Annotated in this window: 40 protein-coding genes and 3 tRNA genes; 25 read left to right on the forward strand and 18 right to left on the reverse strand. The window is 38.3% G+C overall.

Going from position 1 to position 44,834, the window contains the following annotated elements; all coding sequences use genetic code 11:
* Nucleotides 1-154 precede the first annotated feature (154 nt).
* The 3 genes from rpsO (at nucleotide 155) to aroF (ending at nucleotide 2,428) form a co-directional block, all read left to right on the forward strand.
* Nucleotides 155-424, forward strand: a complete 270-nt coding sequence (gene rpsO / locus ACM03V_RS30490) for a 30S ribosomal protein S15 (RefSeq protein WP_414624562.1) — start codon at nucleotides 155-157, stop codon at nucleotides 422-424.
* A gap of 18 nt (nucleotides 425-442) precedes the next feature.
* Nucleotides 443-907 carry a PAM68 family protein gene (locus ACM03V_RS30495; protein WP_414624563.1) on the forward strand — a complete coding sequence of 155 codons (465 nt, stop codon included), beginning with the start codon at nucleotides 443-445 and terminating at the stop codon, nucleotides 905-907.
* 465 nt (nucleotides 908-1,372) lie between these two features.
* Nucleotides 1,373-2,428, forward strand: coding sequence for a 3-deoxy-7-phosphoheptulonate synthase (gene aroF, locus ACM03V_RS30500; protein WP_414624564.1), 1,056 nt, complete (start codon nucleotides 1,373-1,375; stop codon nucleotides 2,426-2,428).
* Between the two features lie 235 nt (nucleotides 2,429-2,663).
* On the opposite strand, the gene ACM03V_RS30505 is transcribed toward aroF, so the two are convergent.
* The 3 genes from ACM03V_RS30505 to ACM03V_RS30515 all read right to left on the reverse strand — a co-directional run bounded on the left by ACM03V_RS30505 (nucleotide 2,664) and on the right by ACM03V_RS30515 (nucleotide 6,303).
* Entirely contained in the window at nucleotides 2,664-3,566 is a 903-nt protein-coding gene (locus ACM03V_RS30505) for a hypothetical protein (RefSeq protein WP_414624565.1), read from the reverse strand.
* A gap of 254 nt (nucleotides 3,567-3,820) precedes the next feature.
* Nucleotides 3,821-4,390, reverse strand: a complete 570-nt coding sequence (locus ACM03V_RS30510) for a DUF1517 domain-containing protein (RefSeq protein WP_414624566.1) — start codon at nucleotides 4,388-4,390, stop codon at nucleotides 3,821-3,823.
* Between the two features lie 353 nt (nucleotides 4,391-4,743).
* Nucleotides 4,744-6,303, reverse strand: a complete 1,560-nt coding sequence (locus ACM03V_RS30515; protein ID WP_414624567.1) for a pentapeptide repeat-containing protein — start codon at nucleotides 6,301-6,303, stop codon at nucleotides 4,744-4,746.
* Between the two features lie 192 nt (nucleotides 6,304-6,495).
* Here ACM03V_RS30515 and ACM03V_RS30520 point away from each other — a divergent pair, with 192 nt between their 5' ends.
* On the forward strand, nucleotides 6,496-7,335 hold the full coding sequence (locus ACM03V_RS30520) for a prephenate/arogenate dehydrogenase (protein ID WP_414624568.1): 840 nt from the start codon (nucleotides 6,496-6,498) through the stop codon (nucleotides 7,333-7,335).
* Nucleotides 7,336-7,389: 54 nt separating this feature from the next.
* Here ACM03V_RS30520 and ACM03V_RS30525 read toward each other — a convergent pair whose 3' ends face one another.
* Complete coding sequence (locus ACM03V_RS30525) at nucleotides 7,390-7,770, reverse strand: DUF4359 domain-containing protein (RefSeq protein WP_414624569.1); 381 nt, start codon at nucleotides 7,768-7,770, stop codon at nucleotides 7,390-7,392.
* A 126-nt stretch (nucleotides 7,771-7,896) separates the two neighbouring features.
* Between ACM03V_RS30525 and ACM03V_RS30530 the strand changes: the two genes are divergently transcribed.
* The 4 genes from ACM03V_RS30530 to ACM03V_RS30545 all read left to right on the forward strand — a co-directional run bounded on the left by ACM03V_RS30530 (nucleotide 7,897) and on the right by ACM03V_RS30545 (nucleotide 10,523).
* Nucleotides 7,897-7,969: transfer RNA gene (locus tag ACM03V_RS30530), tRNA-His, on the forward strand.
* Nucleotides 7,970-8,239: 270 nt separating this feature from the next.
* On the forward strand, nucleotides 8,240-10,057 hold the full coding sequence (locus tag ACM03V_RS30535) for an ABC transporter ATP-binding protein (RefSeq protein WP_414624570.1): 1,818 nt from the start codon (nucleotides 8,240-8,242) through the stop codon (nucleotides 10,055-10,057).
* A 249-nt stretch (nucleotides 10,058-10,306) separates the two neighbouring features.
* A tRNA-Tyr gene (locus ACM03V_RS30540) sits at nucleotides 10,307-10,388 on the forward strand.
* Between the two features lie 63 nt (nucleotides 10,389-10,451).
* Nucleotides 10,452-10,523: transfer RNA gene (locus ACM03V_RS30545), tRNA-Thr, on the forward strand.
* A 411-nt stretch (nucleotides 10,524-10,934) separates the two neighbouring features.
* On the opposite strand, the gene ACM03V_RS30550 is transcribed toward ACM03V_RS30545, so the two are convergent.
* The gene (locus ACM03V_RS30550; protein ID WP_414624571.1) at nucleotides 10,935-12,128 is read right to left on the reverse strand and encodes a pentapeptide repeat-containing protein; all 1,194 of its coding nucleotides are present in this window, start codon (nucleotides 12,126-12,128) and stop codon (nucleotides 10,935-10,937) included.
* Between the two features lie 115 nt (nucleotides 12,129-12,243).
* On the opposite strand from ACM03V_RS30550, the gene ACM03V_RS30555 reads away from it, so the two are divergent.
* The 6 genes from ACM03V_RS30555 (at nucleotide 12,244) to ACM03V_RS30580 (ending at nucleotide 17,260) form a co-directional block, all read left to right on the forward strand.
* Complete coding sequence (locus tag ACM03V_RS30555; protein WP_414624572.1) at nucleotides 12,244-14,454, forward strand: Z1 domain-containing protein; 2,211 nt, start codon at nucleotides 12,244-12,246, stop codon at nucleotides 14,452-14,454.
* 188 nt (nucleotides 14,455-14,642) lie between these two features.
* Nucleotides 14,643-15,518, forward strand: coding sequence for a hypothetical protein (locus ACM03V_RS30560; protein ID WP_414624573.1), 876 nt, complete (start codon nucleotides 14,643-14,645; stop codon nucleotides 15,516-15,518).
* A 15-nt stretch (nucleotides 15,519-15,533) separates the two neighbouring features.
* The gene (locus tag ACM03V_RS30565; protein ID WP_414624574.1) at nucleotides 15,534-15,881 is read left to right on the forward strand and encodes an STAS-like domain-containing protein; all 348 of its coding nucleotides are present in this window, start codon (nucleotides 15,534-15,536) and stop codon (nucleotides 15,879-15,881) included.
* On the forward strand, nucleotides 15,881-16,483 hold the full coding sequence (locus ACM03V_RS30570) for a hypothetical protein (RefSeq protein WP_414624575.1): 603 nt from the start codon (nucleotides 15,881-15,883) through the stop codon (nucleotides 16,481-16,483). The genes ACM03V_RS30565 and ACM03V_RS30570 overlap by 1 nt, the downstream gene beginning before the upstream one ends.
* A gap of 94 nt (nucleotides 16,484-16,577) precedes the next feature.
* On the forward strand, nucleotides 16,578-16,904 hold the full coding sequence (locus tag ACM03V_RS30575; RefSeq protein WP_414624576.1) for a DUF433 domain-containing protein: 327 nt from the start codon (nucleotides 16,578-16,580) through the stop codon (nucleotides 16,902-16,904).
* Nucleotides 16,901-17,260: a DUF5615 family PIN-like protein gene (locus ACM03V_RS30580; protein WP_414624577.1), complete on the forward strand. Its 360-nt coding sequence runs from the start codon at nucleotides 16,901-16,903 to the stop codon at nucleotides 17,258-17,260. Before ACM03V_RS30575 ends, ACM03V_RS30580 begins: the two co-directional genes overlap by 4 nt.
* Before the next feature lie 22 nt (nucleotides 17,261-17,282).
* Here ACM03V_RS30580 and ACM03V_RS30585 read toward each other — a convergent pair whose 3' ends face one another.
* The 4 genes from ACM03V_RS30585 to ACM03V_RS30600 all read right to left on the reverse strand — a co-directional run bounded on the left by ACM03V_RS30585 (nucleotide 17,283) and on the right by ACM03V_RS30600 (nucleotide 19,767).
* Entirely contained in the window at nucleotides 17,283-17,984 is a 702-nt protein-coding gene (locus ACM03V_RS30585) for a DUF433 domain-containing protein (protein ID WP_414624578.1), read from the reverse strand.
* Between the two features lie 224 nt (nucleotides 17,985-18,208).
* Nucleotides 18,209-18,823 carry a type II toxin-antitoxin system PemK/MazF family toxin gene (locus ACM03V_RS30590; protein WP_414624579.1) on the reverse strand — a complete coding sequence of 205 codons (615 nt, stop codon included), beginning with the start codon at nucleotides 18,821-18,823 and terminating at the stop codon, nucleotides 18,209-18,211.
* A 9-nt stretch (nucleotides 18,824-18,832) separates the two neighbouring features.
* Nucleotides 18,833-19,315, reverse strand: coding sequence for a type II toxin-antitoxin system antitoxin SocA domain-containing protein (locus ACM03V_RS30595; protein ID WP_414624580.1), 483 nt, complete (start codon nucleotides 19,313-19,315; stop codon nucleotides 18,833-18,835).
* Nucleotides 19,316-19,458: 143 nt separating this feature from the next.
* Nucleotides 19,459-19,767, reverse strand: coding sequence for a helix-turn-helix domain-containing protein (locus ACM03V_RS30600; RefSeq protein ID WP_414624581.1), 309 nt, complete (start codon nucleotides 19,765-19,767; stop codon nucleotides 19,459-19,461).
* A 172-nt stretch (nucleotides 19,768-19,939) separates the two neighbouring features.
* Here ACM03V_RS30600 and ACM03V_RS30605 point away from each other — a divergent pair, with 172 nt between their 5' ends.
* Both ACM03V_RS30605 and ACM03V_RS30610 read left to right on the forward strand, forming a co-directional pair.
* Nucleotides 19,940-20,164: a hypothetical protein gene (locus tag ACM03V_RS30605; protein WP_414624582.1), complete on the forward strand. Its 225-nt coding sequence runs from the start codon at nucleotides 19,940-19,942 to the stop codon at nucleotides 20,162-20,164.
* Nucleotides 20,164-20,568, forward strand: coding sequence for a type II toxin-antitoxin system VapC family toxin (locus ACM03V_RS30610; protein ID WP_414624583.1), 405 nt, complete (start codon nucleotides 20,164-20,166; stop codon nucleotides 20,566-20,568). Before ACM03V_RS30605 ends, ACM03V_RS30610 begins: the two co-directional genes overlap by 1 nt.
* A gap of 85 nt (nucleotides 20,569-20,653) precedes the next feature.
* On the opposite strand, the gene ACM03V_RS30615 is transcribed toward ACM03V_RS30610, so the two are convergent.
* Entirely contained in the window at nucleotides 20,654-22,891 is a 2,238-nt protein-coding gene (locus ACM03V_RS30615) for a hypothetical protein (protein ID WP_414624584.1), read from the reverse strand.
* A gap of 758 nt (nucleotides 22,892-23,649) precedes the next feature.
* On the opposite strand from ACM03V_RS30615, the gene ACM03V_RS30620 reads away from it, so the two are divergent.
* Together ACM03V_RS30620 and ACM03V_RS30625 are read left to right on the forward strand one after the other, a co-directional pair.
* The gene (locus ACM03V_RS30620) at nucleotides 23,650-24,843 is read left to right on the forward strand and encodes a glycosyltransferase family 4 protein (protein WP_414624585.1); all 1,194 of its coding nucleotides are present in this window, start codon (nucleotides 23,650-23,652) and stop codon (nucleotides 24,841-24,843) included.
* A gap of 105 nt (nucleotides 24,844-24,948) precedes the next feature.
* On the forward strand, nucleotides 24,949-26,094 hold the full coding sequence (locus ACM03V_RS30625) for a glycosyltransferase family 4 protein (protein WP_414624586.1): 1,146 nt from the start codon (nucleotides 24,949-24,951) through the stop codon (nucleotides 26,092-26,094).
* A gap of 189 nt (nucleotides 26,095-26,283) precedes the next feature.
* Here the strand turns inward: ACM03V_RS30625 and ACM03V_RS30630 are convergent, their stop codons facing one another.
* The gene (locus tag ACM03V_RS30630; protein WP_414624587.1) at nucleotides 26,284-26,547 is read right to left on the reverse strand and encodes a hypothetical protein; all 264 of its coding nucleotides are present in this window, start codon (nucleotides 26,545-26,547) and stop codon (nucleotides 26,284-26,286) included.
* A gap of 411 nt (nucleotides 26,548-26,958) precedes the next feature.
* Between ACM03V_RS30630 and ACM03V_RS30635 the strand changes: the two genes are divergently transcribed.
* On the forward strand, nucleotides 26,959-27,252 hold the full coding sequence (locus ACM03V_RS30635) for a WGxxGxxG family protein (protein WP_414624588.1): 294 nt from the start codon (nucleotides 26,959-26,961) through the stop codon (nucleotides 27,250-27,252).
* A gap of 118 nt (nucleotides 27,253-27,370) precedes the next feature.
* On the opposite strand, the gene ACM03V_RS30640 is transcribed toward ACM03V_RS30635, so the two are convergent.
* Complete coding sequence (locus tag ACM03V_RS30640; protein WP_414624589.1) at nucleotides 27,371-28,966, reverse strand: mechanosensitive ion channel family protein; 1,596 nt, start codon at nucleotides 28,964-28,966, stop codon at nucleotides 27,371-27,373.
* 281 nt (nucleotides 28,967-29,247) lie between these two features.
* Here ACM03V_RS30640 and ahcY point away from each other — a divergent pair, with 281 nt between their 5' ends.
* From ahcY to ACM03V_RS30660, 4 genes are all read left to right on the forward strand, one after another.
* Nucleotides 29,248-30,525, forward strand: coding sequence for an adenosylhomocysteinase (ahcY, locus tag ACM03V_RS30645; protein ID WP_414624590.1), 1,278 nt, complete (start codon nucleotides 29,248-29,250; stop codon nucleotides 30,523-30,525).
* Nucleotides 30,526-31,257: 732 nt separating this feature from the next.
* On the forward strand, nucleotides 31,258-31,704 hold the full coding sequence (locus ACM03V_RS30650; protein WP_414624591.1) for a hypothetical protein: 447 nt from the start codon (nucleotides 31,258-31,260) through the stop codon (nucleotides 31,702-31,704).
* Between the two features lie 882 nt (nucleotides 31,705-32,586).
* Nucleotides 32,587-33,069: a hypothetical protein gene (locus ACM03V_RS30655; protein ID WP_414624600.1), complete on the forward strand. Its 483-nt coding sequence runs from the start codon at nucleotides 32,587-32,589 to the stop codon at nucleotides 33,067-33,069.
* A gap of 155 nt (nucleotides 33,070-33,224) precedes the next feature.
* Nucleotides 33,225-33,590, forward strand: coding sequence for a DUF6464 family protein (locus ACM03V_RS30660; RefSeq protein ID WP_414624592.1), 366 nt, complete (start codon nucleotides 33,225-33,227; stop codon nucleotides 33,588-33,590).
* A gap of 159 nt (nucleotides 33,591-33,749) precedes the next feature.
* Here ACM03V_RS30660 and fmt read toward each other — a convergent pair whose 3' ends face one another.
* A complete protein-coding gene (fmt, locus tag ACM03V_RS30665) occupies nucleotides 33,750-34,754 on the reverse strand; it encodes a methionyl-tRNA formyltransferase (RefSeq protein ID WP_414624601.1) in 1,005 nt (334 codons plus the stop codon).
* Between the two features lie 776 nt (nucleotides 34,755-35,530).
* Here fmt and ACM03V_RS30670 point away from each other — a divergent pair.
* Nucleotides 35,531-36,856, forward strand: coding sequence for a hypothetical protein (locus tag ACM03V_RS30670; RefSeq protein WP_414624593.1), 1,326 nt, complete (start codon nucleotides 35,531-35,533; stop codon nucleotides 36,854-36,856).
* A gap of 330 nt (nucleotides 36,857-37,186) precedes the next feature.
* On the opposite strand, the gene minE is transcribed toward ACM03V_RS30670, so the two are convergent.
* The 5 genes from minE to ACM03V_RS30695 form a co-directional block, all read right to left on the reverse strand.
* The gene (minE, locus tag ACM03V_RS30675; protein ID WP_414624594.1) at nucleotides 37,187-37,486 is read right to left on the reverse strand and encodes a cell division topological specificity factor MinE; all 300 of its coding nucleotides are present in this window, start codon (nucleotides 37,484-37,486) and stop codon (nucleotides 37,187-37,189) included.
* Between the two features lie 30 nt (nucleotides 37,487-37,516).
* Nucleotides 37,517-38,323, reverse strand: a complete 807-nt coding sequence (minD, locus tag ACM03V_RS30680; protein ID WP_414624595.1) for a septum site-determining protein MinD — start codon at nucleotides 38,321-38,323, stop codon at nucleotides 37,517-37,519.
* Nucleotides 38,324-38,554: 231 nt separating this feature from the next.
* The gene (minC, locus tag ACM03V_RS30685; RefSeq protein WP_414624596.1) at nucleotides 38,555-39,814 is read right to left on the reverse strand and encodes a septum site-determining protein MinC; all 1,260 of its coding nucleotides are present in this window, start codon (nucleotides 39,812-39,814) and stop codon (nucleotides 38,555-38,557) included.
* A gap of 85 nt (nucleotides 39,815-39,899) precedes the next feature.
* The gene (locus tag ACM03V_RS30690) at nucleotides 39,900-41,225 is read right to left on the reverse strand and encodes a four-carbon acid sugar kinase family protein (RefSeq protein WP_414624597.1); all 1,326 of its coding nucleotides are present in this window, start codon (nucleotides 41,223-41,225) and stop codon (nucleotides 39,900-39,902) included.
* Between the two features lie 18 nt (nucleotides 41,226-41,243).
* Nucleotides 41,244-41,909, reverse strand: coding sequence for a hypothetical protein (locus ACM03V_RS30695; protein ID WP_414624598.1), 666 nt, complete (start codon nucleotides 41,907-41,909; stop codon nucleotides 41,244-41,246).
* A gap of 312 nt (nucleotides 41,910-42,221) precedes the next feature.
* Between ACM03V_RS30695 and ACM03V_RS30700 the strand changes: the two genes are divergently transcribed.
* Nucleotides 42,222-44,834: tetratricopeptide repeat protein (locus tag ACM03V_RS30700; protein WP_414624599.1), on the forward strand; the 2,613-nt coding region annotated here is incomplete at its 3' end.

Consider the following 44,834-nt stretch of genomic DNA (forward strand, 5'->3'; position numbering starts at 1 on the left):
GAGTTAGGAGTTAGGAGTTAGGAGTTAGGAGTTAGGAGTTAGGAGTTAGGAGTTATCTCCCCATCTCCCCATCTCCCCACCTCAATTCACCCACAGCCAAATGCCTGTGATAATATGAGAAACTGCTGCCTAGATTAGAGAAAAAAGCCGGGTTATGAGTCTAACACAAGAAAAAAAGCAAGAGTTAATCACTCAATATCAAGTCCACGAAACCGATACTGGTTCTTCTGACGTGCAAGTTGCTATGCTCACCGAACGGATTAACCGTTTGAGCAAACATTTGCAAGTTAATAAGAAAGATCATTCTTCCCGTCGCGGATTATTGAAGATGATTGGTCAACGTAAGCGTCTTTTGTCTTATATTCAAAGTGGAGACCGCGAACGTTATAAAACTTTAATTCGCAGTCTCGGTATACGTGGATAAAAAGAAGAGCCGCTGATTATGTCTGCCGAATCTGAACGCAACCGCTTACCTTTTGAACCGAATAAAAAACGCCAAAAGCCAGCAAAAGCCAACGCTCAAACGCCAATTGTTAAGGAAGTTGAAAAGGGAGATTCCAAAAAACCTCCTTTTACTAAACAAGAAATGGCTATTCCCCAAGTTGTCAGCCAGCGAATGGTTAGACGTGTAGCTTGGTTATGCGGAGTACCATCTGTACTGGGTATGTTGACTTTAGTTGTCAGCTATTTGCTGATAATTTATGCCGATATCAAGCTTCCTCCCCTGCTTGTATTGCTTGTCAATATGGGGCTATTTGGTTTAGGAGTTTTGGGAATTACCTATGGAGTTCTTTCGGCTTCCTGGGAGGAACAAAGAGCGGGTACTCTCATTGGTTGGAGCGAATTTACTACCAACTTCGGACGAATGGTAACAGGTTGGCGCGAGACTCGGCAAAAAAAAGTTTAATTTTAGCGATGAACTTCGTTTGATGGCGATCGCCTAGTTAAGTTAATAAAAATGAAAGTTAATGAAGGATGAAGGATGAAGCATAGTTTTCGTTCTTCATTCTTTGTTTAAAGGAACATCTTGCACCAATTTTGTTTAGCCCGACAACCCACCTTGAAATAAATTGATGCGGCTGATATACAAAGTACGTTGAAACGCACTAAAAGCCTTTGCTAGTCTGATTTATCAGACTTTATATGTGAGCCTGGGAATTTATTCCAAGGCGGTTGTAAAAGCTAAGTGGTAATGGTGCAAGATATGAGTTTAAAGGAACATTGGGGAGATAGGGAGTGGGGGTAGAAAATTTTTAACTCCCAACTCCCAACTCCTAACTCCTAACTCCTAATTCCTAACTCCTAACTTCTAACTACTCCCTATTAAGTTAAATTTTAGATAGCAATCAAAATAAATATTGGGAAGCTCTGCATGATTATAGTAATGAAAGTCGGTTCCCCCGAAGCGGAAATTAAACGTATTAGTGAAGAAATGATTAGTCGGGGGCTGACACCGGAGAAAATAGTCGGCCAACATAAAGTAGTAATTGGTTTAGTTGGAGAAACGGCAAGTTTAGATCCGCTGCAAATTCAAGATGAAAGTCCTTGGATTGAGCAGGTATTGCGGGTAGAAAAGCCTTACAAACGCGCTAGTCGCCAATTTCGTCACGGGGAATCTTCAGGAATTGTAGTTAATACTCCCGATGGTGAAGTTACTTTTGGTGAAAATTATCCTTTGGTGGTAATAGCCGGGCCTTGTTCGGTAGAAAATGAAGAAATGATTATAGAAACAGCAAAGCGCGTCAAAGCTGCTGGGGCTAAGTTTCTACGTGGTGGTGCTTACAAACCTCGTACTTCACCTTATGCTTTCCAGGGACATGGTGAAAGCGCTTTGGAATTGTTAGCGAAAGCAAGAGAAGTCAGCGGGTTAGGAATTATTACCGAAGTAATGGACGCTGCTGACTTAGACAAAATTGCAGAAGTTGCAGATGTGGTTCAAGTGGGAGCGAGAAATATGCAGAATTTCTCATTGCTCAAAAAAGTTGGAGCGCAACCAAAGCCTGTTTTATTGAAGCGGGGAATGGCTGCGACTATTGAAGAATGGTTAATGGCTGCTGAATATGTTCTTGCTTCGGGAAATCCCAACGTAATTTTATGCGAACGCGGTATTCGTTCTTTCGATCGCCAGTATACTCGCAATACCTTAGATTTATCTGTAGTACCCGTTTTGCGAAAGCTGACTCATCTACCAATTGCGATCGATCCTTCACACGGTACGGGTTTATCAGAACTTGTTCCTTCAATGGCAATGGCAGCTATAGCAGCAGGATGCGATTCCTTAATGATAGAAGTTCATCCCAACCCCGCCAAAGCCTTATCAGATGGGCCTCAATCTTTATCACCAGAACGCTTTGATAAGTTGATGCAAGAATTATCAGTTATCGGTAAAGCCGTCGGACGTTGGGAGTCAGCTGTGGCTGTGGCTTGACAAGAGATGGGGGAGAGGGGGGAGAGGGGGAGATGGGGGACAAGGGGACAAGGGGATGGGGAGAGGGGGTAGAATTTAATTGGTTACTGGTCACTGGTCACTGGTTACTCTTAACTCCTAACTCTTAACTCCTAACTCCTAACTCCCAACTCTTAACTCTTAACTCTTAACTCTTAACTCCTAACTCCCAACTCCCACCCAATCCAAAATCTAAAATTCAAAATCCAAAATCCGTTTACCGTCTTCTACGTCCGCTGCCAAAACCACCGCTACTACGGCTTCTGGAGGAACGGGAGCGGGTTCCGCTACCGAAACTGCTGTTGGAAGGACTGTTTCTTACTGACCTGGATTTACCGGATTGCTTTAGGGTGCTGCTGCCAAATCCGGAACCTGTTGAGCGACTGTTACCAGTAGTTCTACTAGGAGTAGAACGAGTATTAGTTCCGAAACTTGAGCCTCCGGAATTTCTTCTTCTAACGTTTCCTGTGGTGCGGAAAGTGGTACGGTTTCTGACTGCTGCGGGTGGTTCGTTGTAGCGTTGACGATAACTGTCTACTGCTCCGTTATAGCTGCTACCATATCCACCAAAACCAGTATAACTAGTCCTTCCCGGCTGATATGCGGGTGGTACGTAGTACTGGGGTCTAAATAACAAACTACCAATTGCTTGACCGGCGATCGCACCAGCGAAAGGTGCCCAAAAGCCGTTGCTGCGTTGAACTACAACGGTTCGTTCTTGTCCGGTTTGGGGGTCGGTTTTTGTTTCAGTAACGTTTTGAGTGTATGCGATTTGAAAGTCTGGAGTTAAATAAAGTGCGGGCTGTCCGTTTTCTACTTTTAAATAACTATTTTTACCTTCTTTGATTTGTTCTTCGGTAAGACGAGCCATTTGCAACTTATCGGTTTTAAAAGTTGGAGTAGGGCTATTTAACAAAAATAGCGTGTATTGTCCATCTGCATCGTTGTAACTAGCTTGCTGTACGGGATATTCACCATCACTGATTCGGGTATTAGTTGAAGTTCGAGTTACATTTCCAGCCTGCGGGGTGCTTGTTGTAGTTCCGCCACCACAAGCAACTGTTGTAAAACACAAACTCAAGGCTAAAAAAACCGCTGTAAATTTACGCAAAATTGTCATAATGTGATAATTCTTCTTCTATCTCTGAGCTTAACAACTTCTTTATAGCCGCGATCGGTACGGAGAACCGAATATTAGGAAGTTAGGAGTTAGGAGTTAGGAGTTAGGAGTTAGGAGTTAGGAGTTAGGAGTTAAGATTATCCTTGTCTCCCCATCTCTCCATCCCCCCATCTCCCCATCTCCCCATCCCCCCATCTCCCCATCTCCCCATCCCCCCATCTCCCCATCTCCCCATCTCCCCATCCCCCCGCATCTTACAAGGGAATTAATTCTGTAAAATGCTGTAATAACTGGTCGTTAGTCAGTTCGTCACCTAATTGTGCTGGTGAGAAGTGTACTTGAACCGCTCGTAATTTGTTTTTGTAATGTAAATCAATTAAAGCCTTTAAAGCTTCTTGCATAGCAGCAATATTTGATAAGTCCTCTTCTAATTGCGGTACTTCTCCTTCATAAGCCACTGTAATCATTACCACTACATTGCGGGTTACGGGAACGGAAAAAGAATCGTTAGAGTTGGAATAGTTGGATGGTGGTTCGCTTAAATAACGTTCTCCTGAGTCGGTAAATAATTCTTGAAAGTAGTCTCCTGCGTCTTCTTCCTTCCAAAACACATCACCTTCATTAGCGGAGGACATCCAAGATTCATCGTAATCCAATAGATTTTCGCAAATCGAAACTAATTCTTCTCCCATAACCTTCATATCACCTTCAGCATCAATTGCTTCTGAAGCGCTACGGTTTAATGCTCCTAAAATCGGTGCAACCTCCGAACCGCTTAGATGCAGCATGATCCGACAAACTACATACCGGGTACGACCCATCATTTTATTGAACATTATCTTGCTCCTGTGTATATTATTGAATCAATATTATTATGGTTTGGTAATTGGTAATTAGGAATGGGGCATTGGGAATAGGGCATTGGATATTAAATATATTCTTTTAGATTTTTTTAATTTATTTATTACATATGCTGTTAAGATAGCGACGCTATGTGAGTTGTAATCGCTGCTAAGAATTAAATAATTGTTAAATAATACTATAGATGTTTTCTATTTAAGTTTAAACAACTATAAATACTAAAAAATTACTATCAAGTATGAAATATTTGAACTGAATAATTATGCCTCAAGGTTATTGCACTATTTCCTATTCCCAATGTTCTATTCCCAATGTCCTAATTTATATAATGAAAACCTTTAAAGAAATCTACAATCATATTTACAGAAGGTTGCCTAGATTTAGAAAGTTCGCTTAATTCATCTTCATAGGTCGCGGCTTCTATTTGGGGATGGTCAATTAATCTTTTGCCAAAATGCGGGCTGTCGTAAATAATTAGATTTTTGGCGTTAGAATTTGTTAAAATGGTTTGAGTAGGAGCTTGGAAAAAGCTTAATTGTGCTGCTATTCGTAAAACTTTAGTGCTATCTTTGATAGTATTTGAATTCTGTTTTGCTTGCTCCAATAAATTAGTTAACTGCTGCATTTGTTGAATGTTGATTAGTTGTTCGTTTGGATCTTGGCTGGCGATCGCCTCTACTGCGGTATATATACTTTTTTGGGTAACAGCAGCATCTTTAAAGGGAATAATTGCCATATAAGCAACAGGAAATAAACTTTCGTCGCTATCTACACGGAAAGTAAAAACAGTGCGACGGCGACCAATTTCCACGCTTGGGGGTTGCTTTAATCCTCGATATTTTTGAATAATTTGAAAATAAGCACCTGCTAAAGCAAAATTAGCTTCTGGATCTAAAGGTCTATCTATGATAATCCTAATAGTAGGAGGAGTTTCGTTGAAAAAGTCTCCTGAATCTTCAGCATTCAAATGATGAATAATTGAGCGATCGCCTTTTTCACTCAAATCTACCCATTCACAAATCAACATATCGGTTTTTAAGCCAAATCGAGAGGTAGCATAAAGTTTTGCGCCGGTTAAAGTTGCTCCAGTTAAATCTGCACCAACCCATTCAGCCTCAATTAATTTTGCTTCAGTTAAATCGGCATGAACGAAACTTGTGTTAGTCAAATTAGCATTGCTTAAATCGGCACCTGCCAAATTAGCACCGCTTAATTTAGCACCGCTTAAATCTGCCCACTGTAAATTAGCACCTCTCAAGTCAGCCCATCGAAGATTTGCATCGCTAAGATTCGCACCGCTAAGATTCGCGCGAAACATATTCACCTGACGAAGTTCGGCTTCTCGCAAATTAGCACCGCTCAAGTCAGCACGAGCTAAATCCGTAGCATTCAAAGTCGCTCTTTCCAAATTTGCTGCAACTAAAGACGCACCTTTAATACAAGCTTGATTTAAGTTAGCATCTCGTAAAACAGCATGACGAAGTGTCGCTTCGCGCAAATCAGCATTACTCAAGTTAGCTTCTAATAAATTAGCGCGACTGAAATCAGCACGAATTAATTCACTTCGGATTAAAGAAGCTTTAACTAATTGAGCATTACTCAAATTAGCTCGAATTAAATTAGCTACATTCAAACTAGCTTTATAAAGATTTGCACCTTCAAGATGAGCGCCACTAAGCCTTGCGACATTAAGATTAGCACCACTAAAATTAGCTTTAGCAAGATTAGCGCCACTAAAATTTACTATGCTTAAATTAGCATGACTGAAATCCACACCAGTGAGTTTTACCCCACATAAATTAGCTTCGCTGAGTTCGATACCGCTAAAATCGGTAAATCCCTTCGCGTATTTTTCCAATAATTCTTCTACATTCATCGATGCTACCTCTGATTTTTTGAATAATTGCTAAATTATGCGGTTTTTAAGTAATATTTAATTGGGAATTGGGCATTGGTAATTGGTAATTGGCAATAGAGTCGCAAGTTAAAAATTATTTTCCCCTTGTCTCCCTATCCCCCAATCTCCCCATCTCCCCCCATGCCCCATGACCTATTTTTTAAATTAAGTATGATAATCGGCATAGTTGGACTGGGATTAATAGGTGGTTCTTTAGGTTTAGACTTAAAGAAACAAGGACATCATGTTTTGGGAGTCAGTCGCCGCGATTCAACTACTCAAAGAGCAATTTCTATGGGTGTTGTTTCCCAAGCTTCGGTTAATATGAGCTTGCTGTCGGAAGCAGAGGTAGTATTTATTTGTACGCCTCTGGGATTTATTATTCCCACACTTGAGCAATTGATTGCTCATTTACCAACTTCTTGTGTAATAACTGATGTTGGTTCGGTGAAAACCCCTATTGTCAAAGGCATTTCACCCGTATGGGAAAATTTTGTTGGGGGACATCCAATGGCGGGTAGCAACGATTCTGGTATAGAAGCTGCACGTTCAAATTTATTTAACGATAAGCCCTACGTACTTACACCTATAAATACAACTCCGACAAAGGCGATCGCAGTTATTGAAAATCTTATTAGTCAGCTTGGCGTTAATATTCATTACTGTTCCCCAGAGGAACACGATAAAGCAGTCAGTTTAATTTCTCATTTACCAGTCATGGCGAGTGCTTCCTTGATTGCAGCTTGCGAGAAAGAACCCGATTCACAAGTGCAGACTCTAGCTCAAAAATTTGCTAGTTCCGGCTTTCGCGATACATCTCGCGTCGGTGGAGGTAATCCGGAATTGGGGGTAATGATGGCAAAATACAATCGAGAAGCGTTGCTGATGTCGCTGCAAAGTTATCGCTCAAATCTTGATGAATTGGTTAATTTGATTGAACGAGAAGACTGGGTGAGTTTAGAGCAAATTCTGCATTCAACTCAAGAAGCGCGGGGTAAGTTTGTTGAGTGAGGAGTTAGGAGTTAGGAGTTTACAATGCCCTTCGGCCCTATCCCCCATCTCAAATCATTCCTTTTCTGCTTTATAAGTAAAGAAATTATCTAAAGCTGCTACAGTCTCGAATTTATATGAAGGTATGAGAGAGTTGATTTGCAAATTTGTACTGTAAACGCTAAACAAAATATAATCCTGTTGTTGGGTGGATGCTTTAATTATCTGCTTGATTTGGGGGCTGGCTGAATCGATCAACTTTGCACAGTTGAATTTGATTAAATTATCTAATAAGTTCGGAGTTTTACTGCATCCCTGTTCTTTTAAATACTCGCTTAATCGTTGAGTAGCGTATTCTTCGTACTCAACTCGCGATGGATTTGTACCAGCCATTGCTACTCCTAACGCAATTAATACGGCGGCTCCAGCATATGCAGCAATACTTACAACTTTCATTATCTCTAAATATAAAAATTAACTATTTGACTACTAGACTCTAGATTATCTGAGTCCGTTCCAAAAAAATGCTTGATAAATTCATTTATAAGCTGCTATACTAAAAAATAAGTTAAATATGGCATGGCGATCGTAGCCAAGTGGTTAAGGCAGAGGCTTGTGGTGTCTCCATTCGTGGGTTCGAGTCCCATCGGTCGCCCTTTTAACAATTAATTATTCCTACAGCGCATTTCACTATTGGTGGTGCGCTTTGTTTGTTTTAGGTTTGTAGTTTTGTAGTTAAGACTTTAGTCTTTTAAGCTCAAAGCCCCAAAGCTACTCTTAAGATCAAACTACCCCTGAATCATCTGGATTTTCCTGCTCCACTTCTATCCAAAGGATGATTTAGATATTTAGCTATTGATCTCTTTGTACTACAAGTGTAGTATAAAACGTTGAAGGCGATATTGGACAAATTTTTCAGCTTGTCATGGCAAACTTACGAGATATCGTTAATTATTTTCGTCCCTACTGGAAGCTGAGTATATTTAGTATCGCAGTATCCAGCGTTTATGAAATTTTAGATTTATTAGTACCTTATGCAATTGGACAGATACTGAACCTACTTTCCGGGCAACCGTTAGATGGGTTTTTGAGAAGTGCGATCGCGACAATTTCTGATATAACAAACTATCCTGCAAACAAGAATTTATCTTTAGGTATTTTACTAGGTTTAATTTTTGTAGTTACAGTAGTGAGAGCGCCGACACAGCCGTGGTTGAGCGGTTGGTTCCACTGGGATATTGCCTTAAAAGCAAAACGAAACCAAAGTCAAAAAGCAGTAGAGAAGATTCTCACATTACCTTTAGAGTTTTACGATGAAAACAACCCTGGAAGGATAGCATCAAGAGTAGCAAAAGGAATTACAAATCATACTTTTACTTATCCAGAAATCACCGGACAATTTTTTCCTAAACTGTTTAGAGTTTTGGGGATTTTTGTATTTATTTGTTTCGTTGATTGGCGGATTGCGGCTTTATTTTTGATTTCCTTTGTAATTATTCTCATCTTTACTTTAAAGCATTTACAGCTACTAATTAAACAAGAAAGTTGTTTAGATAAATACGGGGAAAATACAGAAAGTCGGACATCAGAAATTGTCACCAACATCAAAACAGTGAAAGCATTTGCCACCGAAGCTAAAGAATTGAAGAGGCAAAAACAACGCTTTGAACGCGAATTGAAGGTAGTGACATATCGTATCCATATAGGTTACATAAAGCTGAATACCTGGCAAAAAGGCGTAATTCAGTTTTGCGTGTTTATGGTACTTGGTTTAACTTTAGCCGCAACCATCGAAGGTAGAATTACCTTGGGTAATTTTATTGCCACCTTGACATTATCGAGCATGGCATATGCCGAGTTAGAACCAATTAGCATCCTTGCAGAGATGTTTGCTCGTCGTTATAGCTCCATGTTGCGATTCCACGAATTTCTTCAAGAGCCATCGGGAGTTGATTCCGAAGGACTTTTAGAAGTGCGGAAACCAGAAAAAGCCTACAATTTTACCGGAAAAGTTGAATTATCCCATGTCAGCTTCGGTTATGAACCCAGCAGACGGATTTTACACGATATTAATCTGTTAATCGAACCATATCAAACGGTGGCATTAGTAGGGCGTAGCGGCTCCGGAAAATCAACTTTGGTAAAACTGCTGTTTCGTTACTTTGAACCGCAAGCAGGGAAAATACTCATTGATGGTGAAGACATCCGTAACTTAAACGTAGGAGAATATCGGCGCAGATTGGCGATCGTTCACCAAGAAGTAGATATTTTCAACGGTACGGTTTTGGATAACCTGACTTACGGAAATGAAACCGCGAGTTTAAAACAAGTAGAAGAAGCCTGTAGAATCGCCAAACTCGACGAAGTAATTAGTTTACTACCCGAAGGTTACTATACCCTAGTCGGCGAAAGAGGAGTTAGATTATCCGGTGGGCAAAGACAGCGAGTTGGAATAGCCAGAGCATTGTTAGTTAATCCCGACGTACTCGTATTTGATGAAGCCACATCCAGCTTAGACTACGAATCCGAGCGATCGATCCAATTAGCAATGAGTTCCATCCAAGGAACCCGCACCACCATAGTCATCGCTCATCGACTGAGTACCGTCAGAGAAGCCGATAAGATTGTGGTTTTGGATAACGGCAGAATCGTAGAAATAGGCAGCCACGACGAGCTATTACAAGAGCAAGGGATTTATAAGAGATTGCATTCGTTGCAAGAGACGGGGGAGCTTCTCAGTTAGCAGTTAGGAGTTGGGATTAGGTAGAGGGGGTAGAGGGGGAGGGGGTAGAATTTATAATTCAAAATTCCTAACTCCTTGTCTCCCCATCTCCCAATCTCCCAATCTCCCCATCTCCCCATCTCCCCATCTCCCAATCTCCCAATCTCCCCATCTCCCCATCCCCCACCCACACTAGCTTTCAGAAAAATATCTAAAAAACGTTGGTATTTTCCAGACCTTGTGATACTATTAGTAATCGTGAGACGACATGGGTCGGTGTCCGAGTGGTTAATGGAGGCGGACTGTAAATCCGCTGGCTTCGCCTACGCTGGTTCAAATCCAGCTCGGCCCATCTCACATCTAGGTTTTGGATTTACTTTGATAAAAATCCAAGACCTAGATTTAAAAATTTTTTGCCGATGTAGCTCAGTGGTAGAGCACACCCTTGGTAAGGGTGAGGTCACGAGTTCGACTCTCGTCATCGGCTTATTTGGATTTTAACAGCGGATGCGTTTTTTTGGATTGTCTTTTGTAGGGTGTGTTACGGCACTAAATGTATTGAAGAAAGTCTAGTATGTATCTAAAGCCGTAACGCACCATCCGAGATTAAAGATTGTTTTGATTAAATTTTCCGCCTTTTGCTTAATATTATTGTGGCTTACGGCTATGCGGGCTTTTAAGTTATAAACATCGTTAAAAATATGATTTAAACCCTTGGTGACGGGGTTATTTTATTTTTCGATGTCCATAGTAAATTTAGGAACTCTGCAAATACGCTTTCAGAATTGTTGAAGGATTTGAAGATGGCGATCGCACTTGCGGAAGGTAAGCTGGTGATGCTGATGTGACTGAATAGATTCATAAGTTAAAAGTAATAATTAAGCTGACGGGCAAAAGCTTAGGTGTTGCTAAAATCATCATGAATGCTACCATCAGGCATTGTTGCTCCTTCTAAATATGTATCGTCCAAATTAACACCACTTATATTTGCACCAAGAAGATCGGCATACTTAAAGTCAGCAAATTTCATTGTAGAACAACTCAAGTTCGCATCTTTAAGAACAGCACTTCTCAGATTTACATTCGTGAGGTCAGCATTACTCAAATTAGTACCACTTAAATTGCAACCGCCCAAGTTACAATCTCTCAAATTAGCACCTACTAAGCAAGCATTATTAAATTTAGCAAGGGTAAGATTGGTTAAGCTTAAATTCGCATAATCAAGTTTAGTATTACTGAAGTTGGTTTTTGTTACATTGGCATGGCTAAGATTAGCGTTGCTCAGGTCAGTTTTATTAAAGTTAGCATTGCTCAAGTTAGCACTATTAAGATCGGCACCGACTAAACAATTTGCTTCTAGTTCAGCATTACTGAGATTGGCATTAATTAACTTGGCTTCACGTAAATCTACCCATCTTAATTCTGCTTTGCTCAATTCGGCATTAGTTAAATCTACTTTCCTCAAATTTGCTCTTAGTATTTTTGCATTATGTAATTTTGCTGTTTTTAAGATAGCTCCACTAAGGTTTGCCCATTGAAGCTCACTATTTTGCAGGCAAGCACCACTAAGGTCTGCATCAACTAGTTCTGCGTAAATCAACTTGGCTGTTTGCAGGTTAGCTTCACCAAGCTTTGCCGATTTTAAAGATGCTCCATTTAATGTTGCCCCTTCTAAATCCGTTTCTCTCAAATCTGCTTTATCGAGATTTGCATTACTTAAATTAGTGTTACGAAATATCACTTTGTAAAGTATTGCCCCAGTGAGATTTAAGTCTGTTAAGCACAATCCACTAAGATCGGACTCACTCAAGTCCACTTCAAAAAAATCCCTTTCTCCATCTGCATATCGTTTACGAAATTCTGAACCAAGCATTCGCATTGAGGAAACTGCTTTTAAGGGAAAAAGTTCACACAAGTCGCAGCCAAAGTAATTGCACAAAACTTCAGCAGTGTTACAGTCAATCCGGTCAAATTCCTCTCTATAAAGCCGACCGATGGCATTGATACTAAGACCAGTTTCTTTACCTAGCTGGTACTGAGATAGCTGTTTTTTGTCCATCAAGTTCTTTAAGTTGCAGCGAATTTTTTTCACGGTCGCTAATGTTGCCTTTTACAGATAACAGGATGTATAATCACTGCTAACTATAGCATAGTCTACTCACGCTAGTGAATATACGATAGCGTTAGTAATATACGATTGAAAATAAATGTCTAATTGTTCTAAAACAGTTGAAATTATGGAAACTACCGTTCAAACAAGTGACTCAAACAGATTATGGTCGCCGGTAATTGGTGAAGAGACACAAGTTTTACTTAATCACCTTGGTCTTCCTGATGAAGAGAGCCGAAATAGGATACAGAACGAGGCAATTCAGGTAATGGAGAAGTGTGTACCACCAACTTCACTTAGTGGCAGCAAGACAGGAATAGTCAATGGACTTGTCCAAGCTGGTAAAACAATGGGTTTTACAACAGTTACAGCTTTAGCTTGTGACAATGGCTACCGAATGGTGATTGTAATTGCAGGAACTAAAACAAACCTATTTAACCAGTCAAATAAAAGGCTGACAAAAGATTTACGCTTGGATATACGCAGCGACCGCAAATGGAAATATTTTGAAAATCCACGAGAGAATAAACGACGAAATATACAAAGTACTTTAGACACATGGAATGATTCTTCAGTACCGGAAGACGAGAGACAAATAGCACTTTTAACGGTAATGAAGCAAAATCATCACCTGCAACATTTGAAAGACTTGCTTGGCAATATGGATTTGCAAGGAGTACCAGTACTAATAATTGATGACGAGGCAGATCAAGCGGGGCTGAATAACAAAGTCAATCAAGGACAAATAAGTACAATTTACCGCCACTTGATTGAGCTTCGACAACGACTTCCTCATCATTCTTTCTTGCAATATACTGCAACACCACAAGCCCCTTTACTAATAAATATTGTTGATTTACTTTCGCCAGACTTTGCTGAAGTGCTGACTCCTGGTGCGGATTATACAGGAGGTAAAGAGTTTTTCCTAGAAAATCCAAAACTGATCAAAACTATACCATCTGAAGAAATTCCGACTAAAAACAATGAGGTTATTGAGACTCCTGAAAGTTTCTTGTATGCCATGAGGTTGTTCTACCTGGGAGTAGCTGCTGGTTATGTTCAGGATAAAGGTAGAGGTAATCGCTCAATGATGGTTCATCCATCACAAAAAACTGCTCCTCATGGAGAATATTTTCATTGGGCTAGACAGGTAAATAATCAATGGAAAAAAATTATATCTGAGGATACAAAAGAACTAAGTCAAATAAAATTACTAGGAGATTTTAATAAAGCCTATCAAGACTTAGTTCAAACTGTCCCTGACTTACCATCTTTTGAAGAACTTGTTAACACTCTTCCACGTGCTATTAATCAGACGAATATCCAAGAGATAAATGCTACTGGAGGAAAAACGCCGCAAATTGATTGGAGAAATGAATATGCTCATATCCTTATTGGTGGACAAGCAATGGATAGGGGTTTTACAGTAGAAGGATTGACTGTAAGCTATATGCCTAGAGGTGCTGGTGTTGGAAACGCAGATACTCTCCAGCAGAGAGCGCGTTTTTTTGGATACAAGCGCTCATATTTAGGTTACTGTCGTGTTTTTTTGGAGCAGGATGTAAAAGATGCTTTCATCAGCTACGTAGAGCATGAGGAAGAAATACGCGAACAATTGAAAATATACGGAAGCAGACCGTTAAGTGACTGGAAACGCGCCTTTTTAATGGGTAATGCTCTCAAAAAGCCAACTAGAAAAAATGTATTAGATTTACCTTTGATGAGAGGTGGATTTAGCAATGATTGGTATGCACCTAATTATCCTCATGACTCGGATGAAAATGTTATCAACACAAATCGGGAGTTGGTAGATAAATTTTGGTCCCATTTAACTCATATGGATGAAAAACAGTTCGGAAAAATATTGGTTAAAAAACACTCATTTGCAACTGATATTCCTTTACAAAAGACTTTTGAACAACTTATTATCAATTTTCGCACAACGCACCCGAGTGATTCGCTACGATTGACTGGACTCATACTACAAGTAGGGCATTACTTGAAACAAAATCCCGATGAACTCTGTGATATTTACTTCATAGATAAGGGTAATCATCAACGTAAAAGAACTGTCGGTAATTCAGGTAAGTTAAATTTATTTCAAGGAAGAGACGCTTCTTCAGAACCAGGAAAATACCCAGGTGACAGAAAAATTAAGGTTGATGACAAATTGACCATTCAAATCCATAAACTCAAACTTCATTTAGATGAAGAGGAAGAAATTGATAATGTTAGAGTAATTGCTATATGGGTTCCAAAAAAAATGGAGCTTGATTGGGTCATCCAAAATCAAGGCGGTGTCTTGTAAAAGTAGTTGTTATTTGATAAATATGCTGGGTTTCGTTCCTCAAAAATCACTTCTTACAACAGAGAAAACCTGTTGCTAAAAAGTAACTCGCCACCCTACAATTTTTTGTTAATTGAATATCGTAAATAAAGTAAACTAATTAACAACTTTTACCTGTATTATTTTAGCCAAAGTTTTGAACAAAAGTTGTGAGCCTCATTTTTAATGTCCCTACCGTTAACGATAAGTTAAAAGACTTTGAGCGGCTGTTCGAGTTATGGCAAAAGGTCGAAATCGAAGCAACAGAAGTAATATTTGATTTTTCTCAGTGCTGGTTTTTACGACCAAATGCTGTTGCTTTTTTGGGTGGTTTAATCCGCTTGATTCAAATTCGAGGCGGAAATATTACATTTAGATGGGATACTCTTCATAAAAATGTTAGAAGAAATCTTGAACAAAATGGTTTCATGTATGTTTTTGGGGACGACAAAGAACCTTGGCAAGGTAACTCCATTCCTTATAGAGAAGATCGATATCAAGATAAGGATAGTTTAGTTGACTATCTCGCAGAACAGTGGTTAGGTAGAGACTGGCTTCATATAGGTCAGATTTTACAAAGTGTCATTGTAGGAACAACGCTCGAAATTTACGCGAATGCTTTTGAACACGGGCAAACAGAGATTGGCGTATTTAGCTGCGGACAACACTATCCTAATTTAAGCGAACTTAAACTAACGGTAGTTGATTTTGGAGTGGGAATTCCTCATAATGTACGTAATTTCCAACAAAACCTGAATCTACCAGCAGACAAAGCGCTTGAATGGGCTTTTCAACCAGGTACAACAACTAGACGCGGTAATGTAACAGGTGGTATTGGACTTGAAAGCTTGAAAAGGTTTGTTCAGATAAATAAAGGAAAACTTGAAATTTTCAGTCATGATGGATATGTCATAATTGATAAACAACAAGAAACTTATAGTAATTTGTCTGCTTTTTTCGGAGGTACGCTGGTTAACATCACACTTTCATGTGATGAGTCTTATTATTCGTTGACCTTTGAGCCAGATGACGAGCCATTATTTTAAGGGAAGATTTAGGCGATGAAATACGAAATTCTCACCCTAATAGGCAAAAACTGCATTACACCTGAAGATGGTCAAAAGGTGTATGAATTGGCTCATGCAGAATTGTTAGCAGAGCAACCTATACAATTAGACTTTGCTGAAGTCAAAATTTTTGCTTCTCCATTCTTCAATTTTGCAATTGGACAACTTTTAAAAGATATTCAGCCAGAAAGTCTAAATCGTCTTTTAAAAATTACTAACTTGAATCCAGTTGGTAAGCAAATACTTAAACGAGTTATCGAGAATTCAAAGCTGTATTATTCGGATGAGAATAACCGCAAAGCAGTAGATGAAGCGTTGAGCGAACAAGCTGAGAGTGCTTAATGGTAAGCTATACAGTAAGAGCGAAAGTAGTTGATATTCGTTCTGATACGCCTAAAAAAGAAGATACTTTTCTAGTAGATACTAATGTTTGGTACTGGCTTACTTATACTAAAGCTAGTACTCCTGCTTTATTACCTAAAATAACCCATTATTCTTCATATTTTTCCAAAGCACTGAATGCCGAATCTTTTCTTTTATACAATGCTCTTTCCCTTGCAGAGTTAGCACATAATATTGAGAAAACGGAAAGAAGAATATTTTCTTCAAAAATAAAACCGAAAGAATATCGTCACAATCATTCAGCAGAAAGAACTACGGTTTTTAACGAACTAGAAGCAGCTTGGAGTCAGGTTACATCGATTGCGGTATGTACTGATATATTAGTTAACGAAGCTACAGCAAAAGCCGCGCTTCAAAGATTTGAAACTGAATTGCTTGATGGCTACGATTTGCTGATATTAGAAGCAATGGACAAAGCAGGAGTCAAACAAATAATTACCGACGATGGCGATTATGTAAACGTCTCAGGGATTACAGTCTTTACAGCTAATAATAATGCAATCGCCGCTGCAACAAGTCAAGGAAAGCTATTGGTAAGGTAAAAGTGTATTTCTGGTAATAGTTACTTCACAAAATGATTTTTAAGTTGTTGAATTAAATATATTTAATATAAAAACTAAAAAATAGGACAAACCAATGCAACTCTCAGACTACTTTAACTTTCTTGCTCCTAACGACATTCGTATAAAAGGTTCTCGTATCGGTATAGAAACCATTTTAGATGAATACATTTATCATCGTCATTCCCCAGAAGCAATCGCTGAAACTTATCCTAATCTTACCTTAGAGCAAATTTACGCGACTATTCTTTATTACTTACACAACCAAGAATCAGTTACTCAATATATGGCAGAGTGGTTAAAATACTGCCAAGAATCTGCAAAACAGCAAGATGAAAATCCACCCGAATATATTTCGAGATTGCGTCAAATGAAAGCTGCTCAAAGAGGGATGATTTCATGACAATCAACTATTTGATTGATGAAACCTTACCACCTATGTATAAAGAGCAATTATTACGTTATCAATCAGATTTAACTGTTTTAATGGTTGGAGAACCTGCTACTCCATTAAAAGGAACCCTAGATCCCGAAATTTTGACATGGTGCGAGTTAAATAATTTTATTCTTGTCACCAATAATCGTACTTCTATGCCAGTTCATTTAGCTGAACATTTAGCGCAAAATCACCATATTCCTGGTATTTTTGTGTTTCGTAGAAAGGCAACTATCGGACAAATTATCGACGATTTGATTTTTATTGCTCAAGTAAACGAATCAAAAGAATTTCAAGATCGTATTACCCACATTCCTTTATAATTCTTCTTTTAAACATCTTCACTCATGCAGCCAATGCCAATTCATAACGAATAGCTTCTTCGACTTTTAGGCGATCGCACTGATAATCTTGGGCTAATTCGTCAATTGATTCTCCAGCACCATACCTTCCTGCCAAGATACTTGTGGGTACTCCAGTTCCTTCTAAAACAGGTTGTCCAAAAGATACTAATGGATTTATGACAATCAACTTTGGCGTTCCAGTTTCGTTTGTGCGAGTAAAAGGATAAAGTATCGCTGGTAAATCATCTTCATCCCATTCAATTCGTTTTAAATAAATTTCAACAATTTCTGGTATTACTAACTGTCCGCTTTTTGAAGCATTAACTAAATACCCTAAATGTTCAATAAATAAATCGATTCCATCGGTATAAAGTTTTTTGTTGGCAAGGGGATGCTGCATTCCCGTGTGGCTTTGAAGATATAAAACCCCTTGTCTAACTTTTTCTAAAGGTACTTTATGATAGCGTCGGATAGCATTAAGAACGTGTAATTCTATCAAATTAGTAAAAGATAATAATCGTTCATCTGGTTTTGGAATCGTAACAACTGGCTCGAAGCGTTTTGAACCAGATTTAGTTTTATAACGAGCGCCAAATACCCAAGAACGCACGGTCGAATATGGTACGCGCAAATGGTGTACCGCTTCAGCTACGCTATAATTCCCAATGTTGCGGGGATCTTTACCTTGATAAAGGTCGCTCAATAGTAAATCTCCAAAGTTTACGTTTGATATTATTTATTCTAAAACCTAATCGTCCATTTAACTTAAAAGGATGTTTTAAAAGTATCCGGCGACTAAAAGTCGCTACTACATAGGCAAAGTCTACCTGCGTTGACTAACTAACTTACAACCCGCGCAGGCGGGTTTTGCCTGTGTAGTCGCGACTTCTAGTCGCCAGGTTAAGTATATAACTTTAAAAACATCCTCTAAAACTCAACATCATCAATCATTTCTTCCAAAGCCGACTCCTGATTATCTGCCGATAAATTGTCAAACACTTGATTTAAAATATCTGAAGATACATTTTTCACAAACCAATCATCGCCAGGATTTTCTTGAATATCTAAAAAATATTTTAAACGTTCTTCTATAGCTTGTTTATCAGGTTTATCTATTTGTCCAATTCGAGTTAACCAATCTCCTTTTGCATCTTTAAAACAGTTGGCATCAACGGTAAAAATATCATGAACTAAAGCAAAAGATTGTTTTTCAAAGCCATTTTTACTTGTAGGATTAATTGGGTAAATCGTAGGTAATCCTTTATCTCTTTCTCGGATATCAAAAGTCAAAGGAATTCCAGTAAAAGTATCTACATAGTTGATACCATTTTGAAATTTATCGGATTCCCAGATAATATAAGGCTGTTCTCTACGAAACACTCTACTATAATTAATTATTTGCCTGCAATCAGCAGTTTTACAAGAAAAATTATCCGATTTCTCTAAATTATAAAAGTGAATATGACCGAGTTTGCAACGAAGAAATACTCGGTATGGAGTGATAAAATATATCCAGCCCTGTCTCGGTTTGTTTCCAGCCACTTGATAGTTCTAATTTAATTCACTGACTAATTTTTCTCGTTCTAATTGTAGATTAAGTTTAACTTTTTCTTCTGGTTTATATTTATCTTTAACCTCAACCATTGGAGCAGTAGTATATACATAATCTAACAATTCCTTAATTTTATCTTGTCCAGTCCCTGCCCATTCTCTTCTAATATTATCAAGGATTAATTTTAAGCTTAGAGGTAATTGTAAATCATCAATAGTTTTTGCTTTTTCACCAAGTTTAATAAGTACTGTATTATATTCAGTTTCTATACTAATTTCTTTACCATTCATCTTATCTAAAGCAGTATTTATATCTTGATGCCAAGGACTTAAATGATAATAATACCAATTTAGTTCTGTAAGTTGTTTTCCCGTCCATTTTACAGAATAAAGGTCAGCCAAATACAAAAACCGGATTAGCTGTATTTTAGTAATATGACCTTTTGTCGCGTATGCAAAATATTTTATAAGTTTGTCTAACATTGCTTTTAACTATGCATGGTAAAAGTATAGTTGACTTAAGGCATTAATCAAATAAACAAGCCAGCATCAATATTAAAGAAATCACCTAAAGCTTTTGCTTGTGCTTGTGCTTTGCTAATTTCTCGCTTTCCATTAATAACTTCTCATACTACACCGCTGGAACCAATTACATCAATTAAATCTGCTTGTTTCAAACCGCGAGCTTCCATTAAATGTAAAAGCATCGATAATGGAGTTGTTTCACCCATCGGATATGTCTCATTTTCATATTTTTCTATTAACGTAATTAATAATTGATATAAAGCCGATTCTTCCGAAGTTCTGTTAGTTTTGTGTGCTAGTTTTTCCGCTATTAATATTGCTTGTTCGTTTTCTGCATCAGTTGTAATTACTTTTGGTTGGTATTTAGCTAACAACTGAGCGTAAGTTTCTCGATTAAAAGTAATAGTCATTTTTCCACTTGTCTAATAATAATTAGTTTAAAATTAGAAATAGTTAATCTATAAAATTGATCGTAAAATAAGTTAATAATGCAGTAGTGGTGTAAAGTTTTTTACAGATATACTATTAAAAGATAAGCTAGTAGTTGACATTTTTAGTAAATTACATTGGGAGAAAGTTTAGATGAATATAGAGCAAGCAGTGTTAGAAAAATTACGCCATTTATCTGTTGATAAACAGCAACAACTTTTAGATTTTGCAGAATTCTTGTCTCAGAAGACAATCCCTAAAACTCCTTTACAAAATATTAGAGGATTATGTGCTGATTTAAAAGTAGATGTTACTGAAGAAGACATTGCTCAAGCACGTCAAGAAATGTGGGGCAATTTTCCCAGGGATATTGTTTAATGACATCGGTAGTCGCAGATACACATACTTTAATTTGGTACGTTTTTGACTTACAGAAATTGTCAGAAATTGCATTAACAACCTTGGAAAGAGCAGTTGATACAGGTAATCCGATTTACGTATCTGCTATCACAATCGTAGAAATTGCTTACTTAGTAGAGAAGGGACGTTTTGCTCAAGAGGTGTTAACACGAATTTTAAATGCTTTGGATGACCCAAATGTAGGTATCATGCTTATACCTCTGGATCGAAATATTTCAGGAGCAATTGTGCAAATTGATCGGGGAACTGTTCCTGATATGCCCGATAGAATTATTGCTGCTACAGCTTTTTCCTTAAGTATTCCTTTGGTTACTCGTGATTCACGAATTCGAGCTTTGACGACTATTACTACTATTTGGTAAAAAGCCTTAAATTACCTTCGTCAAAACTCAGAAACCCGATTTCTACCAAAAAACCGGGTTTCTGATAATTGATAATTGTTAACTGCTAACTATTAAACCGATACATCATCACCTTAGCTTTGGCATCTTCTTCAACAAATACTAAATACTCACCGTTTTTACGTCGAAAAGCCCGCACGCCATAAGGTATATCAACCCAACCAGTTTCCCCGAAGACTTCCGCGCCGGGTTTCAAAATCTTTACCTGTCTTCCCGTTTTGGCATCATAAACGTAAACTTCTGCTTTCTTGACGGTGACGGCGAATACATAATCCCCAGCTATACTCATGGCTGCTGGATTCAATACTTCCGGAGGTGCGCTTTTATCTACGGGAAGCACTATGCGATATTTTGGTTTGCGGTTGCCTTTGCTCCAGTTGTCGTAACGAGCGATTTCCGAGCCGATTAATTTCGCGTAATCGTTGTTAATTGCAGGATTGTCTGGCGTGTAACCCGATAAATACATGGTGTCGGTTTCGGGGAAATATTCGATTCTGCGTAAGTCACCAAATATTTTTGGATGGTTGATTTTTTCCATCTTGCTGTAACTATAGATGGGGTTACCATTTTGATCCAATCCTTGTAAAGGAAAATGACGAATTCCAACACCATCTTGAGTACGTAAACTTTTCCAAATATCGCCTTTACTATCTACCCACCATCCACCAATGTAGGGATGATCTTTACTTTTATCGTATTCGTTGCTTTCAAATTTACCGTTACCGTTTTTATCCCGCCAAATCCATTCACCTTCCGAAGGCTGAAACGGAGGATAATCACCTCCTATCGCTTTTTTACCATCTGGATGGCTAACAACAAACATTCCTGAAGGTATGGCAATTTCACCGTCGGCTTGCTTATTAAAACGGAAAATTTGCAGCTTGCCACCATACATATCTGTTAGGAAGAGAAACTTTTTACCTTGGATGCGACGTACAAAAGGTGCATCTGATGGGATATGCAAGCGGGGATCTTGAGGATATTTGAAAGCGTTTAAAGTATAGCCTTGATAAGTTGCTTCCTTCCCAGGTGGCTTACTATAATCCATTGTGAAGCGTTCGTTTTTTGTAAATACATCCAAGCCGTTTGTTTCTGGATCGACATCGGCGTTATCAAGGAATTGTAAACCTAATAACTTCCACTGTAATTTACCCGATGCGGAAAAACTGCGTAAATCTACTCCAGAGCGTTCAAACCCATCATTACTAACGTAAATATTGCCCCAGCTATCGCTACCGACTCCGGAAATACCGTAAAATTTTAAATCTTTAACTTCTCCGGGAATTCCCGCATAAATTCCACCTTTTTCCCCAAAAGTTCCTATTTGTTTGGATTTATTTCTAATATCGTAAATTAGAACTTGCTGGCTCTGACTATTTTCTGCAACTAAGAGTCTACCGCGATTATCAACAGCAATTGCACTGGGATTTTTTAATTCGGAAATAACTCCAACTAATTTTTTACCTTCTTTTGAATAATTTACAACTTGGTTATTTTGGATTATCCATAAATTACCTGTTGTATCGACAGCAATATTTCCGGGTTTTGCTAAATCAAAACTGCGTAACTCCTGCATCGTCTCTGTGTCATAGACGCGCACCTTATTCGCCGCACTATCGCTAACAAATAACTCTTTACCTACAGTTGCTAGTCCAGTGATTTCATCTTTTTGACTGACAATTAACATACTTTTATCCCACCCCTTCCCATTCGCAAAAGGAGCGGTTTTTCCTGTTAAATCGTAGCGTCTGACACAGTACCAGTTCGTTCCTTTTGGCGGGAAACCATCTTTCTTTTGATCGATCCCCGATTGCTCCATCGCCACATATATATATTTTTTATTGGCAGTAATAGCAACTCCACCGCTTCTTCCCCAACCGTGTAAATCCTCCGCTTTTCCGATTACGTCCCCGTTTCTATAAATCCCAACTTCTCTACCTGCTTCATCCCATTCGCTATTGGTGTAAATTGTTCCATCAGGAGCCACATACATCCCGCTAATTTGGATTTGTACCCATTTATCACCACCACCGAAACTATTACCAATCCACGAAGTTGTATAACGAGTTGAAGAAGCAGCAGGGGTTATTTTTTCATCGAAGTGAATTGCAACTATAATCGAAACAGCTAAAGCAGCGCTTAAAATTAAGAGAAATTTATCGGTTTTTCTATATTTAACATTTGCGCTACTAAACAAATTTTTTAAGTATGAGAAAAAATTTGCTATATGACTAGTCTGCTTTTGGATAAATTGACCAAAACGTCTTAGTAATTCTTTGTTCATAAACTTGTTTAATTCTAATTTTACAACTATTTTTAATCCCGATATCGACTTTAAATATTAGAATAATTGATGGAAACAATAGACATTCTTCTTGTTAAGGTTTTACAAAATATGGTGAAATATTGGCTACAAACGCTGTTTAGCTACAAATTAACCTATAATCTATAAAACTAAATAATTTAGTAATAATTTAGGTTCTAATTTGATTAACATCTTATTGTAACTAATTTAAAAGTTTATATGAGAAATAAATAAAAATAATAAAAATCTTATATTTCTTCCCTCCAAATATCTTATACTTCATGTACGGCAATAACTTTGCAATTCAGCTTTCATCAACAAGGATAATGATTAATTGCAAATCTTGTATTTGTTTTACATAAAATTCATCAAAATAACACAAGATTTTTAAATAGGAATTAATTATTTTCAATATGCAATATAACAATAGATAATATTAGCTCTAGAAGGCAAAAAGTAGCATATATTACATAGTGTTGATTGTAAAATATATTTATTGTAAATAGCTTCAAAGTCATTAATTGCTAAATATTAATCATTTATAACCGTCATAATTAATCATATGCGTTATTCGATAGAATTATAGTTTCTCCACAAAACAGGTAAAAAGAGGTGTCAACAAGTTAGAAGAAGACGGATTATATCCTCGTAACGATATATATAGATAGTGAATAAACCAGTTAATTCGGGTTTAATAGATATCAAGTTAAAAGTTCAAAGATAATTTTATTAATTGTATGGAAACAGCAAAAGTGATATGTAACGAAGCAAATTATACCTCTATGAAGTCCGCATCAATACTTTGTTTGGGTTTGGGTTGGTTTCCTAAAACCCCTGGAGGCTTAGAAAGGTATGTTTACGAACTTACACACAGACTAGCCTCAAATAAAGACCAAGTGGAACTATGTGGGGTTGGTTTACCCGAAGATGAAACCAATCTACCCATCAAAATGACAAATTTAGCCGCACCCGATACGAGCATATTGCAAAGATTGTGGAGGGTGAGGAATAACTTTAAAAAAACTAGAATAACTAAGCCAGATGCAGTAAACTTGCATTTTGCTTTATATAGTCTGCCAATATTAGACTTAATCCCCGCAGATGTGCCAATAACCTTTAATTTTCACGGTCCTTGGGCATCCGAATCTCAGGAAGAAGGGGTTGATAACATTACGGCTTTGCTCAAAAAATCCTTAGTAGAAAAAAGAACTTATAAACGCTGCGATCGCTTCATTGTTTTAAGCAAAGCATTCGGTAATATTCTGCATCATAAATACCAAATTCCCTGGGAAAAAATTCATATAATCCCCGGCGGAGTAGATATAAATCATTTCAAACCCGACTTATCTATTCAAGAAGCACGTACCAAGTTAGGATGGTCTTGCGAACGTCCAACTATATTTACATCTCGACGTTTAGTACATCGTGTTGGACTTGATAAATTACTCACAGCCATAGCTCAAATTAAACCAAAAATTCCCGATATCTATTTGGCGATCGCCGGAAGAGGGCCGTTACAAACCAGCTTACACCAACAGGTTACGGAATTGGGACTTGAAGACAACGTTAAATTTTTAGGTTTTCTACCCGACGAACTTTTACCAGTAGCTTACCAAGCAGCAGATTTATCGATAATGCCTTCACAATCTTTTGAAGGCTTTGGTTTAGCAATAGTAGAATCTCTCGCTTGCGGCACCCCCGTTATCTGTACCCCCGTAGGTGGAATGCCAGAAATTCTCGAACAATTTTCACCCGATTTAATTACGGATTCTACTGAAGTAAGCGCGATTGCTAAGAAATTAGAACAGGTATTTAGCGGGGAAATAACCAAACCTTCACGAGAAGAATGTCGGGAATATGCGGTTAACAACTTCGATTGGGATAAAATCGCCCAAGAGGTAAGAAAGGTTATCTTAGGTGAAACAAGGTAGAGGGAGATAAATAGTTAGGAGTTAGGAGTTAGAAGTTAAGAATTAAGAATTATAATTTCTACCTTCTCTACCCATGCCCAATGCCCTTCGGCCCAATTATAAAACATGAAAATCTTATTTTTAGATCAAAGCGGTAAACCCGGCGGTGCCGAATTATGTTTAATAGATATTGCCAAACCGTATCAAAATGATTGCTTGGTAGGATTATTTGCGGATGGTTCTTTTAAGGATTTATTAGCAAAAAATCATATTCCCGTACAGGTTTTAACAGATAAAACTATACAGGTAAAAAAAGAAAGTTCTTTTAGTCAAGGATTAGCAAGTATTACTCAACTTGCACCCTTGATTGCCAAAGTTGTAAAAATTGCCCGAAACTACGATTTAATTTACGCTAATACTCAAAAAGCATTAGTAGTTGGCGCAATCGCTAGCTTTTTCAGCCGTCGCCCTTTGGTATTTCACCTACACGATATTCTTTCACCAGAACACTTTAGTAAAACCAACCGCAATATTTCGGTAGCTTTAGCAAATCGCGCATCGTTAGTTATTGTTAATTCCGAAGCTAGTAAAAAAGCCTTTATCGAAGCCGGAGGAAAAGCCGAATTAGTAGAAATAGTTTACAACGGTTTTGACCCGCAAAAATATATAAATAACGAAACAGAAATTCAGCAAGTTAGACAAAAATTAGAACTAGAAGATAAATTTATCGTCGGACATTTTAGTAGACTTGCACCTTGGAAAGGACAGCATATATTAATTGAAGCACTCGCAAAATGTCCGTCAGAAGTCACGGTAATTTTAGTTGGAGATGCTTTATTTGGCGAACAAGATTACGTCAAACAGCTACATCAACAAATTGATCAATTAAAACTACAAAACCGAGTTAAATTCTTAGGTTTTCGTAACGATATTCCCCTACTGATGGCGGCTTGTGACTTAGTAGCACATACTTCTACTTCTCCAGAACCTTTTGGAAGAGTCATCGTAGAAGCCATGCTATCCGGAACACCCGTAGTTGCAGCAGCATCCGGTGGTGCAGTTGAGTTAGTAGAACCCGGTATAAATGGCTTTTTAGCCACTCCGGGAAATCCCTCAGAACTTACCGAAATTATAAACACCTGCATTCAAGACAAACAAAAAACTGACGCTATTGCACAAGAAGCACGAAATAGCGCCAGCCAAAGATTTCATGTCGCAAATATTGATCGGCAAATCGCTCAACTACTAGAACAGTTATCAGTGAGCAGTTAGGGATGGGGTAGAGCGGGTAGAGAGGGTAGAATTCATAACTCTTAACTCCTAACTCCTAACTCTTTCTCCTTGTCCCCTTGTCCCCCATCTCCCCCTGAGCCGCACCCTTGGGGGTGAACGGGTTGCGCCACTTGCCTGACTGTCGGGGAACCCGCCCAACGCAGTGGCTGTGCGATCTCCCCATCTCCCTCATGCTGCTTCTCGCAACTGGGGCTTTTGTGATGCTTCCGGAAATGAAAACTGTAATTGTTCGGCTGAGGGTGCTTTTTCCTTCTGCAAAACTTCTATGTCAATATTTACGCTTATCAAATAATTACCTCCATCAGCATCAACCGCTTCTGCGATTAACTTGGCAATATCCGGACGCTTGGAACTAAGCACATCGCGCAATATACATCTATCCCACTCGTGCTTGGCTGTTGGGTTGATACTCAGAATAAAGTGCTTAACCATACGAAAATATCCAATATTTAAATATTAATTGTCTCGAAGGCTTTTATATCGCCATTCCCTATATTTTAGTTCATTTGTACTAAAATAGCAATTTTTCTTTAGGAGTAGGTAAAGTTCCCCATAGAAAATAGACGATTTTAGTCAAAAGACTTTTGATTGTTTAGTTTTTCGCAATTATCAAGACTTGAAACTGAAAAAAAGCTTGTTGCTAAAGTATGAGACGAGTTTATTCCTACAGTGAGAGTAAAGACAAAACGATAACATCTATTGTGTTTGTTAGTACTCCTTGGGTTGTGGCTGACGCAATAAAAAGTGCTTAGGGTTAGTGCCATTAGCATTCCCCAGTCCTTGGACTAGCTGATTCCGTCGAAAGTATCGTTTTTATCGTCAAAACCTTAAAGGGAAATTACCATGAAGTTTAGCAATTTATCTAAGACTGTTTGTGCTAGTGCCTTCGCTATCAGTTTAGCCGCTTTACCTTTATCGCTTTCTGCTTCTGCTCAAACGGGAAATTTAGATACAGATACCAATAGAACAGTCACCGTTCAAGAAGATGACGGCTTTGACTGGGGATGGTTAGGCTTATTAGGTTTACTTGGACTAGCAGGATTAGGAGGTCGCAAGAAACGTAATGACACAGTAGCTTATCGCGACCCTAACGATGTTACCGGAACTGGTGCTACAGGAACAACCACCAGATATTAAATTAACAATCCGACTAAATAATTAATAATATGGCGCATCCGCGCCCAGCTACACTAAGTAATTCGTAGTACTTGTAACTACGAATTACTTTAATATTTCTCTCAAGAACAGTTAACTGTTAATTATTTGGTGAATTAAGCCAAACCGATTGTTGTAATACGGGAATGCTTATTCCGGCTTTATCGAAGGCAACTTTAATACGACGACGATATTCTCTGGCTACATCCCATTGTTTGAGAGGTTGGGTTTTAATCCAAACGCGAATTACCAAACCGCGATCGCCAAAGTTTTCGACTCCTAAAACTTGAGGTGGTTCGATAATTTGATGATCCCATCGCGCATCTCGATCCATATCTAAACCTACAGTTTCAATTAGCTTCAAAGCTTCCTCAATATCGGTTTGATAAGCGATGGGAATGGTCAAATCGGCACGGGACCAGCGACTTGAAAGGTTGGCAACTATTTTAATTTCACTATTGGGAATCGTAATCAAGCGTCCTTCTGCATCGCGTACCTGGGTGATCCGTAAGTTGAGATTTTCTACCAATCCCCCTACGTCACCTACTGTAATTACATCACCCAAAGCATACTGGTCTTCGACAATAATTAAGAAGCCGTTAATTGCATCTTTAATTAAGCTTTGGGAAGCCAGGGAAAGAGCAACACCGACCAAACTTACACCGGCTAACAAGGGAATGATATCTATTCCTAAGACTGTTAAAGTTAGCAAAATACCAACTGCCAGCCACAGGAATGCAGTAATACTTTTTGAAACACCAGAAAAGGTAGAAACTCGTAGTTGTAGTCTTTCAGAAGTTTCTGGAGTTATTAAAGTACTGCTTTTAACAAAAGCAGAAGTAAAACGGTCAATTAAGAGATAGGTGAGGCGAACAGCGACATAAGTTGCCACTCCTACAACACCCAACCTTAAAGGAATTCGTAGGGCAGCGATAATTGCCACTTCAATTGCTCGCGTGTAGGGAAATAAACTCAGTATTATTAAAGTCCCGCCAGTCCAAATAGCAGCCTGAGTTAGCTGAAAAAATCGTCGCTTGACTTCTAAAATATGCCGATTTTGCTGATGTTTCAGTTGTGTTGTAATTGGTTTAACTACTCGTACATCTGAAGTCAGTGGCTTTAACATAAAATTTCGTTTGGAACGACGCGAGAAGTACCAGACTCCCCAACTACTTAGAATCATCCCCACACCAATAGCCACAGCTATTTTACTTTGATTAATAATAAATTCAGGTCGTCGCTCCCGCTTGGCTTGTTTTAAACTATCTTCAATCTCTTGCTCAAGATTAGCAGCCAAAATTTGAGGCTGAACCTGTCTTAATTTGGCATCTTCTTGGGTGACAGTTAAAAGATATTGATCGTTGACATAAATTACTGGTAATCCGTTTAAAGTCCGAGCCTCTACATTAAGCTTGCTATCATTCGAGCGCAGGTAATTGTTGCGAATTTCAGCCAGTTTTTTGTTTATATCTTGCAAACGCTCATTAATACTTCCCCTTGGAGCAGCTATTTGAAACAAACGCCGACCATCTAAATAAACCCAACTACTAACAACTTTGCTTTCTAAATTTCTAATATTTAGCGAAGGTGTTTGTACTTGAGGTAAAAAAGGAACTTGTGCCATCCCAACCTTGGCATCAATCCCCACAATTATCAATAACGTACATAAAGCAATAACAATAAATCGATAGCGCAATTGATACCTCCTTTTCTCATTCTCAGAATCTAGCCGATATATATCCTGGCAAATAGTTTCTGCAAATGTACCTATCGATAGGCGAGTTTTAATCGAGTTGGATATCTAATTGTGATATGCGATACATATAAACAAGCAAAGAACTAGTTGAAAACCATATGTAATTTCCAAAATAGAACTAAATCATCGTCTTTATTTGCCAGACTTGTTCTAATCTAGTAGAGTGCGTCTTGTTGGATGCAACCGGATGCAACATTTTTAATTAAAAGAGGAAGTATTTAATGACTGCAACAACTCCCAGATTAAAGCACGAGGTTAAAGACCTCGGCCTAGCTGCTTTGGGAAGACAACGGATCGAATGGGCTGGACGCGAAATGCCTGTGTTAAAACAGATTCGCGATCGCTTTGCCAAAGAAAAGCCATTCGCAGGAATCCGTTTAGTAGCTTGTTCTCATATCACAACCGAAACAGCACATTTGGCGATCGCGCTCAAAGCTGGTGGTGCTGATGCACTGTTAATTGCTAGCAATCCCCTATCAACTCAAGACGACGTAGCAGCAAGTCTCGTCGCAGACCATGAAATTCCGATCTTTGCTATCAAAGGCGAAGATGATGAAACCTATAAGCGCCACGTTGAAATTGCTTTAGATCACCGTCCTAACATCATTATTGATGACGGTTCTGATGTAGTTGCGACTTTAGTTAAAGACCGCAAAAATCAACTTTCCGATATCATCGGTACCACCGAAGAAACCACAACTGGAATTGTTCGCTTGCGTGCAATGTTGAATGACGGCGTGCTATCGTTCCCCGCAATGAACGTTAACGACGCTGACACCAAGCATTTCTTCGATAACCGCTACGGTACCGGACAATCAACCCTTGATGGAATTATCCGCGCTACCAACGTTCTATTAGCTGGTAAGTGCATTGTTGTTGCTGGTTACGGCTGGTGCGGTAAAGGTGCTGCACTCCGAGCTAGAGGCATGGGCGGTAACGTCATCGTTACTGAAGTTGACCCCATCAGAGCTATTGAAGCAGTAATGGATGGTTTCCGCGTTTTGCCAATGGCAGAAGCAGCATCTCACGGTGATTTGTTTATCACCGTTACTGGTAACAAGCACGTAATTCGCCCCGAACATTTCGATGTCATGAAAGACGGCGCGATGGTTTGTAATTCCGGTCACTTTGACATTGAAATTGACCTCAAATCCTTGGGTGCTAAAGCCAAAGAAGTCAAGGAAGTTCGCAATTTCACTCAAGAGTACAAGTTGCCTAATGGTAAATCAGTTATTGTCCTTGGTGAAGGACGTTTGATTAACCTATCGGCAGCCGAAGGACACCCCAGCGCCGTAATGGACATGAGCTTTGCAAACCAAGCTTTGGCTTGTGAATACCTAGTTAAAAATAAAGGTAAGCTCGAACCCGGCTTGTACTCAATTCCTGAAGATGTAGACAAAGACATTGCTCGTTTGAAGTTAGAAGCAATGGGTATCAAAATTGATACTTTAACTTCAGCACAGATTGAGTACATGAATTCTTGGACTACTGGAACCTAATTTAATTCTGAACTTGGATTAGAACTTGAATTAGAACTTGAATTAGAACTTGAATTAAATTCTAATTTGATATTGGATGGGCTTTAATGCCCATCTTTTTTTTACTAATTTTTTACTTACGCAAGCCCCCCTTAAAAAGGGGGGTTGGGGGGATCTAAGCGTCTGGAATGCTTAACTTACTGTTGCGGTTGCGTAAGTCCTATAATTTTTGACTAAATCTTATAGCAGTAAGCATATAGGTTGGGACATTATATTTTGCTTAAAAGGGAACGGGGAACAGAAGAATGTCCTAACCCGAAGTAGTGCTTTAACTAACGAATATTACTTGTATTAAATTGCCTACAGAGAAAAATTATGCTTTAGTAAAAGCTTTGTTTGATGTTAAATCTTCCGTAAACACACTATACAAGTCTGTATATAAAAATAGCCTGCTGCTAATTATTTGCAGTTTTAATTTACCTGAGTAGAAAACGCTCAGAAAAATTGATCTGTCAAGTCAAAAATTAATCATATTTATGTAAATTTCATAAAAATAATAGTGCTTTTTATTACTTCTTCATGAATTGTATTTTCTTTCAGATAAACTGGTATAAGCTAAAGTCAGCTTTCGTAACCTTAGTAAATATACGTAAATTGTAATTATTAGTGTTTAATTAAGTACCACTGCGCATTCTTTCCAATATGAAGATAAAATTTGTAAAAATTGTCAATTACTTAGCAAAACCAGCCAATATGATTGCCGATCATAAATTAAGCTGGTTGTGGATTTCCAAAATGTCTGAAGCTGAAATTGAGCTTGAAGACTTGCAAAAAGCCGTTATTCATCTTAAAGATGCTGTGGATGTTATGAAACCATTAGAAAATTCTCCACTGAAAGTGGAAATACATGATTTCACTACTGTATTTTGGTTTTTGGAATCAGCTAGAGAAGCACTATATCGAGCTAGCATTCCGAATGCAGCCTCTTCTATGAGTAAAGTCATTAAAAATATCAAAGCAGCTTGTAAAGCAAAGTCAGTAATACAGCAGAAAATGCTGATTGCAAGAGTATTAGATGCTTTGAATAGGGTTTTGCATTCGGTAGAAAAATCAATAGCTAATGTTGTAACTCCTATAGTTACCCATATGACTTATGAACAATTATTATCTAAACTAGCAGTGTATGAGCAGTATTATTAAATGCTCTAAATAAAGTTCTTATATATTTTTGCGATTGAAATATCATCAAATTTTAACTTACGTAACACCAATACCTCTACATTAAAGATTGGTTGCGTAAGTTTTTTTTGATCGCACATGAGTTATAAGTGACGGCTTCAAAGAAACTTCATCATAGTTGATAGTTTAAATAAGATATTGCTGCCAGTTTGGCATTGTTCGAGATAATTTTCTCTTTAAAGTAAACATACTTGCAATAATTTTCCATCTGCACCTCGTTTTCCTTCGTCAAATTGGCTTCCGCAATCATTTATAAGCCACAGGCATCACCAAACAAACATGGTAACTGATTAATAAGTGCCCAGCTAGTAAGCGTTTCATGGCAAAAAATCAACCGATTAAAAACCAGCTACTAAAATAAGTTAATTCTGAACCCTATACACAGTTCCTATCCTGTTAAATTGAAATAAAAAGTATCACATATGAAGTAAACCCTACAAATTATTCCCGAAGCTTGAAATGAAAAATAGTCTCTCTCCAAACTTCTGTAGAAACTGGTTTAAACATTATTTTTCTCTACTTGATTTATTTGTGAAAAAAAATTGAGATAAGTAACAATATGCAATTGATAAAAAGTTTTTATGATAGAAGTAAAATTAACTTAGGATCGACCACCTTAAACTAAAAACTAAAAACGGAATTTGTTATTAAATCTAAAAGAAGCGTAATTTTATTCAAAGTTTTAGGACAAACCGTTGCATCAATGTTGATACCGAAGACAGTAACACCAAAAGTAATTAAAATTATAAATATATGCGATTATTTCGTTATTCTTGTCCCTTAGTTGCACAAAAACTGTGAAGGGAAACCATTATCTGTTTAGACCCAAAACTGATGTTTAAAATCCCAAATTCCAAAAACTTAGATACTCCATTAGATTATAAAGGAGTTTACCCTTGTCCGGTATGTAGAGTAGGAAAAGTCCAAAATATGCCTTTAATGGAGGCAATGTCTTGTGATTTTTGCCATCAAATTTTTACCGTCAACTTAGAGCAACAACAGCTAAAAATGCCTTCGCGGGAACCCCCCTTAATTTGGCGCTGGAACGGCTTTTACTGGACTGAGGCTCATTTAGAAGGAGTTGAATTTGGCTGGGGTTATATCTTAGCGACAATAGCGTTTGTATTTCTTCCCACCAGTTTAATTGCACTAGTTGCCTATAATTTTCCTCCAGATCCAAATACTCCTTTATCTTGGGTTCCTTACATTTGGACGATACTGACATTTTTTTCTCATTTAACAATTATCATTTGGCTATTCGTAGAAGTTTATCAAATTCCAATCAAAGCCTATTTTAGAGCTTTACAACAGCGTTTTCTTAGTTAATCGGCAAAATGCAAAGTAAAAAATCCTATTTTAAATAACTAAGCAAATAAATTATCATTCTTAAACCTGGTATCTCAAAGATATCGGGTTTGTTTATTTTGAGTGTGTAAATATTTGCGCTAACATCCTATTGATGTCAACCAATTCACTACAGCATGGAGCCAGATTCACTAGTCACAGAAGTAATTTTAACCTCCGAGCATCAGTCTCTAGGCAACATAAAACTTAATTGGACACCACAACCTGGAAACTATATTGACTTAAAAGGTAAAACCTACGCAGTTTTAGAGCGTCACCACCGCTACCAGTTAAAAGAAGGACGTTATGCACTGCACAAGATCGCGATTTACGTACAGTTAGCAAAAAGACCAGATGAACAAACTTTAGTCAACGGACATTGGGTGATTGGTAACGCCAACTGTACTTACAACGCTCTTTCAGAAATTATCCGCTGTGCAATTAATCCGGTTGGCCCTTGTGAAGGTTGCAAATATTTTGAACAGGTAATTGGTAATAGGTAATTGGGCATTGGGAATTGGGGATTGGGAAAATAAATAATGTTAATTCTACCTTTATAAATTTCCTTGTAATAATTCCCAACTCTCAACTCCTAACTCCTAACTCTTAACTCTTAGCTCTTAACTCTTAGCTCTTAACTCCTAACTCCTAACTCCTAACTCCTAACTCACATTCCCTAATTCTTCTCCCACAGTTAAACGGGTACCGTTGACAAAATCCCATCCCGACTGGGGACGTTTGCCAGGTAGCTGTACTTCTCGTAATAACAATAAACCATTCCCGGTTTGTACGATTGCTCCTATATTTTTAACAATACTGACAACTTCTCCTGGTTTACCTAACAAGCTGTAGGAATCTGGCAACTTATCTTGTATTTCTTGCTGTAATTGCGGTAATCGCCCTAAATAGTCCTCTTCAAGGGGAGCGGTAGCGGTAATTTTGATTGATTGATTGCGAAATGTGGCGACACAGTTGGGATAAAAACCCCGAATTTTATTGTGTAACTGTATGGCACTCTTCGACCAATCCAAATGGTAATCTGATTTTTTGATCAAAGGTGCATAAGTTGCTTGGGAATTATCTTGAGTAGTCGGTTCAATTTCTTTGTTTTGCAGCTTTATCAGTGTTTCTACTAACAAATCTGCACCCATTGATGCTAATTTCTCTGCTAACTCGTGGGAATTATCAAGCAATCCAATGGGTGTAATAGCTTTTAATAACATTGCGCCGGTATCCATGCCTGCATCCATTAACATGGTGGTGTTGCCGGTTTCTGATTCTCCATTGTGCAAACACCATTGAATCGGCGCTGCACCGCGATATTTCGGTAAAATCGAGCCATGCACGTTGATGCAAGCAATTTTCGGCATATCTAGAATTTCTTGCGAGAGAATTTGTCCGTAAGCAATTACCACAAATACATCCGCATCCATTTCCTTTAATTGATTTAAAGTCAATTCATCTTTTTTGATTCGAGTCGGTTGCCACACGGGTAAATCATGTGTCAGAGCAACGCTTTTCACGGGAGATGGTGTAATCTTTTTACCACGTCCCCTAATTTTATCTGGCTGAGTGACAACTGCAAGTACTTCAAAGTCTGAACGAGCGAGCAATTGTTCTAAGGTGGGAACGGCGAATTGAGGAGTCCCAAAAAATATTACTTTCATCTTTTTCAACACGGCTAACGTCTTCATTGTAGGTATTAACACTATCTATAAGTTTTTTAAGGATAGGTCAAATGGTAGTTGCACTAGTAAATCTATAGACTATAATTACGTTGAGTAAGTCAAATATTAAAAATCAAATATCTTTATTACTTGGAAGAAAACTAAGCATCTGTAGCTAAGTTTTCTATGTTGTTCTGGTTACTTCTACTGTTGCAATTGAAACTCATACGTGTTTCACTGTAATACGGCTTGAAATTTATGTTCCTATATTTTTCAGATATTTTACATCATCACCGGAATCGGTGTTTGAAGTGTTGAAGTTAAATAAAAATTAGGTATTTAACACCTAGTATTCTACTTCTAATATCTGTATAAAGTTATTTCGGTTACGTTCAGTTCGGTGTAGTTACTTTTCAGAAAGAGCGAGTCTGTTGTCGCTAATTTAATTTTTTTGACCTAGTATTGGGTTTTGTTGTCATTTTTAGGTTTTTATACTTAGGCAACAATATTGTTGCTCACGGTTAATAAAATTTCAATCGTAATTTGTCTAAATTTGTCTAAACTATAGTTTAGACAATGAGTAAAAAAGGATACTTTACTTTTGTGAATTATGCGAAATTAAAGTAGTGGTTCTCGCAAAATCCTAAGTTCCCTGTTATACATATAAAAGATAGCCTCCCCCATTGCCGCTCGGCATTGCTCCTCCCACAGCAACCGCCCTCTAGAGAGTCAACCAACAAATGCTCAAACATCTTTTATTTTCGGGATGGTTCCGCATGCAACCATTCCTCAAGTACGTATTAGTGGTAGTTCTGATTGCGCCTTTAGTCGGAGCATCAGCACATTCGAGTTCGGCTCATCGATCGCAAGCAACTAAAGTTACTGCCGATATGCCAGAGTTGGACGAGGTATTAATAGAAGTTCCGATTGCTAGCGAATACAAACTAGCACAACCAGAAACTGTCAAAATTTTGATCCCAGAAGATAATTCTGAGTCAACAAAATTGGCTGCGGTTGTCGAGCCTCATATTAAACAGCCGACTTATGTAGTAGAGTCTTTAACAGTAGAGACTTTAACTGGAGAAAAAGAAGTAACATCTTTCAATAATTCTTCTTCTATAGATGAAGATCCATTTAAAGAAGTTGAACTTGCCCCTCCTGCTAGTAATCCTGAACTAGAATCGCAGAAAATATTAGAATCAGAAAAAATTCCTGCCCGTGGAATTAAGTTGGCACAGCGTTTAAAAGCTGCAAAAAGCCAATCTTCAAAAAAAGATATTTTAGTAGCTAAATTAGCGCCTGCTAAGTCGCTTAAGGAAACTAAAGTAGTCGCTTTGAGGAGAAATTTGATTCCCGAACCGACTGACGCGCCTGTAAGCGAAGAACCAGATCCATCGGAATTATCGCAGCAAGATCCAATTGGAAGCCCTCATCCGCTTCCCTGGAAATGGATAACGGCTACTCAAGAAGCTGTAAGTTCCAAGAGTGGTTCGGGAGTACGTTATTACCGTAGCGCACCCGTAATATCTCCAGATGGTCGTTATTCTATTTACAGCCGCGTAAAGTTAGAAGTTAAACCGCAAATGCATAAAAGCCGCGTTAGCAGCGTGTTGTTTGTGGAAGATAGAACAAATAATCATTTGAAGGTTGTTGCATCGACTTCTGCTTTAGTAGATCCTTTACTTAAAGCTAGGGAAATGCGGGGTGAAGCTAGTCAAATTCCAGGAAAAATCGGCGTATTGGTTCCTGTTGGCTGGTCGGAAAATGGCGAGCGTTTTCTAGCACGCAAGTTTGAAGGTTTATTCAATACCGCTCATGCTACAGATCAAGCACTTATCTGGAATCGTCAGAAAAACCACGCCAATACAGTTGCTCCTTCTCAAAAGAGTCATCAGCATGATATTGCGATTTTATTAGGTTGGAGTAAAAACACACCTGATAATGTAGTATTCCAGGCTGGAGAAATGGGTCAAGAAATTTGGCCGACAATTACAGTTGCCAATGATGGTACAATAGTTGCTACACCAGAAGTAGACCAGCCTACCACCTTTGGTAGAGAGACTACTGATGTTTGGGCTGGGCCGCAAGTTGCTTATCAATAAGTTAACGAGCTTTAAAATAATTTAAGTAATCCCGTTCTAGTAGATGCTAAAACGGGATTTTTCATTATTGGGAATTGGGCATGGGGCATGGGGCATGGGGCATTGGCATAGGGCATCAAAAATTACACCACTTTGCAACTAAAAGGAACTCCATGAATAAATTTGGGGGATTGGGTTCGACTCTATGTCTGAAATACTCATTTTTTCATAAAATAAGGCGTAAATCCTAATATTAAAAACGGGCATAGCAAATAACACTCATAGAAAAAGTTCAGTAGTGAATTTCTATTCTCAATGCCCTATGCCCTATGCCCTATGAAAAATATAAAATTACTCAGATTTTTTTTCACCTGTTTCCGACTCCGTAGCGGAATGTTTGACTCGACGAATAGGTACATTGGCAATCAAAGCTGTTGTGCGCTGGTTGCTTTCCAAAGAAAACTCCAAGCCATCAGCTTCAACTTCCACGTAGCGACAAACAATTTCGAGAATTTCTTGCCGCATTTTTTCGATCGTTTGAGGGCTTAAATCCGCCCTATCGTGAGCAATAACTAATTGCAGGCGACGTTTAACGTCATTGCGACTATTATCCTTACTGCGAAAAAGTCGTTCTAAAAGTTCAAGAATCATTGCAGCCCTATGAGCGCATACTGGGTTTAATTAAATAATTTTTGTCCACAATAACCTTCGGAGGCGGGAAAATAGGCTGTCTTGGGACGAGTCAAAATCAATAAAATCTACCGTTTCCCCTTCTAATCTACGAGCAATATTATCGTAAGCCGTGGCAGCTAAAGAAGGATTTTCCGATAAAACCAGAGGTTCGCCACGGTTGGTAGAAACAATTACCCGCTCGTCGTCGGGAATTACCCCAATTAAAGGTACTGCTAGAAGTTCCTGGACATCCTGCACAGACATCATATCATTTAACCGAATCATTGCGGGTTTTATCCGGTTAATAATTAAGTGAATGCGCTTGACACCTTGTGCTTCTAATAACCCAACTACCCGATCGGCATCACGGACAGCTGCTATTTCCGGAGTTGTGACAATTAAAGCTTCGTTTGCTGGCGCGATCGCATTTTTGAACCCCATTTCGATTCCAGCGGGGCTATCGATAATGATGTACTGATATTTCTGCGCTAAAGCATTAACCAGTAGCTTCATTTGATCGGGGGTGACAGCTTCTTTGGTGCGATTCTGTGCCGCAGGTAGCAGCACTAAATTGGGTTGTCGCTTATCTTTGACTAAGGCTTGTTCCAAACGGCATTCCCTAGCCAAAACTTCCAGCGCAGTGTAAACAATGCGGTTTTCAAGTCCCAACAACAAATCCAAATTTCGCAGACCAAAATCAGCGTCAACTAATGCAACTTGACGACCTAGTTTGGCTAAAGCCATGCCAAGATTGGCTGTAGTAGTGGTTTTTCCTACCCCTCCCTTACCGGAGGTAATGACAACAATTCGAGTCATGATTACGAAAACGCTCGTGATGGCATTGCAAAATATAATTCAGTTAACAGTTATCAGTTACCAGTTATCAGTTACCAGCTATCAGTTATCAGTTACCAGTAAAACAAAGAAAGTTGAAATCACCTTCATTCAACTGTTCCCTATTCCCTATTCCCTATTCCCTATTCCCTGTTCACTGTTCACTGTTCCCTGTTCCCCGTTCGCTGTAATGGTAATTATCGAAGAAATGATTTAACCGGCGTTAATTGATTTGCGAGAAAAATCATTAGCATTGGTGATGCGGATTCCTTGTGTTGTAATATACGCAACTTCAGCAGTCTTTTGCGTCAGCGTTTTTTCTGGTGCCCTAGCCAAAGCATCGGCAATTCTCAACTGGGTTGGTTCCATTTGTAAAGCCATAATTGTGCATTCGCTGTTACCTTGGGCACCCGCATGAGCAACCCCACGCAAGCGACCCCAAATTAGAATATCGCCATCTGCGACTACAATACCACCAGGATTTACATCTCCCAAGATAATTACGCTACCTCTATGACGAATTTCTACACCAGAACGCACGGTGGTTTCCATGTAAAGTGGTTCTGCTGGGGGTAAGTTAGCCTTATAAGATCCAAACGAAAAAGCGGTTTTTGGCTGCAATTGTTCTACAGAATAACCAGCACCCGCAGCCGCGATCGCAGTTTGACGACGACTGGAACCAACGGATTTTAGCTGTAAAGACAATTCGCTTAAGGTATCGGCAATGTCTTGTAGCTGTCTGCTATCAAGTAAACGGTCGTGTGTAATCAAATGTACGCTTATCTTTGAGGAAAAGAAGCGTTTCTGGGCTAAAAGCCGCAGTTTCATTTGTTGCCAAATTTCTGACCAGCTATACTCCGAGACAGAAGCTTCGGTTAAAGTTGGTAAAGTTAGTACCAATCTATCTTTTTCGCTTCTGATTTCTACCTGTATTTTTTGATTCGCTGCGATCGCATTTTCTAGCAACGGAATATCAATGCTTATGCGATCGTTAATTGGTTGCTCAACAGGATTCGTCTTTTCAACAGTTTCTATTTGCTCGGAGTCTAACTTTTCATCATAAATAACAGTTGTTTCTTCAACAGCAGAATTTTCGGTGGTTTCTGTTTGCTCGGAATCTAATTTTTGTTCGGAAATAACAGTAGTTTCCTCAACGGCAGAATTTTCTAGGGTTTCTGTTTGCTCGGAATCTAATTTTTGTTCGGAAATAACAGTAGTTTCTTCAACGGCAGAATTTTCTAGGGTTTCTGTTTGCTCGGAATCTAACTTTTGATCGGAAATAACAGTAGTTTCTTCTAAGTTGCGATTAAAATTTGAAGTTGAAGAAATAAAATGGACAAAATTTTCCTCTACATCATTTTGATTAGATAAATCATCCTCAATCGCAGCAGATTCTTCGTGAGACTGCTGGGAATCTGTTTGAGAAACACCATTATCAGAATTAAAATCTGGAATAGCTGAATCGTTCGTCATGCAACACCACCCATAATGCGGACATTAAGCAATTTTTAAACCTTTTAGATCGAGAATTGTAATTAAAATCTTAAATTGTTAAACCTCACTTTAAATTTTTACTTAACCTTTGGTAAACGGTAGAGACAGCATCTGCATCACCAACATTACCTGGAAACAGCACCACTGGTAAATTAGGAAACTGGGGATGATTCTCTGGAGTACGCACCATTGAAACACCAGCGAGAATTTGACCGAGTAAACGCGCTGTTTTCAAAGCCAAACCATTACTTAAAACATCGTTAGAAGTAATACCTCCCTTACTAATTAAAAATCCGATATCGTTAGGTAAATTCCGCACAACATCCATTAATAAGTTGGAAACCATTACTCCAAATTGCAATCGCGTATCAATATCCTCAAAAGTTAATTCCTGACGGCTGGTATAAACTACTGGTGTATTACCAGCATTATGTGCCTCACTAACTTTTTTGAGTATATCGGTTAGCAGTGTAGCAGATTGATTCTCCTTATCAAGTAACTTGGCTACATCTACTTCGATTCCGACAATACCTTTTGCTTGTAAAAGTACTTCGAGTTGCTCGGTAGTTTTTTTGACATGAGAGCCAACTATTATCGCTCCCGGTTTACCCGTAATTACGTATTCAGCCATGTTTTCTGGGGAAACTGGTTGAGGAGGTAGTGCAGCCAAAGCGGTTAAAATACTCGCAGCAGAACGGAATAAAAAGCGTTTTCCCTGACTCGCTGCCGTTAATATATCTTCAGCAAACTTATCTAAATCAGCTTGCGTTTCACCATCAACTACACCACATTGATTTCCGCTAAGCTTCATCAACCGTTCCAGACTACCACCACGAATGTCATCAAGTAAAAATCTTTCTACTGAATCGTGATTAATACGTCCTTGGGTTTTTTCCTCTACATATTTAGGTAAATAACTATGATTGTATCCAAATACTGAATCGCGAGCGAATTCGGTTTCATGAACTGCAACGGGGGCACCCTGCATCATTAAATAATGTACGCCCTCCAGAGTTATACGTCCCCCTTCAAAAAATGCCGGTACCAAGAAATGAGCATCAAAAGGGCCTAATTCTTCAGCAATAACATCAGTTTCAATTGGATAATGTCCCCGTAAAGTTGAGTCACTACGACTAACAACTAGAAAATCTTTGATTTGTTCGGCATCCAATGCCAATTTCAAGTTATGACAAGCTTCTTTAGTCACAGATGCAGCTTTTTCTGGAGTTAACGCCCTAGTATTAGTTAAAACAAAGAAAATTGGCGAATCATCTTTTAAGCCCAAACGCAAAGTATCCACATCCCACTGCATAAGTAGCAAGCAACCGTGGACTGTTTGCGAACCCGTGGGATCGTCATCGAGAACAATTATTTTTGGTTTTTCAGTCATATTCTTAGTCACATTAAATCATCTGGGCGACTGTAATTTTCTTATTTGAGATTGAACATCAACGGCTATCTGCAATGATTGATTGAGAAGTTGAGCGTATTCCCCAGCTTCCGTACTAACTTGCAAAGCTTGCAGATTGGCTAAATTATTTACAAATAAATCTTGATTGCTAGCAAGTAACTTTTTATTATCCCGTAAAATTCGTTCTGTTTTCAAAGCGCGTACCAAATCTTCTCGAATTAGCTGTAATGCTGCAATAACTTTGTCTCTGTCATTAATATTACTTTGCGTATTTCCCGCTGTATCTAATTGGTCGTTAATATCTATGGCTTGGATAACTTCGTGATATTCATCAACTTCATCAAGAAGTTTTGTAAGCGATTTCGGACAGGTTTTTTTTCGCCACAACCACCGCGCTAATATCACCAATACTGGTACTAAAGCTAACAATGCTAATCCGATAATAATTTCAGAACCAATTATAGGTAAAATAATAAATGCATAAATAAAACCGACAACAATAGGAGTTAACGCAAGGGCTGTAATAACTTCGTTCATGAAAAAACCAAATCGTTTTTCGCGATTATTTAGAATTGAAGGACGAAATACATCTTCTGAATCTACACCCGTCAAGCGTCTTAATTCACCTTTAGTAATTTCTAAACCGAGTAAATCTGGCTGCACGTTGGGATATGCTCCTGGATGGGTTATATATTTTAAGAATACTTGGCGATTGAAATCGCTGCTACACAGGCAAAACCCACCTGCGTGGGTTTAAGTAAATACATATTAATAGTGTAGAGACGGCGTGCACAGTGCAACGTCTCCCAATATTTTGATTTGCATTAAGAATTTAATAAAATAGTAGTAACTATTAAGCTACAAGATACGAATTGCTATTTTCGGAATTTAATCTTTGCTATTTTTCAAGGAGTTAAACCAAAATGAATTTGTTAGTATTTACCTAAATACCACTACTATCAAATCGCTATTGGTATGAGCATAAATAAGAAACAAGTATCAGACTCTCAAGGAAATCGCGCTTTACAATTATTTATCGACCGACATCATTTAATCAAATATTTCGCAGAATGCATTAATAACGACCCAGTAGAAGAAAAAATACAGTATATTTACGGTGATGGTGGGAATGGTAAATCTCTGTTATTAAAGTATTTAAGGACAAAATGTTGCAATCGATTTCATACAGAAAAATGGCAAGAAATACTGCGTCAAAAAGATTTAAAACTATTAGCTAACAATATTGCAATTCCTAATAATACTAATGATTTTGATCGAGTACCAGCAGTTTTACACGATTTTGGATTAGCACCCATCGGTGAAGATAAACCCCAAGATGTATTTTACGGGTTGTTGATGTTGCGGCGAAATATTGGCATTGAGGCGAAGAAATTAAAATATAAGTTGCGTTTTCCTCTGTTTGATTTTGCTTGCGTTTGGTATCTGCATCAAAAACGTCAACTCTCAAAAGATAGATGGAAAGAACTTTTTCCCGAAGAAGAATTTGAACTTACAATGCAAATTCTCGATACTATAAGTAACACATCTTGGGGAGAAATGTCTGGTGCAGTGCTTAACGTCATTTTAAAAAGATTTGGTAAAAACAAATATATATTATTGCAGCAGCGAGGGCTGAAAAAAGAAGCTATCGAAGAAATTCGGGTTCTGGATATTGACACCGAATTAATTTTTGAATTACCAAGATTGCTAGCTCAAGATTTAAATTCAGCGATGTCTCAAAAAGATTCACCTGAAAGACTTGTATTGTTTTTTGATACTCACGAAGCTTTTTGGGGAAATCAGCGAAATATTGCAGATTATCGCTATTTTCAACAAGATAGGTGGCTGCGATATTTTTTGGCAGAATTGGAATTTTCACATGGGATTGTAGTAGTAGTTGCGGGGAGAGAAATACCCCGTTGGCAAAATGCTGATGAATATCCAATTTCTCTAGAGCATTTGGATATTCAATTAGTAAATCATCTTGCACAAACAGATGCTCGCGAGTATCTACGCAGAGCGGGAATTAGTAATCAAGATTTTCAACAGAGTGCGATTGATTATGCTAGCGCTAGGGAAAATCAAGTTCATCCGTTTTTATTGGGTTTGTGTGCGGATGTGATTTTGCAAGGGAAGCAAGGGCTAAATCAACTTGATATAACTGCTGATTTTGGAAAGAAAGCCAAGCAATTAATTAACCTTCTGCTGAAATATGTAGACAGAGAAATTGAATATGCAGTACACACTTTAAGTGCTTGTCGTAGTTTTAATTATGATATTTACGAATTATTAGGAAAAGAATTGAAATTTCAAGCTAGCAAGCCTAGTTTTGATGTTTTGACAGAATTTTCTTTTGTTTGGGAAACGCAAGAGCAAGGTGAAGATTGGTATCGCATTCATGACTTGCTACGACGCTTGGATTATGAGGGAGATAGCCAAACTACTCGACAAGCCCATGAGGTATTAGAGAAATATTATCGGGGAAAAGGAGAAGTCGCAGAAGCAATTTATCATGCTAACCGTTTGGATTGGCAGCGGGGTGTTGAAGAATGGGTGGAGGAGTTTGATAAAGCATTAAAATTAAGTCGCTACGATCGATGTCGGGTTTTATTAGAAATTAGGAATGAGTTAATTATTCCAAGCGATTTTCAATTAGGTAGAGTGTCACAAGCAGAAGGTGATTACTTCAAGACATTAGCTCAACATCAGCAAGCAGAGCAAGAATATCAACAAGCGATAGAATCCTTCGATGAAGTACTCAGAATAGCTCCCGATGATATAAATGCTCACGTTAATAAAGGAATCGCTTTACAAGGTTTAGGTGAATTACAAGCAGATTTATCTCAACACCAAGATGCTCAAAATTCCTACACACAAGCAATTGTTTCCTACAATCAAGTACTCAGTCGCGCTCCCGATGATATTTTGGCTCACGGTAATAAAGGATTAGCTTTACAAAGTTTAGGGGATTTACAAGCAGGTTTATCTCAACACCAAGATGCTCAAAATTCCTATAATCAAGCAATTGAATCCCACAATCAAGTATTCAGAATAGCTCCCGATTTAATTATTACTCACAATAATAAAGGATTAGCTTTACAAAGATTAGGTGAATTACAAGCAGATTTATCTCAACACCAAGATGCTCAAAATTCCTACACACAAGCAATTGTTTCCTACAATCAAGTACTCAGTCGCGCTCCCGATGATATTTTGGCTCACGGTAATAAAGGATTAGCTTTACAAAGTTTAGGGGATTTACAAGCAGGTTTATCTCAACACCAAGATGCTCAAAATTCCTATAATCAAGCAATTGAATCCCACAATCAAGTATTCAGAATAGCTCCCGATTTAATTATTACTCACAATAATAAAGGATTAGCTTTACAAAGATTAGGGGATTTACAAGCAGGTTTATCTCAACACCAAGATGCTCAAAATTCCTACACACAAGCAATTGTTTCCTACAATCAAGTACTCAGTCGCGCTCCCGATGATATTTTGGCTCAGAATAATAAAGGATTCGCTTTACAAAGTTTAGGGGATTTACAAGCAGGTTTATCTCAACACCAAGATGCTCAAAATTCC

The sequence above is a fragment of the Calothrix sp. CCY 0018 genome, assembly GCF_963920925.1.
Lineage (GTDB): Bacteria > Cyanobacteriota > Cyanobacteriia > Cyanobacteriales > Nostocaceae > Rivularia.

What these genes read in the sequence shown, in the direction of transcription:
- ACM03V_RS30570 (WP_414624575.1), top strand. Translation starts at nt 15,881, where the DNA reads ATGGTAAGCTATACAGTAAGAGCGAAAGTAGTTGATATTCGTTCTGAT.
- ACM03V_RS30555 (WP_414624572.1), top strand. Translation starts at nt 12,244, where the DNA reads ATGTCTAATTGTTCTAAAACAGTTGAAATTATGGAAACTACCGTTCAA.
- ACM03V_RS30565 (WP_414624574.1), top strand. Translation starts at nt 15,534, where the DNA reads ATGAAATACGAAATTCTCACCCTAATAGGCAAAAACTGCATTACACCT.
- ACM03V_RS30580 (WP_414624577.1), top strand. Translation starts at nt 16,901, where the DNA reads ATGACAATCAACTATTTGATTGATGAAACCTTACCACCTATGTATAAA.
- ACM03V_RS30620 (WP_414624585.1), top strand. Translation starts at nt 23,650, where the DNA reads ATGGAAACAGCAAAAGTGATATGTAACGAAGCAAATTATACCTCTATG.
- ACM03V_RS30535 (WP_414624570.1), top strand. Translation starts at nt 8,240, where the DNA reads ATGGCAAACTTACGAGATATCGTTAATTATTTTCGTCCCTACTGGAAG.
- fmt (WP_414624601.1), bottom strand. Translation starts at nt 34,754, where the DNA reads ATGAAAGTAATATTTTTTGGGACTCCTCAATTCGCCGTTCCCACCTTA.
- ACM03V_RS30660 (WP_414624592.1), top strand. Translation starts at nt 33,225, where the DNA reads ATGGAGCCAGATTCACTAGTCACAGAAGTAATTTTAACCTCCGAGCAT.
- minC (WP_414624596.1), bottom strand. Translation starts at nt 39,814, where the DNA reads ATGACGAACGATTCAGCTATTCCAGATTTTAATTCTGATAATGGTGTT.
- ACM03V_RS30635 (WP_414624588.1), top strand. Translation starts at nt 26,959, where the DNA reads ATGAAGTTTAGCAATTTATCTAAGACTGTTTGTGCTAGTGCCTTCGCT.
- minE (WP_414624594.1), bottom strand. Translation starts at nt 37,486, where the DNA reads ATGATTCTTGAACTTTTAGAACGACTTTTTCGCAGTAAGGATAATAGT.
- ACM03V_RS30690 (WP_414624597.1), bottom strand. Translation starts at nt 41,225, where the DNA reads ATGACTGAAAAACCAAAAATAATTGTTCTCGATGACGATCCCACGGGT.
- rpsO (WP_414624562.1), top strand. Translation starts at nt 155, where the DNA reads ATGAGTCTAACACAAGAAAAAAAGCAAGAGTTAATCACTCAATATCAA.
- ACM03V_RS30610 (WP_414624583.1), top strand. Translation starts at nt 20,164, where the DNA reads ATGACATCGGTAGTCGCAGATACACATACTTTAATTTGGTACGTTTTT.
- ACM03V_RS30625 (WP_414624586.1), top strand. Translation starts at nt 24,949, where the DNA reads ATGAAAATCTTATTTTTAGATCAAAGCGGTAAACCCGGCGGTGCCGAA.
- ACM03V_RS30605 (WP_414624582.1), top strand. Translation starts at nt 19,940, where the DNA reads ATGAATATAGAGCAAGCAGTGTTAGAAAAATTACGCCATTTATCTGTT.
- ACM03V_RS30525 (WP_414624569.1), bottom strand. Translation starts at nt 7,770, where the DNA reads ATGAAAGTTGTAAGTATTGCTGCATATGCTGGAGCCGCCGTATTAATT.
- ACM03V_RS30505 (WP_414624565.1), bottom strand. Translation starts at nt 3,566, where the DNA reads ATGACAATTTTGCGTAAATTTACAGCGGTTTTTTTAGCCTTGAGTTTG.
- ACM03V_RS30670 (WP_414624593.1), top strand. Translation starts at nt 35,531, where the DNA reads ATGCAACCATTCCTCAAGTACGTATTAGTGGTAGTTCTGATTGCGCCT.
- ACM03V_RS30515 (WP_414624567.1), bottom strand. Translation starts at nt 6,303, where the DNA reads ATGAATGTAGAAGAATTATTGGAAAAATACGCGAAGGGATTTACCGAT.
- ACM03V_RS30520 (WP_414624568.1), top strand. Translation starts at nt 6,496, where the DNA reads ATGATAATCGGCATAGTTGGACTGGGATTAATAGGTGGTTCTTTAGGT.
- ACM03V_RS30510 (WP_414624566.1), bottom strand. Translation starts at nt 4,390, where the DNA reads ATGATGGGTCGTACCCGGTATGTAGTTTGTCGGATCATGCTGCATCTA.
- ACM03V_RS30615 (WP_414624584.1), bottom strand. Translation starts at nt 22,891, where the DNA reads ATGAACAAAGAATTACTAAGACGTTTTGGTCAATTTATCCAAAAGCAG.
- ACM03V_RS30630 (WP_414624587.1), bottom strand. Translation starts at nt 26,547, where the DNA reads ATGGTTAAGCACTTTATTCTGAGTATCAACCCAACAGCCAAGCACGAG.
- ACM03V_RS30575 (WP_414624576.1), top strand. Translation starts at nt 16,578, where the DNA reads ATGCAACTCTCAGACTACTTTAACTTTCTTGCTCCTAACGACATTCGT.
- ACM03V_RS30600 (WP_414624581.1), bottom strand. Translation starts at nt 19,767, where the DNA reads ATGACTATTACTTTTAATCGAGAAACTTACGCTCAGTTGTTAGCTAAA.
- ACM03V_RS30495 (WP_414624563.1), top strand. Translation starts at nt 443, where the DNA reads ATGTCTGCCGAATCTGAACGCAACCGCTTACCTTTTGAACCGAATAAA.
- ACM03V_RS30650 (WP_414624591.1), top strand. Translation starts at nt 31,258, where the DNA reads ATGATTGCCGATCATAAATTAAGCTGGTTGTGGATTTCCAAAATGTCT.
- ahcY (WP_414624590.1), top strand. Translation starts at nt 29,248, where the DNA reads ATGACTGCAACAACTCCCAGATTAAAGCACGAGGTTAAAGACCTCGGC.
- minD (WP_414624595.1), bottom strand. Translation starts at nt 38,323, where the DNA reads ATGACTCGAATTGTTGTCATTACCTCCGGTAAGGGAGGGGTAGGAAAA.
- ACM03V_RS30595 (WP_414624580.1), bottom strand. Translation starts at nt 19,315, where the DNA reads ATGTTAGACAAACTTATAAAATATTTTGCATACGCGACAAAAGGTCAT.
- aroF (WP_414624564.1), top strand. Translation starts at nt 1,373, where the DNA reads ATGATTATAGTAATGAAAGTCGGTTCCCCCGAAGCGGAAATTAAACGT.